Here is a 56,119-nt window from a genome sequence, read left to right as displayed (position 1 = left end):
TTCCAGCAAGTCACCTGAAGCAACCCCTGTTTCACCGCGCGGCTGGTAATGCCATACTCCGTGATGGCCGAGAACATCTCGGGGAACAACGTGATGACGTCTACGCGAAGGTTACCCATCGTCTAGAAGTCCGCGTCCCACTCAACCCGCATCACGCCTGCTTCCAGGTCGATTGCCAGCACGCATTGCCCGGTATAGGGCAACAGACGCTCGCGATCATCCAGGCTGCCTGCGCAGGGCTTGACCACCATTACATCGTTCGCGCCGGTCTCCAACAGGTGATCGATCTTGCCGAACAGTTGTTCGTCCTGATTGATGACCTTCAGGCCTACCAACTGGTACCAGTAGTACTCGTCGGCTGCCAGGTTGGGCAAAAGGCTCCGCGGGATGCAGATTTCGTAACCGCTCAGAAGACGGGCTTCATCACGATCATCGAGGCCTTTGAGTTTCACGACCAGGCCCTTTTGGGAGCCACGACCGCTGACCAGCTCGACCTGTTTTACCTTGCCTTCGTGCTTGAGCGTCCAGCGCGGATAATCCAACAGGTTTTCAATCGGATCGGTAAAGGAATACACCTTCACCTCGCCGCGAACGCCGTGAACCGAAAAAATCTTGCCAACGACGATGAGGTCGTCAGCCTTTTCTGGCGTCGCGTTCATACTGCTCAGGCTGCAGCCTTGGCAGCTTCCTTCAGCAGCTGAGCAACGCGCTCAGACGGCTGTGCGCCCTGGCTCAGCCAGTAGGTGACGCGCTCTTGGTTGACCGACAGCTTGACTTCGGCGCCCGATGCGATCGGGTTGAAGAAGCCAACGCGCTCAACGAAACGGCCGTCACGGGCGTTACGCGAGTTGGTCACGGTCAGGTGGTAGAATGGGCGCTTTTTCGAGCCGCCACGGGCCAGACGAATGGTTACCATGTGAACATCGTTCCTATAGTCGGTGCTGCAAAACTGAATGCCCAATGGGCACACGGGTGCCCAAAAGGCCGCATATTCTCGGGGAATACACGGACATTTGCAAATGCCTTTTTCGGCAAGGCCGGGGCCTGCCGCTCAGTCCTGCCGGTTTGGGCCACCTCGCGGCGGCCATGATCCCGCCGTAGCGGGGGTCTGGCGGGCTTCCTCATATAAGGAAGCCCACCGGATTCTTTTACAGTTTCGGCATGCCGCCACCCGGCAGCATCCCGCCAAGGCCACGCATCATCTTGGCCATGCCGCCCTTGGCGGAGAATTTCTTCATCATCTTCTGCATCTGCTTGTGCTGCTTGATCAAGCGGCCGATGTCCTGCACCTGGGTGCCGGAACCCAGGGCAATGCGGCGCTTGCGCGAACCGCTGATCAGGTCGGGGTCGCGACGCTCGGCCGGCGTCATGGAGTTGATGATCGCTTCCATCTGCTTGAACTGCTTCTCGGCCGCGCCCTGGGCATTGCCCATCTGCGACAGGTTCACGCCACCGATGCTCGGCAGCTTGTCCATCAGGCCGCCCAGGCCGCCCATGTTCTTCATCTGTTGCAGCTGGTCGCGGAAGTCCTCGAGGTCGAAGCCTTTGCCCTTCTTCAGCTTCTTGGCCAGCTTGTCGGCCTTGGCCTTGTCGATGTTCTGCTCGGCCTGCTCGATCAGGCTGAGCACGTCGCCCATGCCGAGAATGCGCGAGGCGATACGATCCGGGTGGAACGGCTCGAGGGCCTCGGTCTTCTCGCCCATGCCGATGAACTTGATCGGCTTGCCGGTGATGGCGCGCACCGACAGCGCGGCACCGCCACGGGCGTCGCCGTCGACCTTGGTCAGCACCACGCCGGTCAGCGGCAGGGCGTCGCCGAAGGCCTTGGCGGTGTTGGCCGCGTCCTGGCCGGTCATGGCGTCGACCACGAACAGGGTCTCGATCGGCTTGACCGCGGCATGCAGCGCCTTGATCTCGTCCATCATGTCGGCGTCGACATGCAGGCGGCCGGCAGTGTCGACGATCACCACGTCGATGAACTTGAGCTTGGCTTCGCGGATCGCCGCCTCGGCGATGGCCACCGGTTTCTGGCTGATATCCGACGGGAAGAAGGTCACGCCGATGTCGTTGGCGAGGGTTTCGAGCTGCTTGATCGCCGCCGGACGGTAGACGTCGGCCGACACCACCATCACGCTCTTCTTCTTGCGCTCTTTCAGGTGACGCGCCAGCTTGCCGGCGGTGGTGGTCTTACCGGCGCCTTGCAGACCGGCCATCAGCACCACGGCGGGTGGCGCGGCGTTGAGGGTCAGCTCTTCGTTGGCCGCGCCCATCAGGCTTTCCAGCTCGGCCTGGACGATCTTCACGAAGGCCTGGCCCGGGGTCAGGCTGCGCGACACTTCGGTGCCGACCGCGCGCTCCTTGACACTGTTGACGAAATCCTTGACCACCGGCAGGGCGACGTCGGCCTCGAGCAGGGCCATGCGCACTTCGCGCAGCGTGTCCTTGATGTTGTCTTCGGTCAGCTTGGCCTTGCCGGTGACATGGCGCAGCGTCTGTGACAGGCGGTCGGTCAGGTTTTCGAACATGGTGATCCTTTCAGGCCCAGTGGAGCCGAGGTTTTTCAGATGCCCAGGTGAACATGTACACGCGCCGGGCAGAGCAAGGCGGCGATTATAGCGGAGACTGCTTCCTACGCACACCTCGCTCGGGACCACCGGCTTGCCCCGCGATTGACACGCAGTCTTCCTTGCCCACCGCGATCTATGCCAAACTCCGTCCCTTTAGGGCTTGCCTGCCAGGACTTATGTTCTCTTCACCCAGCCTCATCCCCAATCTGCTCGCCGCCTTCCTTTATCTGGCCGCGACCGTCTACCAGGCCACCGGACTGGCCCGTGGCGCCCGCGCCGACAAACGGCTGCTGGGCCTGCTCGGCACCCTGGCGGTGGTCGCCCAGGGCGGCGCCCTGTTCTTCCAGCTGATCACGCCCCTGGGCCTGAGCCTGGACTTCTTCAGCGCCGCCAGCCTGATCGCCGTGGCGGTGATCGGCCTGACTTTGCTCGCCTGCCTGAGCATCCCGGTGGAGAACCTGCTGGTACTGCTGTTCCCGCTCGGCGCGGTGACCGCGCTGCTGGCCCAGTTCGCCCCGCCCGGCACGGTGCCGCTGATCAACGAAGAGCCCGGCATCCTCGCGCATATCCTGCTGTCGATCCTGGCCTACGGCCTGTTCACCATCGCCGTGTTCCAGGCCCTGCTGCTTTTGTTGCAGGACCACCAGCTCAAGCACAAGCATCCGTCCGGGCTGATCCGCAACTTCCCGCCGCTGCAGACCATGGAAAGCCTGCTGTTCGGCTTCCTCTGGGCCGGCTGGGTGCTGCTGTCGCTGTCGCTGATCTCCGGCTGGCTGTTCCTCGATAACCTGTTCGCCCAGCACCTGGTGCACAAGACCCTGCTGGCCTGCGTGGCCTGGGTCGTGTTCAGCGTGCTGCTGTGGGGCCGCACACGCCTTGGCTGGCGCGGCCACAAGGCGATCCGCTGGACCCTGGCCGGCTTCTGCCTGCTGATGCTGGCCTATTTCGGCAGCAAGCTGGTCCGCGAATTCATCCTGCATATCTGACGGCCGCCCATGGACACCTTGCCGTACGCCCCGCTGCTCGGCATCATCGCACTGGCGCTGCTGTGGTCGGCGCTGTTCACCGCGGTCGACAGCGCCCGCCAGCAAGCCGCTGGCCAGGGCGACTCCACCTTCCCCGCCCAGGGTCTGGTGCTCGGCGCCAGCCTCGGCAAGCTGCTGGTGCTGGGCCTGGCCTGCCTGATCGGCCAGCGCTACGACGGTGAGCACGGTTTCTGGCTGGCCGGCCTCGGGGCCACCTTCACCCTGCTGGTGCTCGCCGACTTCCTGCCGCGCCGCCTGGCCCGCCGCGACCCGCAAGCCTTCCTGAGCCTGGGCGGCAACCTGCTGAAGTGGCCACTGGCGCTGCTGCAGCCGCTGGGATGCCTGCTCGATGGCTGCGCCAGGCTGATCCTGCGCCCGTTCCGCGTGCAGCCCACCGCTGTGGCCCTGCACCCGCAGGCAGACGACGACTTCGACGAGGACGGCCCGGTCGACAACGCCCGCAACGGCCTGCTGGAAGGCCTGCAGGCGCTGGACAAGATCACCGTCAACGACATTCTGGTGCCACGCAACGAAGTCGACGGCATCAACCTCGACGATCCCATCGAGCGCATCATCGAGCAGTTGATTGTCAGCCGTCACACCCGCCTGCCGGTCTACCACAACGACATCAACCAGGTCGAAGCGGTACTCAACACCAAGCTGATCAGCCACCTGCTGCCACGGGCCGAACTGACCCCGGAGAAACTCCAGGCGGCCTGCTACGAACCCTACTTCGTCCCCGAAAGCACGCCGTTGCAGATGCAGTTGCTGAACTTCCACAAGCAGCAGCGGCGCATGGGCGTGGTGGTGGACGAATACGGGGAGGTGCTGGGCATCGTTACCCTGGAGGACATCCTCGAGGAGATCGTCGGCGAGTTCGAGGACGAGCAGAGCCTGGACAACCCCCACGTCCATCCCCAACCCGACGGCCGCTTCGTCATCGAAGGGACCGCCTCGCTGCGCGAGATCAACCGCACCCTTGGCTGGCACCTGCCCTGCGACGGCGGGCCGAAAACCCTCAACGGCCTGGTCACCGAGGCGCTGGAAAGTATCCCGGCAAGCGCGGTCTGCCTGAAAATTGGCAGATATCGGCTGGAAATCCTCGAAACCGAGGATAATTGCGCAAGCAAGGTACTGGTCTGGACACTGACTCGATAGCTATACTCGAAACACGCTTACCCAGCCCTGCCGTCCCGCCCGCTACCCGCACCAGGCGCCCGACGGCCAGTCCGCACCACTGACACGCCCCGCGGTCCTGCTTCAGCACCCCGAACAGCAACCGCTCACCGCCTATCCCCTGGGCTATCGTCAGTCGCGCGACCAACAACAATACGCTCCGGCTCCCGTGTGCCCGTCACATGGGCCGTGCCCCATGGAGCATGACTGTCAGGGACCTTCGCATGACTACCAGCAGCACCTACGCCGAACCTGCCTCGGCAACACCGGTCAATTCGCCGGCCCGGGTGGCCACCGCCAGCTTCATCGGCACCGCCATCGAGTTCTACGATTTCTACGTCTACGCCACCGCCGCCGCGCTGGTGATCGGGCCGGTGTTCTTCCCGTCCGGCTCCGGCACCGCGCAGATGCTCGCGGCCTTCCTCACCTTCGGTATCGCCTTCCTTGCCCGCCCGCTGGGCTCGGCGCTGTTCGGCCACTTCGGCGACCGCATCGGGCGCAAGTCGACGCTGGTCGCCTCGCTGCTGCTGATGGGCGTGTCCACCACGCTGATCGGTGTGCTGCCCGGCTATGACAGCATCGGTGTCTGGGCCCCGATCATTCTCTGCCTGCTGCGCTTCGGCCAGGGCCTGGGGCTGGGCGGCGAATGGGGCGGCGCGGCACTGCTGGCCACCGAGAACGCCCCCCAGGGCAAGCGCGCCTGGTTCGGCATGTTCCCGCAGTTGGGCCCGTCGATCGGCTTTCTCGCCGCCAACGGTTTGTTCCTCACCCTGGCCCTGCTGCTCAGCGACGAGCAGTTCCGCGAATGGGGCTGGCGCATTCCGTTCCTGCTCAGCGCGGCGCTGGTGCTGGTCGGCCTGTACGTGCGCCTGAAACTGGAAGAAAGCCCGGTGTTCGCCAAGGCGGTCGCCCGTCACGAGCGGGTGAAGATGCCGGTGGTCGACCTGTTCGCCCGCTACTGGCTGCCGACCCTGCTGGGCGCCGCGGCCATGGTGGTGTGCTACGCGCTGTTCTACATCTCCACGGTGTTCTCGCTCAGCTACGGCGTGACCACCCTCGGCTACAGCCGCGAGACCTTCCTCGGCCTGCTGTGCTTCGCCGTGATATTCATGGCCCTGGCCACGCCGCTGTCGGCCTGGCTCAGTGACCGTTACGGGCGCAAGCCGGTGCTGGTGGTCGGCGGCCTGCTGGCGATCGCCTCGGGCTTCACCATGGAACCGCTGCTGACCTCAGGTTCGACCACGGGCGTGGCGCTGTTCCTGGCCATCGAGCTGTTCCTGATGGGGGTGACCTTCGCACCGATGGGCGCGCTGCTGCCCGAGCTGTTCCCGACCCATGTGCGCTACACCGGCGCCTCGGCGGCCTACAACCTGGGCGGCATCGTCGGCGCCTCGGCGGCACCGTTCTTTGCCCAGAAGCTGGTGAGCATGGGGGGGTTGAGCTGGGTGGGGGGGTATGTGTCGGTCGCGGCGGTGATCAGTCTGATTGCTGTTTTGTGCCTCAAAGAAACCCGTGATACAGCACTTTGAACCCTTGGGGCTGCTTTGCAGCCCTTTCGCGGCACAAGGCCGCTCCTACAAGGATCGCGTAACCCCTGTAGGAGCGGCCTTGCCGAGGCGTCGGACCGGCCGGAAAGGGGCGCAAGGCGCCCCCAGCAATCTCAGATCAGAACTCGACCTTGACCGCCTGCGAAGCACGGGTCGCCTTGGCCCGGGCGGCCTCGACCGACTCGTCGCGGGCTAGGCACACGCCCATGCGGCGGGTGCCGTTGATCTCCGGCTTGCCGAACAGGCGAATGGCGGTATCCGGCTCGCTCAGGGCGGCGCCGAGGTTGGCGAAGCTGGTCTGCTGCGACTGGCCTTCCGGCAGGATCACCGCCGAAGCCGACGGGCCGAACTGACGCACCACCGGGATCGGCAGGCCGAGAATGGCCCGGGCATGCAGGGCGAACTGCGACAGGTCCTGGGAAATCAAGGTCACAAGACCGGTGTCGTGGGGACGCGGCGAGACCTCGCTGAACCACACCTGATCGCCCTTGACGAACAGCTCCACGCCGAACAGGCCACGCCCGCCCAGCGCATCGGTGACCGCCTGGGCCACTCGCTGCGACTCGGCCAGCGCCTTCGGGCTCATGGCCTGGGGCTGCCAGGATTCCTGGTAATCGCCCTTCTCCTGACGGTGGCCGACCGGCGCGAGGAAGGTGGTGCCACCCACATGGCGCACGGTCAGCAGGGTGATCTCGTACTCGAAGTCGATGAAGCCCTCGATGATCACCCGGCCCTTGCCAGCGCGGCCGCCTTCCTGGGCGTAGTCCCAGGCCTTGCGCAGGTCATCGTCGCCGCGCAGCAGGCTCTGGCCCTTGCCCGAGGAGCTCATCACCGGCTTGACCACGCACGGGTAGCCCAGGTCGGCCACGGCCTTGGCGTAGTCCTCGTAGGTGTCGGCGAAGTGATACGGCGAAGTCGGCAGGTCGAGCTCTTCGGCTGCCAGGCGGCGGATGCCTTCGCGGTTCATGGTCAGCTGGGTGGCGCGGGCAGTGGGCACCACGTTGAAGCCTTCGTTTTCCAACTCGACCAAGGTGGCGGTGGCGATGGCCTCGATCTCGGGCACGATGTAGTGCGGCTTCTCGGCCTCGATCACCGCGCGCAGGGCGACGCCGTCGAGCATGTTGATCACGTGGCTGCGGTGCGCGACCTGCATGGCCGGCGCGTTGGCGTAACGGTCCACGGCAATCACCTCGACACCCAGGCGCTGCAGCTCGATCACCACTTCCTTGCCCAGCTCGCCGCAGCCGCAAAGCAGTACACGGGTCGCGGTAGGCGACAATGGGGTTCCGATACGGGTCATTTCAGGTCCTCGAAGGCGTCCGGGGCCGCGCCACGCTGGCTGCCGCCCGCTGAAAAATGGACCGGTATTCTACAAGATTCCGTGGGAGCGGGCTTGCCCCGCGATAGCCGCGACGATGATCAGCCGGCCAGCGCCGCGCGCCGTGCCCGCCAGGCCATGATCAACCACACCGCCGTGACCCCGGCGAACTTCGAGGCCAACGCGGTGCCGATCACCGCCGGGGTCAGCGCGCCGATCATGCCGAAGAAGATGAAGGTGTCCACCGGAATGCTCAGCGCCGAACTCAGCCACAGGCGGTCGCGCAGGGGCCGACGGGTGACGCTGAACACCAGCCAGTCGATCAGCTCGGAGACGAAGAACGCGGTGGCGCTGGCCAGGGCGATGGCCGGCTCCGACGTCGCGTAGGACAGCACCAGCGCCACCAGCATGGCCAGCAGCGCGCCGTGGCCATAGCGGGTCTGCACCATGTCGCGCAGGATGAACACCAATCCGCCCCAGGCGGACCAGATCACGTCCAGGTGCGGCGCGCTGGAAAAGGCGTAGTTGATCAGCACCACGCTGCTGATGTAGGCGATGAGATAGAACATGATCTTTGCGTTCGGTGGGCCAGCCGCACAGATTAGCGCCGGCCCCATCGCGGGACAAGCCCGCTCCCACGCCACGGGCGTCAGTATTACAGGCCAGTCACCAGCCCCGCCGCCAGCGCCCGCTCATGGCACTTCTTCAGCACCTCCCGGCGCTGTTCGTTGTCCATCCGCCCCCAGCGGGTGATCTCGTCCACCGTGCGCTGGCACCCGGTGCAGATATCCTGCTCGTCCAGCGCGCAGATGCTGACGCAGGGCGAGGCCACGGGCCGTTCGTCAGTCTTCATCGATCACCAGCTCGCGCGCGTAGCGCTGGGCGTTGTGCACGTAGTGCGCGGCGCTGGCCTCAAGCATGCGCTTCTGCTGCTCGGTCAGCTCGCGCACCACCTTGCCCGGCGAGCCCATCACCAGCGAACCGTCGGGAATTTCCTTGCCTTCGGGGATCAGCGCGTTGGCGCCGATGATGCAATGCTTGCCGATCCGCGCCCCGTTGAGAATCACCGCGTTGATGCCGATCAGGCTGTAGTCGCCGACCGTGCAGCCATGCAGCATGGCGTTGTGGCCGATGGTCACGCCTCGCCCGATGTTAAGCGGCGAACCCATGTCAGTGTGCATCACCGTGCCGTCCTGGACGTTGCTGTCCTCGCCGATGTCGATCAGTTCGTTGTCGCCACGCAGCACCGCGCCGAACCAGACGCTGGCGCGAGCCTGCAGGCGCACCTTGCCGATCAGCGTGGCGTTGGGCGCGGTCCAACTCTCGGGATGGGTCTCGACCCGCAGGTCGCCCAGGCGGTATTTCATGTATCGCTCCTCACGGTTGAACGCCGGTGGCGGGGTGTGCCCCGCTCAGTTCTTGATGAAACGCTCGGGTGGCTGGTGCAGGCTGATGCCGGCATCGAACAACAGATTGACCAGTTCGACGATCATGATCGCCGACAACCCCCAGATCTTGTAGTCGCCGTAGCGGTAGCTGGGCACGTACCAACTGCGTCCCTGGTAGTCGATGCGATGGGTATGTTCACGAGGGTCCTGGCGGAAGAATTCCAACGGCACGGTGAACACCGCGGCAATTTCCGCGTCGTTGGCGCGGTACTCGACATAGTCGGGGATCAAACCGACGAACGGTGTCACCTTCAGGCCGTGCAGCGAGATCACCGGGCTGAGCGGCCCGATCACCTCGACCAGCCCGGGCGGCAGGCCGATTTCTTCCTCGGCCTCGCGCAGGGCGGTAAACACCAGGTCGGGGTCTTCCGGATCGCGTCGGCCACCGGGGAAGGCGACTTCGCCGCCGTGGGTCGACAGGCCCTTGGCGCGCAGGGTCAACACCAGCTCCGGCTCTTCGCTGCGGGTAATGGGCAGCAACACCGCCGCTTCGGGGAAACGGCGGTCCGTCTCCAGTGACGCGGGGGTATGGTTGCTCATTCGGCGAAGAAGCTCGTCCAGCATTACGCACTCTCGTGTCCAAGGCCTGCCGTGCATGATGCACCAAAGCCGCGAGGCACCCAAGCCCCGCCCGCAGGCCGCTTGCGGTGGGCGGGCCGGGCGCGCCAAGATAGTCCGACCCCATTGGAATGAATGTAAGCATGAAATTCTGCAGCGCGTGCGGCCAACCGGTCACCCAGCGGATCCCCGAAGGCGACAGCCGCCTGCGGTATGTCTGCGACCATTGTCAGACTATCCACTACCAGAACCCCAACATCGTCGCCGGGGTGCTACCCACCTGGGGCTCCCAGGTGCTGCTGTGCCGCCGCGCCATCGAGCCGCGCCGAGGCTTCTGGACCCTGCCCGCCGGGTTCATGGAGAACGGCGAGACCCTGGATGCCGCCGCCCGTCGCGAAACCGTCGAGGAAGCCTGCGCCCGGGTCGCCGAAATGAGCCTGTACCAGCTGTTCGACCTGCCGCACATCAACCAGGTGCACGTGTTCTTCCGCGCCGAACTGGCCGACCTGGACTTCGCCGTGGGGGTCGAGAGCCTGGAGGTGCGCCTGTTCGAGGAACACGAGATCCCCTGGGGCGAGCTGGCTTTCCGCACCGTCACACGCACACTAGAATGCTATTATCGCGACCGCATCAGGCAGCACTACCCGATAGGCCATGAATACCTGCCGCCGATGAACGTTTCGTCGTCCACCACCTAAGTCTTCAGGGATACGGTTTCATGCGCTGGCTGCTTGCCCTCTTCTGCCTCAGTGTCGCCTCGGTGTCGCAAGCCGCCTTCACCGAGACCATCATCCGCAAGACGCCGTCGGCCGTGCCGTCGCCGGTCCAGCCCGCCGCTGGCGGCGTCCAGCAGGAACGGCTGATCGACAAGGTGCTGGTGATCAAGTCCGAACGCCGCCTGCAGCTGATCAGCCGCGGCGAGCCGCTCAAGACCTACCGCATCTCCCTGGGCAAGCAGCCCAAGGGCGCCAAGCAGCGCGAGGGCGACAAGAAGACCCCCGAAGGCCTGTACTGGCTGGACTGGCGCAAGGTCAGCGACCGCTACAACCTGGCCATGCACATCTCCTACCCGAACATTACCGATGCCGCCAAGGCCCGCAGCGAAGGCGTGGCCGCCGGCAGCATGATCATGATCCACGGCACACCGATCAACGAGGAGTACCCCGAGTGGTATTTCCACACCCTCGACTGGACCGAGGGCTGCATCGCCATGCGCAATGACGACATGCGCGAGGTGTGGAGCATGGTCAAGGACGGCACGCTGATCGAAATCCGGCCCTGATCCTCTCGACACTATCGGATTACAACGAAGGCCTGTCCTGCTCACGCAGGGCGGGCCTTTCTCTTTCGCCTTCAAACTCCGTTTCTGCGCTTCGCCGCTCACTTTTCCTACACATCAGATGGAATCTCTTCCCACAAAATGATGGCTTTGAGCCACATAAATGCCATCACCAGCCTTCGTAAAATTCCCGCAAATGATTGCTCGATTTCGTACATCACTTGCGAGGTTCCCATGCAAATCCCTGCTCCCAAGACCAGACCCGACACTTTACGCTGGGCCGTCTTTCTTGCCCTGCTGGGCAGCACCCAGGTCGAAGCGCAAGGCGCCCTGACCCCGACGCCGGGCCCTGGCGGTACCCCGATCATCGACAACGGCCACGGCGTTCCGGTGATCGACATCGTCGCGCCCAATGCCAGCGGCCTGTCGCACAACCAGTTCCTCGACTACAACGTCGGCAAGCAAGGCCTGGTGCTAAACAACGCCCTGCAGGCTGGGCAATCGCAGCTGGCCGGCCAGCTGGGCGCCAACCCGCAGTTCCAGGGCCAGGCCGCCTCGACCATCCTCAATGAGGTGGTCAGCCAGAATGCCTCGCGGATCGAGGGTCCACAGGAGATCTTCGGCCAGAAGGCCGACTACCTGCTCGCCAACCCCAATGGCATCACGCTCAATGGTGGCAGCTTCATCAACACCACCCGCGCCGGGTTCCTGGTCGGCAACGTGGATATCCAGAACGGCCAACTCAAACACCTCGACAGCCGCAATGCCAGCGGCGACCTGCAGGTGCTGGGAGGCGGCCAGAGCAATGCCAGGGGCGCGCTTGACCTGATTGCCCCGCGCATCGACAGCAGAGGGCCTCTTCTGGCCCAGGGCCAGTTGAACCTGACCGTTGGTCGTAACCGGATCGATGCCGGCAACGGCGAGCTACTCGAACACCTGCCCGCCACCAGCACCTCCATCGATGCCAGGCTGCTCGGCGCCATGCAGGCCGGACGTATCCGCATCGTCAGCACCGCCGAAGGCGCCGGCGTGCAGGTCGGTGACACCAGCCTGCTCGCGGATCGGGACCTGATCATCCATTCCGCCGGTGACCTGCATGTGCAGGGCAGCGACAGGCGCCAGGCCAGCCTCACCAGCAGCACCGGCAAGCTCGACCTGAACGCCGCCGGCGACCTGCGACTCACCGCCACCCAGGGCAAGGCCCGGCAGATCGAGGTCAGTGCCGGCAAGAAACTGACCCTGGATACCGTCACCCGGGAAAAGGTGCAGGACGATCCCATCGACTGGGAAAGGAAGTGGATGTTCGTCACCGTCGAAAGCCGCGACGGCAACACCACGACAACCCGCCGTCAGCAACTGGGCAGTAAACTGCAGGCCGAGGATAGCCTCAGCCTGCAAGCCGGCAGCGACCTGCACCTGACCGCCGCGCATCTGGAGGCAGAGAACACCCTGCAGTTGCGCAGCGGCGGCAAGATGACGATCGATGCCGGTATGGACTCCGAGCACATCGATGAGCAGCTCAGTCACCGCCTCTACCTGGACCGCACGGACAGCGACAGCCAGTCCTACGCCGAAACGGTCAAACCCAGCGTACTCAAGGGCGGCAAACTGATCGCCAAGGCTGATGGCGACATGCGCATAACGGGCTCCAGGCTCGAAGCCGCGAAGCAGGTCGAACTCGATGCGGCAGGTCACCTGACCATCGAGAGCGCCGAGGAAAACGCCCATAGCCAGCGAACCACGGGAACCCGCGAGTTCGTCGCCAGCGCCGGCAGGAACGATCCGCAGTCGCGTCAGTACTCGGCCAGGGTCGGCTACGAGAACCTGCAAACCGACGAACAGACGGCCTCCACCCGCCAGGTGGCCAGCACGATAAGCGCAGGCAGCGTCACCCTGCGCAGTGACCAAAAGCTGACCGTCAGTGGCTCCGATGTTGAAGCGAAGGCCGGCAGCATTGGCATTTCCGCCAGCGAAGTCGAGCTTGCCGCCGTCCACGACAGTACCACCCGGCAGACCATCGACACCCGCACCGGCGCCGCGTTGACCGTAACCGGCGGCATGGAGCGCCTGGGCCTGGGCATCGATGCCTACCATGGCCCGGCCGGCCTGATCGAGCGTGAAAGCACCGTGCGTCGCAGTACCTTGCGGGCCAGCGACGACCTGCGACTCGACGCCCGGCAGCTGACCACCACCGCCGCGCAACTGCAAGCGGGGCGCACGTTGCAGGTGAACGCCGAGCGCATCGACAACCGAGCGGCTGCCAACACCAGGGAAACAGAAACCAGCCTGAACAAATGGGACGGTAGCCTCGGCGTCAGCACCGACTACCAACGTATCACCCGCCCAATCGAACGCCTGCTCAGCGGCAAGCAGAGCGAAGATGCCCGGCCCTCCTCGCTCATCGACAAGCTAGCGCTGCCGAACACAGGTGGCGGACTGTCCATCGAGCACCAGGCACGCCTGCAGAAAGACACCGACAGCACCGCGCAGGTCAGCACCTTCAGCGGTGCCGATGTCAGGGTCAAGGCCAGCAACATCAAGGACGAAGGCACCGACTACAACGCCAGGAACGGCAACCTGCGAATCGAGGCTGTGGAGCACCAGGCACTGGCCGCCAGCGACCGCAAGACCCGTGAGGTCCAACACATCACCGGGGGCGGTAGCCTGCGTGTAGACACCACCCTGGCAACGGACATCAACGCCAGGCTCGAAGGCAAAGGCTCCAACCTGACACAAAAAGAGGAAACATCGCTCGCCCGGGTCGGGAACCTGCACGGCAAGAACGGCGTGGAGATTCAGCTCGAACGCGCTGGCCACTACGAGGGCACCCGCATCGATGGCGGCGCCGGCGCGGTCAGCCTCAGCAGCAGTGGCGACCTGACCTTGGTTGCGGCCCACGATCGCACCACCCACAGCACCACCCAACTCAACGCCAGCCTGGCGGCCAAGGGCGGTAGCGGTCTGCTCGGTCCCAAGGGCGGACTGGACGGAGACATCATGCACAGCACGCTCGAGCAACAATCCAGCACGGCACAGGTGGCACGGATCGACGGCCAAGGCACGGTCGAGCTGTCCAGCGCGGGCGACATGCTGCTGGAAGGCACACGGATCGACAGCCGCGAGGGCGATATCAATCTGCACAGCGACGGCGTGCTGAGCGTGACGGCCGCCCACGACACCCGCAAGCGCGAAGGCAGGACGCTGGGTGGCGGGCTGGATATCACCGGTAGCGCCACTGGTGGCGCCTTGAGCGGCCACGGCACCTTTGGCTGGGTCAACGAACAGGCCAGCACGGCCGTTGGCGCGCAGTTCACCGGCAAGGGCGCGCTGCAGCTCACCAGCCTTGCCCGCGAAGACGTCGCCTTGCAGGTGCAGGGACTGCAGGCCAGTGCCGAGCGGATCGGCCTGGATGCCCGCCATGGTGGCCTGCTGATCGAGGCGGCGAAAAATACCGAGCAGCACGACAACCTCGATATCACCGCCGCTGGCGGCCTCAAGTTGGCGGCCACGGATCTCGGCGGTATCAACGCCCAGGTGAACCTGAAGCTGGACAAACGCAACAACACCACCTGGCTCGACAACAGTCTGCGCGCCGAGCAGGTGGACCTGCGCAGCCAGGGTGATACCCGCATCGAAGGCGCCCAGGTGCAGGCCAGCCGGATCGCAGGCAAGGTCGGCGGTGACCTGCTGGTCGCCAGCCGCCAGGATCAGGTCGATAGCCTGACCCTCCATGTCGACGCCAGCCTGACCCAAAAGGAAGCGACAGAAGTCCCAGGTGAATCGAGCAACCCACTGGAGACGCTCGCAGGCGGCAACATCGGGGAAGTCGCCGGTGCGCTCTGGAACAAGCTCACCGCGAAGTTCACGCCTTCGCTCAAGGCCGATTACTCCAAGCGCAAGAACGACACCGTCAACCAGCAGACCACGCTGTCCGCAACCCAGGGCATCGACCTTGCCGTCAGTGGGGATACCCGCCTGGTCGGCGCCACGCTAAGCGCCACTGAGGGCCGGGTAGAACTTGGCGAAGGGGGCATTGCACGCAAGACCCTGAACGGCCGTGATCATGAGCGGGAGGTAAAGGTCGATGTCTCGCTCTCGCCGGTCGATCTGGCAGGCAGCCTGTTCTCGTTCATCAAGAACAAGGTCACGGGTAATGACGGTGCCGACAACGGTGACCAGTCACTCGACCTTGGCCTGGTCCGCACCAGCGGGCACGACCGCAGTGTCGAGTACGTCTCGAAGATCGAGGAGGGCCGCAGGTACTGACAGGTTTGCAGGAGCGGGTTTGCCCGCTCCTGCAAGACCCCTCAGGACAGCACAGCTCAACCGGCTGTGCGGTTGCCCTCCGCTTCCGTTACCAGGCTAGATGCCAATGACAACACAACGATTCCATTCAGTAGCCAATACACGGCGCATCGTCCACCTCCTCCTCGCCGTCCTCGCAACGGCAATCCCTCTGGCCCAGGCCGATCCGGCCAGCCAGCAACTGCGCGACCAGCAGCAGACGCTACGACAGCTGGAGCAGCAACAGCGCCTTGAACGCTGGCAACGTCCCCAGCCCTCCACTGCCCTGGACGCCACCGACACAGCCCTCACCGCGCCCGACCAGCACTGCTGGGCGATCAGCGGCGTGCGCCTGGCCGGCAACCGCACACTCGATAGCCAACAGCTGGAACCGACCGTGCGCGCATGGTCTTCCTCGTGCATGGGCGTCACCGAGATCGACCACCTGCTCAGGCAACTGACCCGGCACTACGTCGAGGCCGGTTACCCCACCAGCCGCCCTTATGTGGCAAGCCCGCCCGAGCATGGCGCGCCACTGGACATCGTCATCGTCGAAGGCTTCATCGAGTCGATCGAGCTGGCCGGCGCCGACCTGCCACTGTCACTGCGCGGCGCATTTCCCGGCCAGCTGGGCCAGCCGCTGCACCTGCCGGACCTGGAACAGGGTCTGGACCAGCTCAACCGGCTGCGTGCCTATGACCTGGAGATGGCCCTGCTGCCGGGTGAGTTGCGCGGTGGCAGCCGTGTCGTGATCGAACCTCGACGGGTCACCTTGCCCGTGCACCTGGACGCCCACCTCGACAACCGCGGCGGTGAGCACACCGGCCGGCATCGCCTCAACCTCAGCCTTGGCCTGGACAGCCCGCTGGGGCTGAACGACGACCTGCGCCTGTCGCTGAACTCGGTGGTGTTCGGCGCGCCCGGGCAAAGCGAAGGGACCAGCCTGTACTACAGCCTTCCTCGTGGCCGCTGGACCTTCACCCTCAACGCCAGCCGCATGCGCTACCGTGCGCCGATCCCGAACACCCGCTATGCCAGCAGCGGCCGCAGCGAGTTCTTCGGCCTCGGCGCCGAGCGCGTGCTGTGGCGCAATCACCAGGGCATGCTCAGCGCCAGCGCCCGGCTGGACCGCAAGCAACTGGTCAACCGCTTCGGACCCGCCGTGCTGGCCCTGCAGAGCCCGACCCTGGCCACCGTCGAGGCCGGGCTCAACCTGCTGTGGCTCGAAGGCGGGCTGTGGAACGCCTACCTGGGGCTGAGCCAGGGCATGCACTGGCTCGGCGCCGACCGCCCGTTCGTCCACAAGCAGGCGCCACGACCGGATTTCACCAAGTACCGCGCCAACCTGCTGCACCTGCGCCAGGGCCCCGCCCAGTGGCCATGGCGATGGCAGAGCGAACTGGCCCTGCAATACAGCGCCCATGTGCTGCCCGCCGTCGAACAGATGTCACTCAGCGACCATTCGGCCGTGCGTGGTTTCCGCCAGCACAACGTCTCCGGCGCCAGTGCCGGCGCCTGGCGCAATACCCTCAGCCAGCCGCTGCCGCTGCCGCTGCCGGTACAGGTGCGCCCCACCCTAGGTCTGGACCTGGGCTGGGCCCGCTACGCACGCAGCAGCCCGTCGCAGCGCCTGCTCGGCGCCTCGGCAGGCGTCGAACTGAGCCTGCCGCGCAGCCAGCTGCGCCTGGACTACCAGCGCGGGCTGTATGCCAGCGATCGACCACGCAAGGCGCTGGAACAAGGCTTCTGGGTCGCGCAGTGGTCACTGAACATCTGAGCTACCAGCTCAGCCGGCGCTGCCCGACGCTGTCTTCCGGCCCCAGCCATTGCAGGCCACGCAGCACCGGAGTCAGGCCGGCATCGGCCGACATTGCGAAGTCGAGCTTCGCCCGTCGTGCCACCAGGTCGGCCTCCAGGCCAAGCTGGTGCTGCCCTTGGCGAACCAGTCCCGCGACCAGCCGCCAACCCTGATGGCAGTCCATTTCCAACGTCCCCTGCCCCAATCCCAGGGACCACGGTGCACTCAACGCCAGATCGGCCACCGTTATCCGCCCTTCAGCGGCCAGGCAACGCAGCCCCGAGCCTTGCAGGCTGATGCCCCCTTGCCACAGCCCGGTCAGGCGGTATCCCAGGGCCGCGCTGGGCTGCGCGCCCACTGCCTGCAGCCCGGCCTGCCAGCGCCACGGCCAACCGCTCAGGCGCCCTAGCCAGCCCTGGCCTTGAAAGCCCAAGCGCACCTGCAGGTCGCGCTGCCACGGTCGCCACGTCCACTGCACCGGTCCTGCCGCACCCAGCCGGACGGCCTGTCCTTGCCACAGGCTGCCGCTCACGCCCTCGGCCGGTAGCCCGAATCCCGCGACCAGCCAGCGCGCTGGCAGCTCGGCCAACAGCGTAAGACAGAACACCAGGGCCATCCACAGGCCAGCCCGCCGCTTCATGGCCGTAGCCGCACGGTAAAGCGCAGCTCCTCGCTGTCCCGCTCCAGCCCCCACTGCAACGGTTGCGCGTCATCATCGCGCAGGGCCTGCAACCAGCCTTGCAGCACCTGGGCATCGGCCACCTTGCCACGCGCCAGCCAACCTTCGTCCTCGGGCTGCACCTCGGCCAACTCGATGTGTCGCGCCTGGGCCGACTGGTGCAGCCCTTCCAGGGTCAAGGCGGGCTGCTGCACTTGCGCCGTCAGCGATTCGGCCAGCGCCCGCCACTGCGCCTGCTCACGCCAATAGGCGATACCCTCGCGCAGCGCCAGCAGCACAATCAACAGCGCGACGATGCCCCAGGCCAGCAATAGCCGACGCTGCTGCAACCATTCACGGTTCATGCTGCGCTCCCCAGGTCGAACACCACGCGGCGCGCCTCATCTTCTACCTGGACCTGCACGCCGACCGCCGTGGCCATGTCCTGCCAGGGCGCGACGTCGCCCTCGCCTTCCAGCTCCAGGTGCCAGCGCTGGCCGTCGTACCGCACCGCCCGCACCTGCCAGCCAGGGTGATCGCTCAACCAGGCATGGACCTGCGCCTGCAACGCGTCGAGCAGACGCAGGCGCACCTGGCTTTCACCGGCGTCGTCCCGCAGGCGCTTGAGCGCCAGCGCCGCCTGGCGCGGTGTCGCCTGGGGACCGGTCACCGCCAGCACCTGGGCGCGATAGACCTGAGCCTGTCGCCACTGTTGCGCGCACCACAGCACGCCCCACGCCAGGGCTAGCGCCAGGCAGGCGACGGCCAGGCGCGATTGCCCGCCCTGCCAGCACGGGCGTGAGCGGGCACGTCGCGCCTCGAACACCCCCGGCAGGCCATCGAGCGACGCCAGCACCTCTGGCCATGGACCCTCGATGCATTCGGCGTCATCGGCCAGCCAATCCAGCGTAGGCGGCAAGCCGAACGCCTGTGGCCAGGCCAACCAACGCGCCTGGGCCTTGTACAGGCTCATCGTCCCTCGTCGCCAATGCCAACCCGCCGCGCCCACGCTGTCGGGCAGCAGCTGGAACTCAGCCCAGCAACGCTCCACCGGCAGCGCCCAGGCGGCGCACTGCGCACGCCATTCATCCAGCCTCGCCCGCGCCACCACCAGCAATTGCATCTGCCCCGCGTGACGCCCGATACAGGCACACAGCACCTCATCGACGCCTTGCAGCAAGCGGTCCTCGACCAGCAACGGCCACTCTTCGCGCTTGAGCCCGGGCGGCGCGGCCAGTTGGAAGTGGCTGCAGTGCTCACCGGGGACGATCAGGGCGACGCGCGCCTCGAGCCCTGGCGGTGGCTCCCCCAGTCCCTCGCGCACCGGACGGCCCTGGATCACCAGCAGCCACTCCCAGACCTCGCCGGGGCGCAGCAGCAGCCAGGGTTGGGTCGGCGCCCGGCGTCGCCATTCAAGCTTCATGAGCGCCCCCAGGGCAGAACGAAGGTGCAGGTAAACGATGCTCCATCACGCACTAGCTCCACGCGCACACCCCGCCCGGGGTGCGTCGGTTGTTCGGAAGGCCAGGCCAGCCAGCGGCCGGACTGGTGGTAGAGGATGTTCATCGCGCTGACCCGCTCCAGCCGTTCGCGCATCACCCATTGCGGGGCTGCGGCGGCGTAGAGGTCGGCCGAGGTTTCCAGCAGCAGGCGTTGTTCGCGGGGCTCGAAACGCAGACGCTGGCGTTGCAGGCGCGAGCCGCCCTCGGCCTGGGGCCAGGCAGCAGCGGCCACCCACAGCAGTTGCTGGCGGTCGGGTTGCCAGTCGAGCCAGCGCGGCGCCAGCGGCAGGCGCTGTTCATACAGGCGGCGCAGCACCGGGCTGTCGAAACGCCGCTCCAGCGCCAGGCAGAAATCCAGCACGCCAGTTTCGCGTACCTGCTCGTCAAGCCGCTCGCGCACCTTCAGCCAACCGTTGACCAGCGCCGACAACAACACCCCGAGCAAGGCAGTGAGGGCCAAGGCCACCAGCAGTTCGATCAGGGTCATGCCCGCCTGGCGCCGCGTCATGGCCGCTCCAGGAACACGGTGTACTGCCCCAGCGGCAGGCGCTGGTCGCGGTCGGCATGCAGCAGCAGTTCGCCGCGACGCAGGTCACGCACGCCGGTACGGCGCAACTGCAGCTGCCAATGGCAGGCCTGCCCGCCCTCGACCAGCACGCCGCTGTCCTGGTTGGCCGCCGGCCAGTACTGCTCGACCGCGAAACGCGCCTGCAGCTCGCGGGCGCACAGCAGGCCCAGGCGATGCTGCTGCACCGTGTCCTGCACGGCCAGGCGCTGGCGCAGGACCTGGCTGGTGATCACCGCCAGGACCGCGGCGATGCCCAGGGCCACGCTCACTTCGAGCAAGGTGAAGCCCCGTTGCCCGCGTTTCATGGCATCACGCTCACCCGCAACTGGCCGTTGCGGTCCCAGTCCCAGCGCCGGCCGCCCTCGGCCCAGCGCCAGCGCACAGTGCCTGGGCGGGCCCAGCCATCGGGGGTGAACAGCAGCGCAGGTGTCTGGCTAGCTGGCCAGTCCGGGCGCAGGCCCTTGGGCCAATCGCCCAAGGCCACGGTTTCCACCTGCCATTGATCCCCTTGACGGCGCACGAACTCAGGCCTCTGACCGTTCCAACGTATTCCCCGCAGTTGCCCGGCATGGCGCGCCAGGTCAGCCTGGGCCACCGTGGCGGCAGCCAGGCGGTCGAGGGTCTGGTCGACGCTGCTCCTGCCGCTGTCGAGCCAGGCCACGGCCAGGCTGGTCATCAGCGCGGCGATGGCAAGCACCACCAGCAGTTCAAGCAGGCTGAAGCCGCGTTGATGGCACAGGAAAGCCGGGGCTGCTTTGCAGCCCTTTCGCGACACAAGGCCGCTCCCACAAGGAAATGCGGTCGCCTGTAGGAACGGCCTTGTGTCGCGAAAGGGGCGCGAAGCGGCCCCGACAATGCCAAGCCGGACACCCATTCCAGTCACCTCAAAGCGCCCAGTTGCCCAGGTCGGCATCGAGCCCTTCGCCGCCCGGCACGCCATCGGCGCCCAGCGAATAGACATCGACCCGGCCATGTTCGCCGGGCATGCGGTACTGATACGGCGTGCCCCACGGATCTTCCGGCAGACGACGGATATACCCATCGCTGCGCCAGCTGCGCGGCAGCGGTTCCTGGGTCGGTTTCTTCGCCAGCGCCGCCAGACCCTGCTCGTTGCTGGGAAAGCGCAGGTTGTCCAGGCGGTACATGTCCAGCGCCTGCTCCAGGGTCGCAAGGTCGGCCATGACCTTCTGCTTCATGGCCTTGTCCTGATTGCCCAGCACGCTGGGCGCGACCACGGCGATCAGCAGGCCGATGATGAAGATCACCACCATGATTTCCATCAGCGTGAAGCCACGTTGGCGGTTGCGTCGTTGTTGCATGAGAAGTCTCCTTGTCACAGTTGCAATCCCTGGTTGAGCTGCATGATCGGCAGCAGCACCGCCAGCACTATGAACAGCACCACCGCGCCCATCACCAGAATCATCAGCGGTTCGAACAGCGCCATGGCGGTGTCTACCTGGCGGGCGAAACCACGCTCCTGGTCATCGGCCACGCGCTCGAGCATGTCGGCCAGGGTGCCGCTGGCCTCGCCGCTGCCGACCATGTTCACCAACAGCGGCGGAAACTGGCCGGCGCCATCCAGCGCCCGGTGCAGGCTGGTGCCGCCCTGCACCTGCTGGCGTACCTGCGCCATGGCGGCGCGGATACGCAGGTTGCCGACCGTCTCGGTGGCCACCTGCAGGGCTTCGAGCAGGGCCACGCCACTGCCGCAGAGAATCGCCAGGCTGCGCGCCAGGCGCGCGCTCTCCAGCACCTGCAGCAGCGCGCCGACACGCGGCAGGCGCAGCAGCAGGTCGTCGCGGCGCAGACACCAGTGCGGCTTGCGCAGCAGCCAGCCGCCAGCAACGGCCAGCCCGATCGCCAGCACCAGCAGGTACGGCCCGGCATGCACCAACCCCTGGCTGATGCCGATCAGCAGCGAGGTAATGAACGGCAGGCTCTGCCCGGAATGGGCGAACTGCTCGGTGAGCTTGGGCACCACGAAGGTCATCAGGCCGACCACCACCGCCAGCGACACGCCCATCAGCACCGCCGGGTAGATCAGCGCTGTGCGTGCCTTGTGGCGCTGACGCTGGACCTGCTCCAGGTGATCGGCCAGGCGCGCCAGCACCTGGCCCAGGCGCCCGGAGCGCTCGCCGGCCTCGACCAGCGCGCAGTACAGCCCGGTGAACGGCGCACCTTGGCGGGCCAGGCTACGGGCCAGCCCCAGGCCTTCAGCGAGTGAACCACGCAGGGTCACCAGCACCGCATGCAGGGCTGGTTGGCGCAATTGCCGCTCCAGCGTCGCGAGGGCATCGACCAGTGGGATGCCGGCACCGATCAGGGTCGCCAGCTGGCGGGTCAGCTCGCACAGCTGGGCACGGGTCAGGCGCTGGCGACGGGGCTGCGCGCTGTCGTGGCGCTGCAACTGCCGGGCGAACAAGCCCTGCTCGCGCAGCAACTGGCGCGCATGCCGCTCGCTGTCGGCCTGCACGCTGGCCTTGTGCGCCTTGCCGTTCATGTCCACGGCCTGATAGCGATAGGTCGGCATGCTCAGCCCTGCACCACGCGCAGCACTTCGGCCAGGCTGGTCTCGCCACGGGCCAGACAATCGCGGGCCTCAGCCACCAGGCTCTGCCGACGGCCATCCAGGTAGGCCTGCATGGCCAGCTCGCTCTCGCCGTCGTAGAGCAAGGCGACCAGCCCGGCATCCAGCTCGATGAATTCGTACAGCCCCAGCCGGCCGACATAGCCACTGCCCTGGCAATGCTCGCAGCCGACCGGGTGAAAGCTTTCGCGCAGGCTGCCCAACTCCGGCCATAGCTCACGCTCGGCGCTTTGCAGTGGCAGGGCCACCGCGCAGTTGCACAGCCGCCGCACCAGGCGCTGGGCCAGCACGCCGCGCAGGCACGAGGCGATCAGAAAAGGCTCTATGCCCATGTCGCGCAGGCGGGTCACCGCGCCGACGGCGCTGTTGGTGTGCAGGGTCGACAACACCAGGTGCCCGGTGAGGCTGGCCTGCACGGCGATCTGCGCGGTTTCCTGGTCGCGGATCTCGCCGAGCATGATCACGTCCGGGTCCTGGCGCAGGATTGCGCGCAGGCCACTGGCAAAGGTCAGCCCGGCGCGGGGGTTGATGGCGGTCTGGCCGATGCCGGCGATGGCGTACTCGACCGGATCCTCGACGGTGAGAATGTTGCGGCTGCCGTCGTTCAAACTGTTGAGGCTGGCGTACAGCGTGGTGGTCTTGCCCGAACCGGTGGGGCCGGTGGACAGCACGATGCCGTTGGGCCGCGCCAGGCAGCCGCGCAGTCCGCGCAATACGGCGGCGGGCATGCCCAGGTTGTCCAGCGCCAGCAGGCTGGCCTGCTTGTCGAGCACGCGCATCACCACCCGCTCGCCATGGATGCCGGGCAGGGTCGAGACCCGCACATCCACCTCGCGCCCGGCGGCGCGCAGGGTGATGCGGCCGTCCTGGGGCTGGCGCTTCTCGGCGATGTCCAGGCGGGCCATGACCTTGATCCGCGACACCAGCATCGCCGACAGCGCCCGCGGCGGGCGCAGCACCTCGCGCAGGTGGCCATCGACGCGCAGGCGCACCACCAGGCTCTGCTCGAAGGTCTCGATATGGATATCCGAAGCACGCAGGCGCAAAGCCTGGCCGAACAGGCCATTGATCAGGCGGATCACCGGGGCTTCGTCGTCGCTTTCCAGCAGGTCCTCGATGCGCGGCATCTCGCTCATCAGGCTGTCCAGATCGACCTGCTCGCCGATGCCTTCGATCAGCGCCTCGGTCGCCGCCTCGCCGGCCTGGTAGAGCTGGCCGAGGCGCTCGTCGAACTGCGCGCCGTCGAGACGTTCCAGGCTGGCCGGCAAGCCATGCACGCGCAACAGCTCCTGCAACTGGTCGCTGTCGGCGTCGCCGCGCAGCCACAGCTGCCAGCCACCCTCGATCGGCGCCATGGCCACGCCGCTCTGGCGCGCCAGGCGATAGGGCAGCATCACCAGTCACCGCCTTCGAGGCGAGCCCGGCTGGAGGGGAACACCTGCAGCAACGGCAGGCCCTCGGCCAGGGACGGCAGCTTGAGTGGCGTGTTCTGTTGCAGGCTCTGGTACTTCTGCTGGCTCAGGCCGGCCAGGCTCTCGCCGTCACGCAGGATGCGCGGGCGGATGAACACCATCAGGTTCTGCTTGGTGTTCTTGCTGGCGTCGGAGCGGAACAGCCGGCCCAGGTAGGGAATGTCGCCGAGCAGCGGCACGCGCTGGTTGCTGGTGGAGAGTTCGTCGCTGATCAGCCCGCCGAGGATCACCAGGCCGTTGTCCTCGACCATCACCTTGGTCTTGATCTCGCGCTTGTTGGTGATCACGTCGCTGGCGGCGCTGGAATCGGCGATCGACGACACCTCCTGGACGATGTCCAGGCGCACGCTGTTGTCGACGTTGACCTGCGGCTTGATGCGCAGCTTCACCCCCACCTCTTTGCGCTCGATGGTCTGGTAGGGGTTGGCGTTGTTCTGGGTGACGGAGCCGGTGACGAACGGCACCTCCTGGCCGACCAGGATCGACGCTTCGGCGTTGTCCAGGGTCAGCAGGGTCGGCGTGGACAGCAGGTTGAAGCCGCTCTTGCCCTTGAGCGCGTTGACCAGCATGGCGAAGTTGAAACCGCCGCCGATATGGCCGATGCCGGCGGTGGCGCCGGTGGTGGCCGACAGCAGCTTGCCGAGTTTTTCGTTGTCGCCGCTGCTGGCGGCCCCGGCGATGCTGGCGATGTTCACCCCGTTGCCGCCGAAGTTGACGATGCCAGCACCGAACTTCTCGTCGGCGAACAGCCACTGCACGCCCAGCTCCTGGGCGCTGCTGTCGGACACCTCGGCGATGATCGCCTCGACCACCACTTGCGCCCGGCGGATGTCCAGCTGCTCGACAATGCTGCGGAAGGCAGCCAGCTCGCTGTCCGGGCCGACCATCACCACGGCGTTGGTGCCCTCCTCGTACTCCAGGCGGATCCCCGAATCGCTGGCCGCCGGCACCGGCGGCACGTCCTTGCCCTCGCCTTCGGCGGCCGGCACCGCGCCTGTCTGGCTCAGGCCACGCAACACCTTGACCACCTCGGCGGCGTTGGCGTGACGCAGGTACATGACCTGGGTATTGCTGCTGCGCAGGTTGTCGGCGGGCCGGTCGAGTTGGGCCAGCAAGACCCGCACCCGCTCGCGGCTGTCGGCGCTGCCGCGCACCAGCAAGGCGTTGCTGCGCGGGTCGGCGACCACCTGGGCCGCATCGCTGCCCTGCTCGCGGGCCAGCAGGCGGGTCACCAGGCCCGCGGTGTCGGCGGCGCTGGCGTGCTTGAGCGGGATGACCTGCAACGGCTCGTCGCTGACCTGGTCGAGCTGACGCAGCAGGCTGTCGATACGCTCCAGGTTGCTGCGCCAGTCAGTGACCACCAGCAGGTTGGCGGCCGGGTACGGGGTGATCACGCCGACCCGCGGGTCGATCAGTGGCTTGAGGATGCCAAGCATCTGTTCGCTGGCGGCGTTGCGTACGTTGAACACGCGAGTGGCCACGCCATCGCTGCCCTCGGACTTCTTGCCGGCGCTTTCCACCGGCACCGGCTCCAGGCGCGCGGCCTGGTCGGGGACGATCTTCACGCTGCCGTTGGGCAGGTCCACAGCGGCGAAGCCCTGGGCCCGCAGCTGGGCCAGGAAGATATCGTAGATGGCGTCGGCGTCATGCCGATCGACCGTGCGCACGGTGACCTTGCCCTGCACCCGCGGGTCGACGATGAAGGTGGTGCCGGTAATGCGCGACACGCTGTCGATGAACTCACCCAGCTCGGTGTCGACGAAATTGACCTCGTACAGCGGCGTGCCATCGTCGGCGAACACTTCCGGATCTTCGGCCCGAGCCAGGGACATGCCGAGCACCAGCAGCCCGGCCAGACAGTACCTTGCGATCATCATTTATCCTTGGCGCTTGAAGCCGGTCACGGCGGGGCGTGGTGGCCAGGGCAGGCGCTCGCGCCGGCCGTTGTTGTCGAAGATCAGGCCATCGGCGTCGATGTCCTGCAGCACGATGCCTGGCGCCAGGCGCTGGCCGCGACCGAGGGTGCGTACCTGCTGGCCGTGGCGCAGCACCACCACGCTGGCCGACAGCGGCTGGGCCTTGAGCCCGCCCAGGTAGGCCAGGGGCAGACGGGTGATGGGGATGCTTCCGTCATCGACGGGAGCCTGCCAGTGCTCCACCAGCAGCCCCGGCAGCGCGACGTCCGTCTGAACGGGCGCAGTGGCCGGCAGCGGCTGGCGGCTGAGCAGCAGCACGCATTGCGCCGCCAGCCAGCCGGCCAGGGTCAGCAAGGCGAAGGTGACCAGGCGCGAAATCACGCCGCCACCTGATGCGGGTGCCAGCCCGGGTGGCCCTGGACGTAGCGCACCGCCGGCAATTGCAGGGTTGCCAACGCCCAGCCCGGCGTCTGCCGGGTCAGCCAGGCCTCCAGGGTCTGCCACAGCGGTACACCGGCCTGGGCATCGAAGTGCAGGCCGAAGGTGCGGCACAGGCCCTCCACCGGCTGCAGGCCGATGATGCGCTTGCCGTTGGGGCTGTAGCTCACCTGCCAGTCCTGGCTTTGCCAGCGCGGCAGGTCCTGGCTGTTGTCCAGCAGCAGCGGGTCGCCGAACAGTTGCTCGGCGGCGTTCTCCAGCACCTGTTCGACCTGGCGCGCCGGGGCTTCGACCACTGGCGCGGGGTAGCCACCGGTAAGGCTGATCAGGTGTTCACGGGTGATCGGCTCACCCGCCCGCAGCGGGAAGTCGTAACGCAGACCGGGCAGCAGCACCGGCATGCTCGAAGCATCGGCCAGGGCCTGGTGCAGCAGGCGGTCCCAACTGCCGCCACGGGTATCGCGGCGCCACAGCGCCTCGGGGGCGCGGGCCAGGGGCTGGTCGAGCCAGGCGGCGTGGCCGCTGCGCTGGCGTTGCAGCTCGCCGCGCAACTGCCTGACGCGGGCCTGGGCTGGCGCGCCGAGGCTGTGCTCGAAGGCCGGAAAAAAACGCGCCTCGAACTGCCACTGGCCACCGGCCTGGCGGCAACGCAGGCGAAACGCGCCACTGGCCCGGCAGCCGGCGAACAGCACCGGCACCCGCCGGCCACTGGCCTGGCTCGCCAGTACCGGCGCGGGCCACAGGTCCTGACCACGGGCGCACAGCAGCACATCCACTTCCGGCACCCGCTCGGCCAGCCACAGACCGGGGCCGGTACCGACATCCGCCAGCGCCACCACCAGATCGGCCTCGCGCCGGGCCTGCTGGAAGCTCGGTTGAAGGGACTGGTACCACTGTTTCAGGGAGGCTTTCTGGTCCTGGGCGTAAGGGTCGGTGACCCCCACCACCGCAATGCGCACGCCTGCGCGCTGGAACACCTTGACGCCTTCAACGCCCAGCGCCTTGGCCTGGGTGTTGGCAAGGCCGGCGCCGAGGGTAATAGAAGAAGACTGGCGATAGAGCCCGGCGCTGCGCTGCGGCCACAACACCCGCTCGTCGCTGCTGACCCGCGCCTCGCTGCCCAGTAGCTGGCTGCCCTGCACGCCGCTTTCGCCCTGGGTGAGGTAGGCCAGGCCACTGCCATTCCAGCACTGGCCGTTCTCCAGGGTCAGGCACTGCTCACTACCGGCTTCGGCGCGCAATTGTTCGAGCAGTGCCGCGAGCACCGCGTAACCGCCGGTACGGGCCTGGCCGGCCAAGCCCGCGTCGAGCAACGGCGCCAGCTCCGGCTGTCCGGCACTGGCGTTGGGCCCGCTCATCCACGGCGCGCGGCCCAGATGGCTGACCGGCCCCAGGCGCGTGGCCGGTACCACGGCCTGGCCCGGCTGACGGGCATCGAGGGTGTCGGCCACATACAGCAGATCCAGCGCCCGGTCGCTGCCGCCACGCGGCCCCGGCAGCGCGGAACAGGCGCCGAGCAGCGGCGCCAGCGCACCGACGCCCATCCACCCGATCACCTCGCGCCTGCCCACACTGCTTGCCATCGACTCCGCCATCCCTGTTCACGTTGGGACCCGGATATTGCGGCGTTGGCGTGACAGTTTGATGGCAGAAATCCGCTGCTAATTCCAAAACAGCCTTGATTAGGCCTTTAGTAATAGCAGCGCGTTTTAAACGCCCTTTAACATTTCTGCCAATCAATCGACATACTTGCCGTCTACAGTCGCGGTTTCCTTCAACTCAGCCAAAAAAAGGACACCCTGATGAGTCGAGATACCGGCGATAACCTGGACCGGAACCTGAGCGGCAACCTGCCGATGGCCAGTGTCATGGACACCTACCTGAGCCGCCGCGCCGTGGTGCGCGGCAGCCTCGGCGCCGCCATCGCCATGATCGCCGGCACCGGCCTGACCGGTTGCTTCGACGGCGGCGGCGGCTCCGACAACGACGATCCGGCGCCCCAGCCAGAGAAACCGAAACTCAAGCTGGGCTTCAATTCCATCCCAGGCTCGCGCACCGATGCCTGCGTGGTCGCCGCCGGCTACAGCGCCTATGTGCTGGCGCCCTGGGGCACACCGCTGAACGCCACCGCCAATCCCTGGAAGGCCGACGGCAGCAACACTTCCATCGACCAGGCCAACGCCATGGGCATGCACCACGACGGCATGCACTTCTTCCCCATCAACGGCAGCTCCAGCGATGGCCTGCTGGCGATCAACTTCGAGTACATCGACACCGCCGCCCTGCACCCGGCCGGCCCCACCACCGTCGCCGGCAAGCGCCCGGTCGAGGAGGTGCGCAAGGAGATCAACGCCCATGGCGCGGGCGTGGTGCGCATCAGCAAGGTCGCCGGGCGCTGGCAGGTGGTCAACAACGACCCGCTGAACCGCCGCTTCACCACCGTCTCGCTGATGGACATTGCCGGCCCGATGCGCGGCACCGACCACGTCAAGACCAAGTTCTCGCCCACCGGCACCCAGTGCCGCGGCACCAACAACAACTGCGGCAACGGCTACACCCCGTGGGGCACCTACCTGACCTGCGAGGAGAACTGGCCCGGCATCTTCGTCAACAAGGGCACCCGCCCGGCCAACCAGGTGCGCATTGGCGTCTCGAGCAGCAGCGGCCAGTACAAGTGGGAAACCGCGGCCGGTGACGCCAGCGAAGTGGCCGGCGAGTTCGCCCGCTTCGACATCACCCCCACCGGCGCCAGCGCCACCGACGACTTCCGTAACGAAGCCAGCACCTACGGCTACATCGTCGAGATCGACCCGTACACCAGCAACACCCTGGCAGTGAAGCGCACCGCCCTGGGCCGCTTCCGCCACGAAGGCTGCTGCCCGGGCCTGCCGGTGGCCGGCAAGCCGCTGGTCTGGTACACCGGCGACGACTCCAACAACGAGTACCTGTACAAGTTCGTCTCCGACGCGCCGTGGGATCCGGCCGACGCCAACCCGGCCGACCGCCTGGCCACCGGCGCCAAGTACCTGGACAAGGGCAAGCTCTACGTGGCCCGCTTCGACGCCAACGGCACCGGCGCCTGGCTGCTGCTCGACGTCGCCACCCCGACCACCGGCGGCAGCACCCTCGGCGCACTGTTCGGCGACCTGCCTGGCATCATCCTCAACACCCGTGGCGCTGCCGACGCCGTGGGCGCCACGCCCATGGACCGCCCGGAGTGGACCGCCGTCAACCCGCTCAACGGCGACGTCTACCTGACCCTGACCAACAACAGCGCGCGCACCGCCGCCAAGGTCGACGCGGCCAACCCGCGTGGCCCGAACCGCCACGGCCACATCATTCGCTGGCACGACAGCGCCGACCACAAGACCTTCACCTGGGACATCTTCGTGTTCGGCGCCAACGCCGCCGGCGCCCCGGACATCAACCGCTCGGGCCTGACCGAACTGAACCAGTTCGCCAGCCCCGACGGCATGAGCTTCGATAGCCGCGGCGTGCTGTGGTTCGAGACCGACAACGGCGAGGCCACCCTGACCAGCTACACCAACGACCAAGTGCTGGCGGTGATCCCCACCGACCTGGTGGACGCCAACGGCAAGCAGATTCCGGTCAACGCCACCAACCAGGCAGCCCTGCGCCGCTTCTTCGTCGGACCGAACGGTTGCGAGGTGACGGGCATCACCTTCACCCCGGACAACAAGACGATGTTCGTCAACATCCAGCACCCGGACAACTGGCCGACCACCGACAAGGCCACCGATGTCACACCAACCGGCACATCGGTGCGGCCACGGGCTTCGACGGTGGTGATCCAGCGTAACGATGGCGGGGAGATCGGCACTGCCTGATCGAGTCGACCGGCGCTCCCACGCTGACAAACGAAAAAGCCGCCCATGGGCGGCTTCTTTCGATTCGGCTGAGACTCAGTAGACCTCGAGGCTCCAGCCCACCGGTTCGACAGGCTCACCTTTGAGGATCTTCTCTGCCCGCTCGGCCATTGCCTTGGACAACTCCTCACCTGTCATCTCACGCTTCTTCGCAGTGTTGGCGGGGGTCGGTTTGCGAACCAGTGGTGTACGCAGTTCAATTCTCATATTCATGCTCCTTGTCACAGGGCACGCCTTGCGCGCCAGCGTGGCCTGCCTCAGGCGAGGCTAGCATCTTGCCCAAATGGTAGCAGACAGGGTTCATCAACTGCACGAACAGGTCTGCACGGTCCGCATTCATCAGCATGTTCTCGACATTCTTGCTGACGTTCAAGACGCCCATCAATACGCCCTGATGATAGAGGGGCAGGCTGATCAGCGATTTTGCATGATCAAGCTTGCGGTAGTAATCCTTTACCTGTTGCTCGTATCTGGGATTGATTTCGCTGTTGGTGATTTTCTGATTGGCGAACCACAGTGCCATGGTTTCATTGATGTTCGGGACATAGCCAGGTTGACCAGTCGCCGCCGCTCGCGCCGGCCCCGGTAGGTTTGGATGATGGAACGACGGGTCATAGCACGCCGTGCGAGTGAACGGCAGACAGATCTGCTCGGCGGCCGCATCGGGACGCCCAGGGCATGATGAGTTGACGGATAGTCCGGTATCCTGGATGAACAGGATGCCCGAGCAGCGCTCGATCACCACGTCACAGGATTGGTTGTGCAGAAAAAACTCGTATTGCAGCAACCAGTCCTGCAATGCGTATGAGTCCTGGCTGCCGCAGGCTGTCGCGCCATCACCCAGGGCCAGCTCGCGTACCGGTGTCAGGGCGATCTCATCCTGGTACAGGACCCGCATGATGTTCGCATGGTAGGTAACAAAGCGGTTGGATGCCGAGACGCCATCCCACAGCCTGGTGAGGCTCAGGATGATCGACATGATGATCCGAATGCGCTGTACGATCGTTTCCGGGCTGAGCGTGCGAGCCTCTTGCTTGGTCAACTGGCGCAACTCACCGATCGTCCTCAGGGCATCCACGTAGTCATTGATGAACTGCCGGGGAGGCAGATTGGTCAGGCGCCCTTCCATCTCACGGCGTTGGCGCTCCAGGTCGGCCTCCTTGCGACGTGCGATATCCGTCAAGCCCAGTTCGCGCAGCCACACCAGCACAAGCGCAACCACCGTCAGGCAAAGCGCGATGATGGAGTGCGCGTAAGTTTCCGGCACGGGGAGTGATGTGTCATCGATCAGGTACTTGCACTGTTCGAGAATCGGTGTGCTGCAGATCGATACGAATCCCGCACTGCCGACAGAAAACACTGCCAGCAGGATCGACCCGGCGGCAGACGCAAAGCACTTCGAGAGCCCTGTCCGGAAACGCCCGTCAATGGCCACGCCGTCACTCAGGGCCTGGAAGGTTTTCTCGCCCCAACTGGGGCGGGTGGTGTTCAGCATGAGAGGTGAATACCCAGTAGAACATGTGGTCGGCGGATAGCTTAGCCGCCCGCGTCACCGGCCATGCTGAACGGATCGACTCATCCGACATTTCCTACGACACATAGCGAATTTCCAACCAGCAGTAACCAAACCTTACCAGGCTACGGGCTCCCGTCCCCTAACCCGCACCTGCTGCGCCGGCACCCGCGCATGCCATTGCACCACGCCCAGCGCCTCGATCTGGAATTGGCTGCGCAGTGTGCGTCCCTCTTCCTCGAACGACAGCTGCAGCACGAAATGACCGCTGTTGAGCAACAACCCTTCGCTTAGCCGGGCGAAGGTCTCGTCATCCACCGCGCCCAGCGCCTGACGCAATGCCGCAGCATCTACATAGCCCGCCGCCGGCCGGCCGCTGATGATGCGGCTGAGCATAGAACGGGAAAACTGCCCCTCATACAGGGCCTCCAGCAACGGCAGGTGTTCCAGCCCCAGGGCGTTGGCATTGAGTCGCCAGCCGCCGGTCGAGGGCAGTGCGCAGAGCATTCGGTAGCGGCTTTGTCGGCCACTGTCCGGCTCCAATAGCAGGTTGAGTTCACTGGTGTCGAGCATTGGCTGGTTGGCCGCCAACCGGGGTGGCTGCTGGCGCAGGTACTGGGCACTCTCGGCCCCTTGCAAGCGGGCATCGCTGTCGGCATCCAGCCAGTCGGCCAGGGCATCGACCAGCCGCTCGGCGGCCATGTCGTCGCCGAGCAGGTGGCGCAGTTGGCGTTCGGCCCGTGGAGCGTCCTCGCCCAGCAAGGCATTGACGTTGAAGCAACCGTGCTGGTCGATCACTCGCAGTTGCGCCTTGCCGGCACCAAAGTCATAAGCCAGCGGCTGCCCGCGCAGGGCCTGCCAGAACAGCGGGCTGGCCCGCCAGGCCGGATCGCGCAGGGCCTGGGAGGCATAGGCAAGCCCCGCCTGCTCCATGGCCCGCACCTGTACCCGCTGGTGCAACAGGCGCACCTCGTCCACCTGGCGCCGGCCATCTTCCACCAGCCAGGCCAGCCCTGCCGCGAGCATCGCCAACACCACCAGCACCATCAGCAGTGCCGCGCCCTGTTGTCGCCTGCGCCCCATCCCTGTCTTCCCATGGCCACTGAAAAGCGCCAGTCAACACGCCCGTTGTTTCAACCAGATGGCAGTCATGTGCCCGTCATCTGCGCAGGGCAGGATTGGCCTTCCTTTTTCTTTGGCCTGACAGGAGTGGTCTTACATGGGTGGCATCGGAATCTGGCAATTGGTGATCGTGCTGTTGATCGTCTTCCTGCTGTTCGGCACCAAGCGTCTCAAGGGGCTGGGCAGTGATGTCGGTGAAGCGATCCAGGGCTTTCGCAAATCCATGGGCGGTACTGCCGACAATGGCGTCGAGCAGCAACCCCAGGTGCTGAACAATCAGCCGGTACAGCAGACGCAGACGGATCGTCAGGCCTGATGTTCGAGATCGGCTTCACCGAACTGCTGCTGGTCGGTATCGTCGCCCTGCTGGTGCTCGGCCCCGAGCGCCTGCCGGTGGCGGCGCGTACCCTCGGCCGTGGGCTGGGCCAGGCACGCCGGGCGCTGAATGCACTGAAGGCGCAGGTGGAGCGGGAGATCGACATGCCCGCCCTGGATGCCGCGCCGCTGCAGTGCCTGGAGCAGGAGATCCGCCAGGGTATCCAACTCGACGCGACGCCGGCCAACGATCCGACCCCGGTCGCCCATACCAAGGAAAGCGCCTGATGACCCTCGCCCTCGACCAGGCGGCGCGCATGCCGCTGACCGACCACCTGCGCGACCTGCGCAAGCGCCTGGTGCGCTGCCTGCTGGTGGTCGCGCTGGTGTTCTGCGGGTTGTTCCCCTTCGCCCAGACGCTGTACACGCAGATCTCCGAACCGCTGCGCCGCTACCTGCCCGAAGGCGCCAGCATGATCGCCACCAGCGTCACCTCGCCGTTCCTCACGCCGTTCAAGCTGACGGCGATGTGCGCGCTGTTCGTCGCCATGCCGCTGCTGCTGCACCAGGCCTGGGGCTTCATCGCCCCGGGGCTGTACCGCCGCGAACGGCGCATTGCCCTGCCGCTGCTGGTGTCGAGCATCCTGCTGTTCTACGGCGGCATGGCCTTCGCGTTCTTCCTGGTGTTCCCGATGATGTTCGGCTTCTTCGCCAGCGTGACCCCGGACGGGGTGGCGATGATGACCGACATCGGCTTGTACCTGGACTTCATCATGGCGCTGTTCCTGGCGTTCGGCCTGGCCTTCGAGATCCCGGTGGCGACCTTCATCGTGGTTTGGGTGGGACTGACCGACGTGGCCACGCTGCGGCGCAGCCGGCCCTATGTGATCGTCGGGTGTTTCGTGGTGGGGATGATCCTGACGCCGCCGGATGTGTTTTCCCAGACCCTGCTGGCGGTGCCGATGTGGGTGCTGTTCGAGGTGGGGTTGCTGGCGTGTGGGTTGGTGCGCCGGGCGGGGTAGACCGATGGATTGCCGGGGCTGCTGCGCAGCCCTTTCGCGACACAAGGCCGCTCCTACAGGAGTACGCGAATCCCTGTAGGAGCGGCCTTGTGTCGCGAAAGGGCCGCAAAGCGGCCCCCGGGCGTCATGAGGTCTTCCTGTTCAACCCCACCTCCATATCATCGATCAACGCCTTGGCCATGGCGCTGAGGATCCGCGCCGAGCTGCCGGCCAGCAGGTCACCTTCCATTTCCGCCTCGCAGGTCAGGTGGCGGATGCAGCCAAGCAGCACCGACAACTCGCTGAAGGCATCCTCGAAGGAAACGCCGGGCTCGACCTTGAACAGGTCCAGGCAGACCGTGCGGCCTGCGGTGTGGCCGCGAGTCATGGCCGGACCTGCGGCTTGTGTTCGAGCAGGGCGCAGGCCAGTTGGCCGAGGTAGTCGCTGGTGGTGAACAGGCGGTCCTGGGCTTCTCCGGGTTCGGTCTTGAAGTAGATATCGAGGACATCGGAAATGGCGGTGGCTACCTCGACAGCAGCGGCCATCGCCTCCTCGCGGGTGAGCGTGGAACGGATACTGATGAAGGGTGCGAGACGGGGTGGGTCAGGTACGCGTTTTTTCATTGGGAAGTTCCTTCGTGATTAACAGGAACCGCCACTTGATCGTTCTCACATGATTGGGTGGCAGCCGTACACGGAGTGAGAACCCGGTCACGAAGAAAACCGGTCAGGCAGAACCTGCCCGCGCACGGCTGCCATAGCAGAGCGGCGTTCTTCGTGATGCGGGTTCTCACACCCGGTCACCAAATCTGGCGACCCGATGAAGTTATCCCTGGGGTATTTCCCCGACAACGCGGCGGCTTCCGGCAAGCGCGTAGGATAGTTCCCAAGCTTTGCTGGCTGAAGCATTTGGTTTCAGGTTCGGAAATATCTGACAGCCTTCAAGATCGCCGGGGGCTGCTGCGCAGCCCTTTCGCGACACAAGGCCGCTCCTACAAGGATGCGCGTACTCCTGTAGGAGCGGCCTTGTGTCGCGAAAGGGGCGCAAAGCGCCCCCAGAATCAAAAACGAGGTTCCTGATCAGACCAGTGGTATTGACCTGGTATTAAGGTGGTATTAATTTTCCACCCAACAACAATACCGGACACCGCCCATGCGTCCTCTATCGGCCCTGCGCCCCGACGACACCAGCGCCACCCCGCTCTACCTGCAGCTGGCGCGCAACCTTGAGCAGGCCATCCATGCCGGCCAATGGACCGCCGACCAGGCCCTGCCCTCGGAGCGCACCCTCAGCGAAACCCTGGACATCTCCCGGGTCACCGCGCGCAAGGCCCTCGAGGTCCTGCTCGAACAAGGCCTGATCCATCGCATCCAGGGCTCCGGCACCTTCATCACCCCGCGCCTGGAACAACCCCTGTCACGCCTGTCGAGCTTCAGCGAAATGCTGCGCATGAAAGGCTTCGTGCCCAGCTCCCAGTGGCTCGAGCGCAGCATCGGCACCCCGAGCAACGACGAACTGATCCGCCTCGGTCTATCGCCCACCGACCAGGTGGTCCACCTCAAGCGCCTGCGCAAGGCCGACGACATCGTCATGGCGGTGGAGGTCAGCACCCTGCCCGCCCGCCTGCTCGGCGACCCGCAGGCCATCGGCGATTCGCTCTACCAGCACCTCGACCGGCTCGGCCGCCCGGTGGTCCGCGCCCTGCAACACATCCGCGCGATCAACGCCGGCGACGAGCTGGCCGCCCAGGTGGGCATCGCCCCCGGCACCGCCATGCTGCTGATGACCCGGATCGGCTACCTCGACGACAACACCGCCATCGAGCTGACCGACACCTACTGCCGCAACGACTACTACGACTTCGTCGCCGAACTGCGACGCTGACCGGAGCCCCCATGGACATCGCCAACATCCTCACCCCCGACGGCTGGGTGCGCGGACAACTGCACCTCGAAAACGGCCGCATCCGGGCCATCGACGGTACGTCGTGCGACCCGCAGGCCAACGACCTGCCGTACCTGCTGCCCGGTTTCATCGACCTGCACGTGCACGGCGGTGGGGGCAGCGACATCATGCAGGGCGGCGACGCCTTCGCCACCATCGCCCGCACCCACCGGCGTTTCGGCACAACCTCGCTGCTGGCCACCACCATGACCGCGCCCCGCGAGGAACTGACCCGCGTGCTCGCCGAACTGGGCGAGCACCTCAAGCACCCGCGCCAGGGCGCACGCATCCTCGGCGTGCACCTGGAAGGCCCGTACATCAACCCCGGCAAGCTCGGCGCGCAACCGAACTTCGCCCACCAGGCACTGCTCGACGAGGTGGAGGAATACCTGGCCCTGGCGCCGATCAAGGTCATCACCATCGCCCCGGAAATCGCCGGCCACCTGCCGCTGATCCAGGCCCTGAGCCAGCGCGGCATCCGCCTGCAGCTCGGCCACACCCTGGGCAGCTACGAAGAAGGCGTGGCGGCCCTGGAGGCCGGCGCCACCAGCTTCACCCACCTGTACAACGCCATGAGCCCGCTGCACCACCGCGAGCCGGGCATCGTCGGCGCGGCCCTGGCCCATGCCCGCTACGCCGAGCTGATTCCCGACCTGCTGCACGTGCACCCCGGCGCCATGCGCGTGGCCCTGCGCTCGATCCCATGCCTGTACTGCGTGACCGACTCCACCGCCGCCGCTGGCATGCCCGACGGCGAATACCGCCTGGGCAGCCACACCGTGACCAAGTGCCTGGGCGGCGTGCGCCTGCCCGACGGCACCCTGGCCGGCAGCACCCTGACCATGGACCAGGCCCTGCGCAACCTGGTGAAGATCGGCCTGCCGCTGGCCGAAGCCTCCGAACGCCTGTCCCGCCATCCCGCCGATTATCTCGGCATCGCCGACCGTGGCCGCCTGCAACCGGGCGCCTGGGCCGACGCGGTGCTGCTGGACCGCCAACTGAACCTGACCGCCGTGATGATCGAAGGAGAAACCGCATGAGTTCAAGGATGCTCGAAGAAGCCCGCGCTTGCGCCGAGGTCGTCGAACGTCAGACGCAGACGCTGGACCCTCGCCTGGAAACCCTGGCCGAACAGCTGCGCCGGCTCGATCCGCAAGTGGCGCTGACCGTGGCCCGAGGCAGCTCGGACCACGCCGCCAGCTACTTCGCCTACATCGCCATGCAGCAACTGGGGCTGCCGGTGGCTTCCCTGCCGATGTCGGTGGTGACCCTGCAGCAGGCACCGCTGCGGGTGCGTGGCCAGGTGGCGCTGGGCTTCTCGCAGTCGGGCCAGAGCCCGGACCTGGTCGACAGCCTGCGCCGCCTGGGCCAGTGCGGGGCGACCACGGTCTCGCTGGTCAACGCCGAAGGCTCGCCCCTGGAGCAGGCCTGCCAGCACCACTTGCCGCTGTGCGCAGGCCCTGAGCTGTCGGTGGCGGCGACCAAGAGCTTCGTCGCCACCCTGGCTGCCGGCGCCCGCCTGGTCGCCCACTGGGGCCAGGACCGCGCCCTGCTGGAAGCCGGCCTTGCCCTGCCCGCGCAGCTGCGCGAGGCCGCCGCGCAGGACTGGACCCCGGCCATCGACACCCTGCGCGACAGCGAGCGCCTGATGGTGATCGGCCGTGGCGCGGGCTTCGCCATCGCCCAGGAGGCCGCGCTCAAACTCAAGGAAACCTCGGTGATCCAGGCCGAGGCCTTCAGCAGCGCCGAAGTGCGCCATGGCCCGATGGCCCTGATCGATGCCCAGTACCCGTTGCTGGTGTTCGCCCCCCGTGGCGTCGAGCAGGCCGGGTTGCTGCAGCTGGCCGCCGACATGCGTCAGCGCGGCGCCCGCGTGCTGCTGGCGGCGCCGGCCGATATCGCCGGGCGCGACCTCACCCTGAGCTGCGCCGAACACCCGGCCCTGGACCCGCTGCTGGCGATCCAGAGCTTCTACATCATGGCCGCGGCCCTGGCCGAGGCCCGCGGCCTCGACCCCGACCAGCCGCGCCACCTGAGCAAAGTGACCTGCACGCAGTGAAGCCGCGAGGAACAGCGCATGCCCGACAATAACAAGATCATCCTCCATGCCCCGCTCGCCGGACCGCAGGTACCGCTGGACCAGGTACCGGACCCGGTGTTCAGCAGCGGTACCCTGGGCGACGGCGTCGCCATCGACCCGTTGAACGACGTGCTGCACGCGCCCTGCGCGGGCGAAGTGGTGCAACTGGCTCGCACCGGCCATGCGCTGACCCTGCGCGCGGCCAACGGCGCGGAAGTCCTCTTGCATATCGGTGTCGACACCGTGCAGTTGCAGGGGCGCGGTTTCTCGCCGCTGGTGGCGCTGGGCGACCAGGTGACCCTGGGTCAACCGCTGGTGCGCTTCGACATGGACCTGGTGGCGCAGCACTGCGTCAGCCTGGTCACCGTGATGCTGGTCAGCAATGGCCCGGGCTTTGGCCTGACGCGACTGGACACAGGCGCTTCGCGCCTGGGCGCGGCGTTGCTGGAGGTCGAGGCCACAGGCAGCGAAGCGCAGGCACGCCCGGTCAGCCATGAGTGCGCACGCGGTCATGCCCGGGTCGCTCATCACGGCGGTCTGCACGCCCGCCCTGCCGCCCTGCTGCGCCAGACCGCGCAAAGCTTCCAGAGCCATGCCGTGCTGCGTTTCGCCGAGCGCGAGGCCGACCTCACCAGCCTGGTGGCGGTCATGGGCCTGGGCGTTGGTGAAGGCGCCGAAGTCGAACTGATTTGCACCGGGCCGGACAGCCAGGCTGCGCTGCAGGCGTTGATCGCCGCCGTGCAGACCGCCTCGGTCGGTGAGCGCCATGCCGCGCATGCCCCCACAAGCATCGCCACGCCCAAACCCAATGCCGAGCCCGGCGTGCTCAACGGGGTTTGCGCCGCCCCCGGCCTCGCCCTCGGGCCACTGGCGCGCCTGGACGGCATCAGCCTGCCGGCGGACAGCGGCGACAACGACCCCGCCGAGCAGCACCAGGCGCTGAACACTGCCCTGGCCGAGGTCCGCCATGCCATCGACCGCGACTGGCGGCACCTGCCTCGCGGCCAGGAGGACGCGGCGGCGATCCTCGAGGCCCACCTGGCCCTGCTCGACGACCCGGCCCTGCTCGGCGACGCCCGCCAGCATATCGCCGGCGGCGTCGCCGCCAGCCATGCCTGGAGCCGCGCCATCGAGACCCAGTGCCAGGTCCTGCGCAGCCTGGGCAATCCGTTGCTGGCCGAGCGCGCCAACGACCTCTATGACCTGCAGCAGCGAGTGCTGCGCGCCCTGCTCGGCGAAACCCGGCAACTGCGCCTGCCGCCGGCGGCCATCGTCGTCGCCCACGAACTGACGCCCTCCGACCTGCTGCTGCTCGCCCGTCACGATGTCGCCGGGCTGTGCATGGCCGCCGGTGGCGCCACCTCGCACGTCGCCATCCTCGCCCGTGCCCGCGGCCTGCCATGCCTGGTGGCCGTGGGCGAAGCGCTGCTCGACCTGCCCGCCGGCACGCCCCTGGTGCTGGACGCCGACCAGGGCCGCCTGGAAACCCAGGCCGCCCCGCAACGCCTGGCCGAGGTCCACTGCCACCTGCAGCAGCGCCGCGAAATCCGCCAGCGCCAGCAGGCCGCCGCGCAGCAAGGCGCGCGTACCCGCGATGGCCAGTTGATCGAGGTCGCGGCCAACGTGGCCAGTGCCGAAGAGGCCGCCCAGGCCCTGGCTCTGGGCGCCGACGGCATCGGCCTGCTGCGCAGCGAGTTCCTGTTCATCGACCGCCCCACCGCACCGGACGAGGCCGAGCAGCGCAACGCCTACCAGGCGGTGCTCGACGCCATGGCCGAGCGCCCGGTGATCATCCGCACCATCGACGTCGGCGGCGACAAGCAGCTCGACTACCTGCCCCTGCCGGCCGAGGCCAACCCGGTGCTGGGCCTGCGCGGCATCCGCCTGGGCCAGGTCCGTCCGGAGCTGCTCGACCAGCAACTGCGCGCCCTGCTCCAGGTCAGCCCGCAGCGGCGCTGCCGGATCATGCTGCCGATGGTCACCGAGGTCGACGAGCTGATCGCCATCCGCCAGCGCCTCGACCGGCTGGCCGCCGAGCTGGGCGTGACGGCGCGCGCCGAACTGGGGGTGATGATCGAAGTGCCGGCCGCGGCGCTGCTCGCCGAGCGCCTGGCCGAGCATGCGGACTTCTTCTCCATCGGCACCAACGACCTGTCCCAGTACACCCTGGCCATGGACCGTGACCATGCTGGGCTTGCGGCGCGGGTCGATGCCCTGCACCCGGCGCTGCTGCGCCTGATCGAGCTGACCTGCCAAGGCGCGGCGAAGCACGGCCGCTGGGTCGGCGTGTGCGGCGCGCTGGCCTCCGACCCGCTGGCCACGCCGGTACTGGTTGGCCTCGGCGTGGCCGAGCTGTCGGTCAGCGCGCCGCAGATCGGCGAGATCAAAGCCCTGGTCCGCCAGCTCGACGCCAGCGCCTGCCGCCGCTTCAGCCAGGGCCTGCTGGGCCTGGCCAGCGCCGGGGCCGTACGCCAGGCCTGCCGCGACTTCGCCGCGCAATCCCACGCCCAACCCGCGGCCCCCATGGCCCTACAACAATAATCGGAGCGCACCATGTACCAGCACTTCATCCAGGGCCTGCAGCGGCTCGGCCGCGCCTTGATGCTGCCCATCGCCATCCTGCCCATCGCCGGCCTGTTGCTGCGCCTGGGCGACACCGACCTGCTCGACATCGCCCTGGTGCATGACGCCGGGCAAGCGATCTTCGCCAACCTGGCGCTGATCTTCGCCATCGGCATCGCCGTGGGCTTCGCCCGCGACAACAACGGCACCGCGGGCCTGGCCGGCGCCATCGGCTACCTGGTGCTGGTGGCGACGCTGAAGGTGATCGATCCGAAGATCGACATGGGCATGCTCGCCGGCATCATCTGCGGCCTGCTCGGCGGCGGCCTGTACAACCGCTTCAAGGACATTCAGCTGCCGGACTACCTGGCGTTCTTCGGTGGCCGGCGCTTCGTGCCGATCGCCACCGGGGTGTCGGCGGTGTTTCTCGGGCTGCTGTTCGGCCTGATCTGGCCACCGATCCAGCACGGCATCAACACACTCGGCCAGCTGATGCTGGAGAGCGGCAGCATCGGCGCGTTCTTCTTCGGCGTGCTCAACCGGCTGCTGATCATCACTGGCCTGCACCATATCCTCAACAACCTGGTGTGGTTCGTCTTCGGCAGCTTCCAGGCGGCCAGCGGCCAGGTGGTCACGGGCGACCTGGCGCGCTTCTTTGCTGGCGACCCGAACGCTGGGCAGTTCATGACTGGCATGTTCCCGGTGATGATCTTCGGCCTGCCCGCCGCCTGTCTGGCCATGTACCGCCACGCCCTGCCACAGCGGCGCAAGCTGATCGGCGGGGTGCTGCTGTCGATGGCGCTGACCTCGGCACTGACCGGGGTCACCGAGCCGATCGAATTCGCCTTCATGTTCCTGGCGCCGCTGCTGTACCTGATCCATGCGCTGCTGACCGGGCTGTCCATGGCCATCTGTGACCTTTTGGGGATCCGCCTGGGCTTCACCTTCTCCGGCGGCGGCATCGACATGGCCCTAGGCTGGGGACGTTCGAGCAACGGCTGGCTGGTGTTCCCCGTGGGCGTGCTCTACGGGTTGGTCTACTACTTCGTGTTCGACTACTGCATCCGCCGTTTCGACCTGAAGACACCCGGTCGCGAGGAACAGGCGGCCAGCCAGGCCGAGGGCAGCGATGCGCCACGGGCCCGGCGCTATATCGACGCCCTCGGCGGCGCGGCCAACCTGCAGGGCGTGGATGCCTGCACCACGCGCCTGCGCCTGGTACTGGTCGACCGCAACCTGGCCCGCGACCAGGACCTGAAAGCCCTCGGTGCCCTCGCCGTGGTACGCCCCGGTACCGGTGGCAGCCTGCAGGTGGTGGTGGGGCCGATGGCCGATGCGCTGGCCGACGAGATTCGCGGGGAGCTGCCCCATGCGCGGGTGGCGGCACCGGTTGTCGAGAAGGCCGCAGTGGTCACCGAGACGGTCGTTGCGGATGAATGGCTGCAGGCCTTGGGCGGGCGCGAGAATGTGCTGGAGGCGCAGTGCGTGGCCTCGAGCCGAGTGCGAGTGCGAGTCAGGGATGAGGCCAAGGTAGAGCAGGAACGCCTGGCCGCCTTGGGCTGCCAGGGAGTGAGTCCGCAGGCGGGTGGGGTGTGGCATCTGTTGGTGGGAGCGCGAGCGCCTGGACTGAGCCAGGCGCTGCAAGACATGTAGGAGCGGCCTTGTGTCGCGAAAGGACTGCGCAGCAGCCCCGGCAATCTTGACGAAAACGCTGGAATTCCGGGGCCGCTTTGCGGCCCTTTCGCGGCACAAGGCCGCTCCTACAGCGATGGCACTAGCCTTAGAAATCGGCCAGCGGCCAAACCTCATAAGCCGGCGTTTCATACGGGTGGCTCTGCTTGAGCGCGGCGACCACCTGGGCGATCAGCGCATCAGCCACCACCAGCTCCACCTTCCACTCCTCGACCACCTCGACCTGGCCGGTCTGCCCGAGGTACGGCTGGCTGCCGTCCAACGGGCGGAACTGGCCCTGGCCCAGGGTCTGCCAGGCGCAGTGGTCGTAGTCACCGATGCGTCCGCCACCGGCGGCGAACACGGCGGCCTTGACCACCTCGACATGGCTGTCGGGGACGAAGAAGGCGAGCTTGTACACCCTTAGTTCACCCACACCCGCGCATTGCGGAACATGCGCATCAGAGCCGCGTCTTCCTGCCACTCATCTGGGCGCCAGGAGTTCTGCACGGCGCGGAACATCCGCTCCGGGTGCGGCATCATGATGGTCACGCGGCCGTCGCGGCTGGTCAGGCCGGTGATCCCACGCGGCGAGCCGTTCGGGTTGGCCGGGTAGGCTTCGGTGACCTTGCCGTGGTTGTCGACGTAGCGCAGGGCCACGCAACCGGACAGATCGGCTTCCAGCAGTGCCTCTTCGCTTGCGAACTCGGCATGGCCTTCACCGTGGGCGATGGCGATCGGCATGCGCGAACCGGCCATGCCCTGCAGGAAGATCGAGTTGGACTTCTGCACCTCGACCATGGCCACGCGGGCCTCGAACTGCTCCGAGCGGTTGCGCACGAAGTGCGGCCAGTACTCGGTGCCCGGGATCAGCTCGTGCAGGTTGGACATCATCTGGCAACCGTTGCACACGCCCAGGGCGAAGCTGTCGGTACGCTCGAAGAAGGCCTGGAAGGCATCGCGGGCACGGGCGTTGAACAGCGCCGACTTGGCCCAGCCTTCACCGGCACCCAGCACGTCGCCGTAAGAGAAGCCGCCGCAGGCCACCAGACCTTTGAAGGCTTCGAAGTCGACACGGCCAGACAGGATGTCGCTCATGTGCACGTCGACCGCAGCGAAGCCCGCGCGGTCGAAGGCGGCAGCCATCTCGACCTGGCCGTTGACACCCTGCTCGCGCAGGATCGCCACTTGCGGACGCACGCCTTTCTTGATGTACGGCGCGGCGATGTCGTCGTTGACGTCGTAGCCCAGCTTGACCGACAGGCCCGGGTTGTCTTCTTCGAGCAGGGCGTCGAATTCCTGGTCGGCGCAGTCGGCGTTGTCGCGCAGGCGCTGGACCTGATAGCTGGTTTCGGCCCACTGGCGCTGCAGCAGGCGGCGATCGCCGTTGAACAGCTCTTCGCCTTCGAAGTTGATCAGCACTTCACCGTTGTTGATCGGCTGGCCGATCACGGCGACGCAATCCTCACCCAGGCCTGCGGCGCTGAACTGCGCCAGCACATCCGGCGTGGCGTCCTGACGGACCTGGATCACCGCGCCCAGCTCTTCGTTGAAGAGGATGGCCGCGACTTTCTCGCGCTTGCTGGTCAGGTTGCCCAGTTCCAGCTCCAGGCCACAGTGGCCGGCGAAGGCCATTTCCAGCACGGTGGTCATCAGGCCGCCGTCGGAACGGTCGTGATAGGCCAGCAGGTGGCCGTCTTCGTTCAGGCCCTGAATCACGGCGAAGAACGCCTTGAGGTCCTCGGCGTCATCGACGTCCGGCGCCTGGGCGGCCAGCTTGCCATGGGTCTGCGCCAGGATCGAGGCACCCATGCGGTTCTGGCCACGGCCCAGGTCGATCAGGATCAGGTCGGTTTCGCCCTTGTCCATGCGCAGTTGCGGGGTCAGGGTCTTGCGGATGTCGGTGACCGGGGCGAAGCCGGTGATGATCAGCGACATCGGCGAGGTGACGCTCTTCTGCTCGCCCGCTTCGCTCCACTGGGTCTTCATCGACATCGAGTCTTTGCCGACCGGGATGGTGATGCCCAGCTCCGGGCACAGCTCCATGCCGACGGCCTTGACGGTGTCGTACAGGCGGGCGTCTTCACCCGGGTGGCCGGCGGCGGACATCCAGTTGGCCGACAGTTTGATGTCGGACAGCTTCTCGATGCGCGAGGCCGCCAGGTTGGTCAGGGTCTCGCCGATCGCCATGCGGCCGGACGCCGGGGCGTCGAGCAGGGCCAGCGGGGTGCGCTCGCCCATGGCCATGGCTTCACCGGTGTAGACGTCGAAGCTGGTGGCGGTGACGGCACAGTCGGCCACCGGCACCTGCCACGGGCCGACCATCTGGTCACGGGCCACGAGGCCGGTGATGGTACGGTCGCCGATGGTGATCAGGAAGCTCTTGCTGGCCACGGCCGGGTGACGCAGGACGCGCTCGACCGAGTCCTTGAGTTCCAGGGTGCTCGGGTCGAACTCATCGCCCAGCTCCGCTTCGCGGGTGACCGAACGGTGCATGCGCGGCGGCTTGCCCAGCAGCACGTCCAGCGGCATGTCCACCGGGGTGTTGTCGAAGTGGCTGTCGGTGACGGTGAGGTGCTTCTCTTCGGTGGCCTCGCCCACGACCGCGAACGGGCAGCGCTCACGCTCGCAGATGGCCTGGAAGCGCTCGAAGTCCTCGGCGCTGACCGCCAGCACGTAGCGCTCCTGCGATTCGTTGGACCAGATCTCGTGCGGGGCCATGCCCGGCTCGTCGTTGGGCACGTTGCGCAGTTCGAAGCGGCCACCACGGCCACCGTCGTTGACCAGCTCCGGGAAGGCGTTGGAGATGCCGCCAGCGCCGACGTCGTGGATGAAGGCGATCGGGTTCTTGTCACCCAGCTGCCAGCAGCGGTCGATGACCTCCTGGCAACGGCGTTCCATTTCCGGGTTTTCGCGCTGTACCGAGGCGAAGTCCAGGTCAGCCGAGCTGGCGCCGGTGGCGACCGACGAGGCGGCGCCGCCGCCCAGGCCGATCAGCATGGCCGGGCCGCCGAGCACGATCAGCTTGGCGCCGACGGTGATCTCGCCCTTCTGCACGTGGTCTTCACGGATGTTGCCCATGCCGCCGGCGAGCATGATCGGCTTGTGGTAGCCACGGACTTCTTCACCGTGCGGGGTGTTGATGCCCTGCTCGAAGGTGCGGAAGTAGCCGGTCAGCGCCGGGCGACCGAATTCGTTGTTGAACGCGGCGCCGCCCAGTGGGCCTTCGATCATGATGTCGAGGGCGTCGACGATGCGCTCAGGCTTGCCGTACGGCTTCTCCCATGGCTGCTCGAAGCCCGGGATACGCAGGTTGGATACGGTGAAGCCGGTCAGGCCAGCCTTGGGCTTGGCGCCACGGCCGGTGGCGCCTTCGTCGCGGATCTCGCCGCCGGAGCCAGTGGAGGCGCCGGAGAACGGGGCGATGGCGGTCGGGTGGTTGTGCGTCTCGACCTTCATCAGAATGTGCACCGGCTCCTGCACCGCGCCGTACTGGCGGGTCTCAGGGTTCGGGAAGAAGCGGCCGGCGACGCTACCGACGATCACCGAAGCGTTGTCCTTGTAAGCGGACAGCACGCCTTCGCTGTGCATCTGGTAGGTGTTCTTGATCATGCCGAACAGGCTCTTCTCCTGCGCCTGGCCGTCGATGTCCCAGCTGGCGTTGAAGATCTTGTGGCGGCAGTGCTCGGAGTTGGCCTGGGCGAACATCATCAGTTCGATGTCGTTCGGGTTGCGCTTGAGGCCCTGGAAGGCGTTGACCAGGTAGTCGATCTCGTCCTCGGCCAGGGCCAGGCCCAGGTCGATGTTGGCTTGTGCCAAGGCGGCGCGGCCACCGACGAGGATGTCCACCGAGGTCATCGGCTTGGGCTGGGCGTGGCTGAACAGGTCGGCGGCATCTTCCAGCTTGGCCAGCACGCGCTGGGTCATGCGGTCGTGAAGCTCGGCGGCGAGCACCTGGGCGTCGGCGTCGGAAATGTTACCGGCGACGTAGTAGGCGATGCCGCGCTCCAGGCGCTGGATCGACTGCAGGCCGCAGTTGTGGGCGATGTCGCTGGCCTTGGATGCCCAGGGCGAGATGGTGCCCAGGCGCGGCACGACCAGGAACAGGCGGCCGGCTGGCTCCTGCACCGGCACGCTCGGGCCGTACTTGAGCAGACGGCCCAGCACCTGCTGCTGGTCGGCGATCAGCTCGCCGTCGACGTCGGCGAAGTGGGCGAATTCGGCATACAAACCAGTAACAGCGGGGACTTTCTGGCTCAGTTGCTCGAGTAATTTACCGTGGCGAAAGGCAGAAAGGGCAGGAGCGCCGCGCAGGATCAACATCGTCGGGACAGCCTCAGGAAGGGGTGTGCTTAGAGGCCGTGCATTCTAGCCTAATTCGCAGGCTTTCGGCACCCGCTCAAAGCCAATGCTGCCGGGCGGTGGAACCGGACCCAGGGGTCAAAAAATACACCAACTTCGCGCGGTCCCTGTAGGAGCGGCCTTGTGTCGCGATGGGCTGCGCAGCAGCCCTAAATTCACTGCTGTGCTGGGAAAACCCTCGGGGGCCGCTGTGGCGCAGCCCATCGTGACACAAGGCCGCTCCTACAAAGGAATCGAGCCGCTGCTGCACAGAACCTGCTAGCAGACCTGCCAACCATTGTCGAGATATGGCGCCGCCGGTCCTTTGCGTATACTGCACCCTATGTTCGCCCACACTGCTTTGCGCCAGCGATGCGCCAGATGGCTCCTCGCAACCGGACTCTTCCTGATGCTCGGTGCCTGCGTTGAAAAACCCAGCACCCTCGAACGCGTCAAGGAGGATGGCGTATTGCGCGTGATTACCCGCAACAGCCCGGCCACCTACTTCCAGGACCGCAACGGCGAAACCGGTTTCGAATACGAACTGGTCAAGCGCTTCGCCGACGACCTGGGCGTGAAGCTGGAGATCGAGACCGCCGACAACCTCGACGAACTGTTCGACCAGCTGGGCAAGCCGTCCGGCCCGGTGCTGGCCGCCGCCGGCCTGGTCAGCAGCGAGCGCCGCGCCGCCCAGGCGAAGTTCTCCCACCCCTACCTCGAGGTGACCCCGCAGGTCATCTACCGCAATGGCCGCTCGCGGCCGACCAGCGCCAAGGGCCTGGTCGGCAAGAAGATCATGGTGCTCAAGGGCAGCAGCCACGCCGACCAGCTCGCCGAGCTGAAAAAGCAGAACCCGGGGCTGGAGTACGAGGAGTCCGACGCCGTCGAGGTGGTCGACCTGCTGCGCATGGTCGATGAGGGCCAGATCGACCTGACCCTGGTCGACTCCAACGAGCTGGCCATGAACCAGGTGTACTTCCCCAACGTGCGCGTGGCCTTCGACCTGGGCGACACCCGCGACCAGCGCTGGGCGGTGGCCGCTGGCGAAGACAACAGCCTGCTCAACGAGATCAACGAGTTTCTCGACAAGTCGCAGAAGAACGGCACCCTGCAGCGTCTGAAGGACCGTTACTACGGCCACGTCGATGTCCTCGGCTATGTTGGCGCCTACACCTTCGCCCAGCACCTGCAGCAGCGCCTGCCCAAGTACGAAAAGCACTTCAAGACCAGCTCCAAGGTCGAGCAGGTCGACTGGCGCCTGCTCGCCGCGATCGGTTACCAGGAATCGATGTGGCAGCCGGAAGTCACCTCCAAGACCGGCGTGCGCGGCCTGATGATGCTGACCCAGCGCACCGCCCAGGCCATGGGCGTGTCCAACCGCCTGGACCCCAAGCAGAGCATCCAGGGTGGCGCCAAGTACTTCATGCTGGTCAAGGACCAGCTCGACGACAGCATCAAGGAGCCGGACCGCACCTGGTTCGCCCTGGCCGCCTACAACGTCGGCAGCGGCCACCTGGAAGACGCCCGCACCCTGGCCAGGCGCGAAGGCCTGAACCCGAACAAGTGGCTGGATGTGAAGAAGATGCTGCCGCGCCTGTCGCAGAAGCAGTGGTACAGCAAGACCAAGTACGGCTATGCCCGCGGCGGCGAGCCGGTACATTTCGTGGCCAACATCCGTCGCTACTACGACATTCTCACCTGGGTCACGCAGCCACAGCTCGAAGGCCAGGTGGCCGAGGGCAACCTGCATGTGCCGGCGGTGAACAAGGACAAGCCGGCGGAACAGTCACCGCCGATGTGACACGCCACCGCCCTTTGTAGGAGCGGCCTTGTGCCGCGAAAGGGCTGCGCAGCGGCCCCAGGATTTCAGAGTTGAGCAAAGATCGCTGGGGCCGCTTTGCGGCCCTTTCGCGGCACGAGGCCGCTCCTACAGGGATCGTGTCAGCTAGGCTTTCGCCCGCCGCGCCTTGAAGAACTCACTCAAGATCGTTCCGCACTCCTCTGCCAGCACCCCACCCTCAAACATCACCCGATGGTTGAGGAACCCCTGGCTGAAGAACTGCCCCTGGCTCTGCACGATCCCCGCCTTGGGCTCCAGTGCCCCATAGACCACCCGCGCCACCCGCGAATGGACGATCAGCCCCGCGCACATGCTGCATGGCTCCAGGGTCACGTACAGGGTACTGCCCGGCAACCGGTAGTTGCTGGCGGACTTGGCCGCAGCGCGGATCGCCACCATTTCGGCGTGGGCGCTGGGGTCGCTGTCGATGATCGGCCGGTTGAAGCCCTGGCCGATCACCTGGCCATGCTGCACCAGTACCGCGCCCACCGGCACCTCGCCCATGGCGGCACCCTGGGCCGCCAGTTCCAGGGCCAGGCGCATGAATTCCTGATCGCGGCTGCGATCGATGATCTGCGGTCGCATCAGACCACCGCGATCGCGGCCATCAGGCCGGTTTCCATGTGGTCGATGACGTGGCAGTGGAACATCCAGGTACCCGGGTTGTCCGCTACCAGCGCCACCTGCGCCCGTTCGTTCTTGCCCAGCAGGTAGGTGTCGGTGAACCACGGCTCGACGATCTTGCGGCGATTGGAGGCGATCACCTTGAAACTCATGCCATGCAGGTGGATCGGGTGCTGGTACTGGGTCATGTTCTTCAGTTCGAAGATGTAGCTCTTGCCCTTCTGCAGGGTGGCGATCGGCCGGTCGGCGCAGGTCTTGTCGGTGATGTCCCAGGCCTGGCCGTTGATCTGCCACAGGCTCGGCGGCTTGCCGTTCTCGGTATTGACCGAGACCTTGCCGACCCATTCAAAATTGAAGTTGAGCTTCTCGGCGTTCTCAAGGTCCGGCTCGGCCACCGGGTTGGCCGGCAAGGCCTTCGGCCAGTCGCTCGGTGCCTCGCTGCTGGCCACCGAGCGCAGGGTGCCCAGGCGTACGAAACCGTCACGCAGGGAGATTTCTTCGCCCGCCTGGGGGATACGAATCGCCAGGCAAATACGCATGCCCGGGCCAAGCCAGTACTCGTCGTCCAGCGGGCGCGGTGTGACCGGGTTGCCGTCGAGGGCGTAGATCATCGCCTCGCAGTTGCCCTTTAGATTGAGCCGATAGGTCCAGGTGTTGTCCAGGTTCAGCAAGCGCACCCGCACCACCTGCCCGGCCGGCAGTTCGGTCACCGAGTCGGCCTGGCCATTGATGGTGATCAGCCGCCCAGCCGTGCCATTGCGCGCCGCCTCGCGGGGTACGCTGAAGGGCATCCAGGCGCCCTGCTCGTCCACATGCCAATTCTTCAGGCTCAGGGTGCGTTCGTGCTTGAAGCCGGTCGGCTCGCGCTCCTCGACGATCAACGGCCCGACCAGGCCGCGACCCAGCTCTTCGGAGCTGCTGACATGCGGGTGATACCAGTAGCTGCCGGCGTCCGGCACCTTGAACTTGTAGTCGAAGTATTCGCCCGGCTTGACTGGCAACTGCGAAACATACGGCACACCGTCCATTTCCAGCGGCAGGCGGATACCATGCCAGTGGATGGTGGTTTCCACCGGCAGGTGGTTGATAAAGCGCACCCGCAGCCAGGTGCCCTGGCGCACGCGCAATTCGGTACCCGGCGCCGACGGGCCGAAGGCCCAGGCCTCGGTCTTGAAGCCTGGCACCAGCTCGACGTCCAGGGGCGCTGCGATCAGCTCGTAGTCGTGCCCGGCGTTGTCGTCCTCGACCTTGCCCAACCAGTAGCGTGCCGCGCCTCCGGCGCCCAGGCCTACCACCACGAGGCCGGTCAGGCCCTTGAGCATTTGTCGACGGGTAAAGGACATTGGTGCGGGTACCTCGTGTTTTGCGCAATCAGTCTGCCAGCAGCGGCTGGCGATGAAGGGCGAATACGATACACCTGCAAGTGAGAAAGATTAAGTGAAGTGTTGTCCCACCCCGTGAAGAGGCCGGCACAGGAAACAGAAACAACAAGGGCGCCTTGCGGCGCCCTTGTGGCTCAACTCATTCCCACTCGATGGTGGCCGGCGGCTTGCTCGACACGTCGTAGGTGACGCGGGAGATACCGTCGATTTCGTTGATGATACGGCCGCTGACGGTTTCCAGCAGCTCGTACGGCAGGTGCGCCCAGCGCGCGGTCATGAAGTCCACGGTCTCGACGGCACGCAGGGCCACGACCCAGGCGTAGCGACGGCCGTCGCCGACGACGCCGACCGACTTGACCGGTTGGAACACCACGAACGCCTGGCTGGTCTTGTGGTACCAGTCGGCCTTGCGCAGTTCTTCGATGAAGATGTGGTCGGCGCGACGCAGGATGTCGGCGTATTCCTTCTTCACTTCACCAAGGATGCGCACGCCCAGGCCCGGGCCTGGGAACGGGTGGCGGTAGACCATGTCGTAAGGCAGGCCCAGCTCCAGGCCGATCTTGCGCACTTCGTCCTTGAACAGCTCGCGCAGCGGCTCGACCAGCTTGAGGTTCATCTCCTCCGGCAGGCCACCGACGTTGTGGTGCGACTTGATCACGTGGGCCTTGCCGCTCTTGGCGCCGGCCGACTCGATCACGTCGGGGTAGATGGTGCCCTGGGCGAGGAACTGGATGTTTTCCAGCTTGCTGGCCTCGGCATCGAACACGTCGATGAAGGTGCGACCGATGATCTTGCGCTTCTTCTCAGGGTCGGCTTCGCCGGCCAGGTTGTCGAGGAACTGCTTCTCGGCATCGGCGCGGATGACCTTGACGCCCATGTTCTCCTTGAACATGGCCATCACCTGGTCGCCTTCGTGCAGGCGCAGCAGGCCGTTGTCGACGAACACGCAGGTCAGCTGGTCGCCGATGGCGCGGTGCAGCAGCGCGGCAACCACGGAGGAATCAACGCCGCCGGACAGGCCGAGCAGGACGTTGGCCGAACCCACCTGTGCACGCACCTGGGCGATGGCGTCTTCGACGATGTTCGAGGCGGTCCACAGGGCTTCGCAGCCGCAGATGTCCTGGACAAAGCGCGACAGGATGCGACCGCCTTGCTTGGTGTGGGTCACTTCCGGGTGGAACTGCACGCCGTAGTAGCCCAGGGCGTCGTCGTACATGCCGGCGATCGGGCAGCTCGGGGTGCTGGCCAGTACGCTGAAGTTGCCCGGCATCTGGGTGACCTTGTCGCCGTGGCTCATCCACACGTCCAGGCCCAGCACGCCGTCGTCATCGACATGGTCTTCGATGCCGTCGAGCAGGCGACTCTTGCCGACCACGTCGACGCGGGCGTAGCCGAACTCGCGCAGGTCGGAACCTTCGACCTTGCCGCCCATCTGCTCGGCCATGGTCTGCATGCCATAGCAGATGCCCAGCACCGGGACCTTCAGGTCGAACACGGCCTGCGGGGCACGCGGGCTGTTGGCTTCGTGGACCGACTCGGGGCCACCGGCCAGGATGATGCCGCGCGGGTTGAATTCGCGGATCGCTTCATCGTCCATGTCGAACGGGTGCAGTTCGCAGTACACGCCGATCTCGCGCACGCGGCGGGCGATCAGCTGGGTGTACTGGGAACCGAAATCGAGGATCAGGATGCGGTGAGCGTGAATGTCGAGGGCCATGACTCAATCTCGTCAGTGGAAATCGGAAACGACGCGGGGCTGTGTATGACAGCCCCGTTCGGTAATTGCTGGAAGCCTCAGCCTACGCGGTAGTTAGGGGCTTCTTTGGTGATCTGCACGTCATGCACGTGGGACTCGGCCATGCCGGCACCGGTGATGCGCACGAACTCCGGCTTGGTACGCATCTCTTCGATGGTCGCGCTGCCGGTATAGCCCATGGACGAACGCAGGCCGCCCATCAGCTGGTGGATGATCGCGGCCAGGGCGCCCTTGTACGGCACACGGCCTTCGATGCCTTCCGGTACCAGCTTCTCGGCGCCGGCCGAGGAGTCCTGGAAGTAACGGTCGGAGGAGCCTTGCGCCTGTGCCATGGCACCCAGCGAGCCCATGCCGCGGTAAGCCTTGTAGGAACGGCCCTGGAACAGTTCGACTTCACCCGGGGCTTCTTCGGTACCGGCAAACATCGAGCCCATCATCACGCAGGAAGCGCCGGCTACGATGGCCTTGGACAGGTCACCCGAGAAACGGATGCCGCCGTCGGCGATCAGCGGCACGCCAGTGCCTTCCAGTGCGGCGGCGACGTTGGCGATGGCGCTGATCTGCGGCACGCCGACACCGGCGACGATACGGGTGGTGCAGATCGAGCCCGGGCCGATACCGACCTTGACCGCGTCGGCGCCGGCTTCAGCCAGGGCCTTGGCGGCGGCGCCGGTGGCGATGTTGCCGCCGATCACCTGCACTTGCGGGTAGTTCTCTTTGACCCAGCGAACGCGGTCGATCACGCCCTTGGAGTGACCGTGGGCGGTGTCCACCACCACCACGTCAACGCCGGCGGCCACCAGGGCGGCTACGCGCTCGCCGGTGTCCTTGCCGGTGCCGACCGCGGCGCCGACGCGCAGGCGACCCTGGTCGTCCTTGCTGGCCAGCGGGTAGGCCTTGGCTTTTTCGATGTCCTTGACGGTCATCATGCCCTTGAGGGCGAACTTGTCGTCGACGATCAGGACTTTTTCCAGGCGGTGCTTGTGCAGCAGCTCACGGACTTCGTTCTTGTCGGCGCCTTCGCGGACGGTGACCAGACGCTCTTTGGGGGTCATCACGTCGCGGACCTTGGCGTCCAGGCGGGTTTCGAAACGCACGTCACGGGAGGTGACGATGCCGACCAGGTCACCGTTCGCCAGCACCGGAACACCGGAGATGTTGTTCAGGCGGGTCAGGTCGAACAGGTCGCGCACGGTGGCGTCGGCGTCGATGGTGATCGGGTCCTTGACCACGCCAGCCTCGAACTTCTTGACCTTGCGTACTTCGCCGGCCTGCTGCTCGATGGTCATGTTCTTGTGGATGATGCCGATGCCGCCTTCCTGGGCCATGGCGATGGCCAGGCGCGCTTCGGTCACGGTATCCATGGCGGCGGAGACCAGGGGAATGTTCAGCTCGATGCCACGAGTCAAACGGGTCTTGAGACTGACTTCATTGGGCAGTACCTCGGAGTAGCCAGGTACAAGGAGGATATCGTCGAAGGTCAGGGCTTCTTGGCTGATACGCAGCATCGCGGGGGCTCCCGGGAGGGAAAAATGGAAGCGCGCCATTATACCCATCCATGGCGCGCCGCTCAATGCAAAATAAGGGCCTTCGGTCAGCCGTGCGGCAGTTTTACCTGCACCACCGCCACCGGCTGGTCCAGCCAGTCGGCGAAGCTGTCGAGGAAGGCCTGGGTGAACCCGGCCTCGCCCCAGTTATTGAAGATGAACCCCAGGTTGGAAAAGGCACACGGCTGCAGGTAGAGGAAGCCATTGATGTCATCCTCGAAGCCGCACAGCGGGCAGGTGAAGTTGTCGCTCACCCCCGGCATCCACTCCTCCAGGCTCTCGAACAGCGGCTCGCCTACCTCGCGCCGGCATTCCGGGCAGCCGGCCTCCTCGAGAAAACCGTCGGTGGGGGTGTAGATGCAGCGCTTGAGCATCACCTCCAGGCCATTGACCTGTTCGCCTAGTGGCAGCTTCTCGGGGTGCAGGGCCACCTTGCGCGCCCCTTCGGCCAGGGCATGGCCCATGCGGTTGCCGGTGCGACCGCAGGTGCTCAATTGCTCCTCGACGATCTTTTCGCGCACCAGCCAGCGCAGGATGGCGCGGGCACGGGCTTCGTGAACCGGCACGGTGGACAGCTTGGGGACGATGATGCTCTGGGTGTTCATGCTTGAGGCGGGCCTGCGAACTGCGGTAATGGCGCAATTCTACCGCCTGCTCAGGCGCTCAGGTAGCGACCGATCAACGCCAGGCCGCTGGCCAGCACCAGCCAGGTGATCAATCGCACGAAAGCCTCGCGGGACAGCTTCAGGGTCAGCCGTCGGCCCAGCCAGGTACCGACGAACATCACCGGCAGCAGGCAGGCGGCCAGCAGCAACAGGTCGGCGTCGGCATACACCCCGGCGATCAGGAACAGCGACAGGCGCACCACCGTGCTGCAACTGATCAGCGCAACCTGGGTCGCCCGCACCTGCTCCTTGGCCTCCAGCCGTGCACTGAGGTAGATCGCGTACAAAAAACCACCACTGCCGAACAGGGCACCGAACAACCCGCCCACCGTGCCCATAGGCACCGCCCAGGCACCCGACAGGCTCGCCGGCCGCACCTTCACCGCCAGGCCGTAGACCGCGTAGGCGGTGACGAACAGCCCCATCAGCAACAGCAGCACATCCGACTTCAGGCGCAGCAGGAACACCACGCCCAGCGTGCAGCCCACGGCCATGAACGGCAGCAGCCTGAGCAGTTCGCCGCGCACCACGTCGCGCCGCGACGGCAGCAGGTTGCCGAAGGCGGCGACGAAGTCCAGCAACACCAGCAATGGAATGATCCGCGACAACGGCATGAAGTGGATCAGCACGGGGCCGGCGACCAGCGCGGTGCCGAAGCCGGCGATGCCGAAGACGATATAGGCCACCCCTACTCCCAGCAGGATGGGTAGCCAGTCGAGCGTGGAAAACGACAATTGAGCGAGCATCGCGACAGTTCCTCGGGAGACCACTGAAGGTTAGCCAGCGACAAGCCATGCCGACTAATATACCTTTACGCCATGAGTTATCTTGAAAAGGCATGACATGACTTCGATCCGCCAACTGCGCTATTTCGTCGAAATCGCCGAGGCTGGCAGCTTCAGTGCCGCCGCCGAGCGGCTGTACATCGCCCAGTCGGCCCTCAGCCGGCAGATCAAGGAGCTGGAGCTGCACCTGGGGGCCGCACTGTTCGAACGCACCGCCCGCCAGCCACGGCTGACCGCCGCCGGCCAGGCCTTCCTCGATCGCGCCCGGCGCCTGCTGGCCGACCTGGACAAGGCCGAACGCCTGGCCCGTGAAGTGGGCCAGGGCCTGCGCGGCAGCCTGCGGCTGAACCACTCCAGTACCGTGCCGTTGACTGGGCAACTGCTGCAGCGCCTCGGCACCTACCTCGAGGACAACCCCGGCGTCTCCCTGGAGATCGCCCAGCAATCCTCGGAGGCGCAACTGGAGGACATCGCCGAGGGCCGCCTGGAAATCGGCCTGCTGCGCCTGCCGGTGCTGCGCCAGCATGAGGGCGTTGAGCTGCATGCGTTGTTCGACGAGCCCCTGCTGCTGGCGGTGGCGGCAAGCCACCCACTGGCCACGGCGGGCAGTGTCCGGCTGGGGCAACTGCGCGAGGAACGCTTCATTTCCATACCCCATCGTCAGCGCGGCGGGTTGAGCTACCTGTCGGCGTCGTTGTGCATGAACGAGGGATTCTTTCCCCAGGCGGCGCAGGTGGTATCGCGCAAGACCACCCAACTGCAGCTGATCCAGGCCGGGTTCGGGGTGGCATTGCTGCCGGCGAGCATGCGCGAGATCGCCCCGCCATTGGTGCGTTTCGTGCCGTTGGTCGAGGCGTGCCAAAGTACCGTGGCGCTGGCTTGCCGGCGGGATGCCGGGGAGTTGGTGCGTCAGTTCGTGGCGATCATGCAAGGCTGAAGGCC

52 protein-coding genes (1 of these 52 cut by a window edge) are annotated in these 56,119 nt (G+C 66.3%); 18 read left to right on the top strand and 34 right to left on the bottom strand.

The features are described from left to right. The 4 genes from trmD to ffh form a co-directional block, all read right to left on the bottom strand. On the bottom strand, positions 1 to 119 hold the beginning of the coding sequence (gene trmD / locus V0R62_RS18290; RefSeq protein WP_028691588.1) for a tRNA (guanosine(37)-N1)-methyltransferase TrmD. It extends 634 nt beyond the left edge of the window; the window shows 119 of its 753 coding nt (coding positions 1-119); it begins with the start codon at positions 117 to 119; its stop codon lies off the left edge, out of view. Positions 120 to 122: 3 nt separating this feature from the next. Then, a complete protein-coding gene (gene rimM, locus V0R62_RS18285) occupies positions 123 to 659 on the bottom strand; it encodes a ribosome maturation factor RimM (protein ID WP_028691589.1) in 537 nt (178 codons plus the stop codon). Between the two features lie 5 nt (positions 660 to 664). After that, entirely contained in the window at positions 665 to 916 is a 252-nt protein-coding gene (gene rpsP, locus V0R62_RS18280) for a 30S ribosomal protein S16 (protein ID WP_011535318.1), read from the bottom strand. Positions 917 to 1,148: 232 nt separating this feature from the next. After that, entirely contained in the window at positions 1,149 to 2,525 is a 1,377-nt protein-coding gene (gene ffh / locus V0R62_RS18275; RefSeq protein ID WP_028691590.1) for a signal recognition particle protein, read from the bottom strand. A gap of 218 nt (positions 2,526 to 2,743) precedes the next feature. Here ffh and V0R62_RS18270 point away from each other — a divergent pair, with 218 nt between their 5' ends. The 3 genes from V0R62_RS18270 (at position 2,744) to V0R62_RS18260 (ending at position 6,297) form a co-directional block, all read left to right on the top strand. Further along, positions 2,744 to 3,553: a cytochrome C assembly family protein gene (locus V0R62_RS18270; protein WP_050704198.1), complete on the top strand. Its 810-nt coding sequence runs from the start codon at positions 2,744 to 2,746 to the stop codon at positions 3,551 to 3,553. 9 nt (positions 3,554 to 3,562) lie between these two features. Next, positions 3,563 to 4,750, top strand: coding sequence for a transporter associated domain-containing protein (locus tag V0R62_RS18265; protein ID WP_330104741.1), 1,188 nt, complete (start codon positions 3,563 to 3,565; stop codon positions 4,748 to 4,750). A gap of 242 nt (positions 4,751 to 4,992) precedes the next feature. Then, entirely contained in the window at positions 4,993 to 6,297 is a 1,305-nt protein-coding gene (locus V0R62_RS18260) for an MFS transporter (RefSeq protein WP_330104740.1), read from the top strand. A gap of 136 nt (positions 6,298 to 6,433) precedes the next feature. Here the strand turns inward: V0R62_RS18260 and purT are convergent, their stop codons facing one another. From purT to V0R62_RS18235, 5 genes are all read right to left on the bottom strand, one after another. Then, positions 6,434 to 7,615 carry a formate-dependent phosphoribosylglycinamide formyltransferase gene (gene purT, locus V0R62_RS18255; RefSeq protein ID WP_050704195.1) on the bottom strand — a complete coding sequence of 394 codons (1,182 nt, stop codon included), beginning with the start codon at positions 7,613 to 7,615 and terminating at the stop codon, positions 6,434 to 6,436. 119 nt (positions 7,616 to 7,734) lie between these two features. Next, positions 7,735 to 8,202, bottom strand: coding sequence for a VUT family protein (locus tag V0R62_RS18250; RefSeq protein WP_050704194.1), 468 nt, complete (start codon positions 8,200 to 8,202; stop codon positions 7,735 to 7,737). Between the two features lie 86 nt (positions 8,203 to 8,288). Beyond that, positions 8,289 to 8,486, bottom strand: a complete 198-nt coding sequence (locus V0R62_RS18245) for a DUF1289 domain-containing protein (protein WP_330104739.1) — start codon at positions 8,484 to 8,486, stop codon at positions 8,289 to 8,291. Next, complete coding sequence (locus tag V0R62_RS18240; RefSeq protein ID WP_050704193.1) at positions 8,476 to 9,000, bottom strand: gamma carbonic anhydrase family protein; 525 nt, start codon at positions 8,998 to 9,000, stop codon at positions 8,476 to 8,478. The genes V0R62_RS18245 and V0R62_RS18240 overlap by 11 nt, the downstream gene beginning before the upstream one ends. A 45-nt stretch (positions 9,001 to 9,045) precedes the next feature. Then, on the bottom strand, positions 9,046 to 9,645 hold the full coding sequence (locus tag V0R62_RS18235; RefSeq protein WP_330104738.1) for a CoA pyrophosphatase: 600 nt from the start codon (positions 9,643 to 9,645) through the stop codon (positions 9,046 to 9,048). 137 nt (positions 9,646 to 9,782) lie between these two features. On the opposite strand from V0R62_RS18235, the gene V0R62_RS18230 reads away from it, so the two are divergent. The 4 genes from V0R62_RS18230 (at position 9,783) to V0R62_RS18215 (ending at position 16,979) form a co-directional block, all read left to right on the top strand. Beyond that, complete coding sequence (locus tag V0R62_RS18230) at positions 9,783 to 10,337, top strand: NUDIX hydrolase (protein WP_203651016.1); 555 nt, start codon at positions 9,783 to 9,785, stop codon at positions 10,335 to 10,337. A 20-nt stretch (positions 10,338 to 10,357) separates the two neighbouring features. Beyond that, positions 10,358 to 10,921: a L,D-transpeptidase family protein gene (locus V0R62_RS18225; RefSeq protein ID WP_186734862.1), complete on the top strand. Its 564-nt coding sequence runs from the start codon at positions 10,358 to 10,360 to the stop codon at positions 10,919 to 10,921. A gap of 231 nt (positions 10,922 to 11,152) precedes the next feature. Then, a complete protein-coding gene (locus tag V0R62_RS18220) occupies positions 11,153 to 15,184 on the top strand; it encodes a hemagglutinin repeat-containing protein (protein WP_330104737.1) in 4,032 nt (1,343 codons plus the stop codon). Between the two features lie 106 nt (positions 15,185 to 15,290). Beyond that, positions 15,291 to 16,979: a ShlB/FhaC/HecB family hemolysin secretion/activation protein gene (locus tag V0R62_RS18215; protein WP_330104736.1), complete on the top strand. Its 1,689-nt coding sequence runs from the start codon at positions 15,291 to 15,293 to the stop codon at positions 16,977 to 16,979. Position 16,980: 1 nt separating this feature from the next. Here the strand turns inward: V0R62_RS18215 and V0R62_RS18210 are convergent, their stop codons facing one another. From V0R62_RS18210 to V0R62_RS18155, 12 genes are all read right to left on the bottom strand, one after another. Further along, on the bottom strand, positions 16,981 to 17,640 hold the full coding sequence (locus tag V0R62_RS18210; RefSeq protein WP_330104735.1) for a hypothetical protein: 660 nt from the start codon (positions 17,638 to 17,640) through the stop codon (positions 16,981 to 16,983). After that, positions 17,637 to 18,023, bottom strand: a complete 387-nt coding sequence (gene gspM / locus V0R62_RS18205; protein WP_330104734.1) for a type II secretion system protein GspM — start codon at positions 18,021 to 18,023, stop codon at positions 17,637 to 17,639. Before gspM ends, V0R62_RS18210 begins: the two co-directional genes overlap by 4 nt. Next, the gene (locus tag V0R62_RS18200; RefSeq protein WP_330104733.1) at positions 18,020 to 19,081 is read right to left on the bottom strand and encodes a GspL/Epsl periplasmic domain-containing protein; all 1,062 of its coding nucleotides are present in this window, start codon (positions 19,079 to 19,081) and stop codon (positions 18,020 to 18,022) included. Before V0R62_RS18200 ends, gspM begins: the two co-directional genes overlap by 4 nt. Further along, on the bottom strand, positions 19,078 to 19,668 hold the full coding sequence (locus V0R62_RS18195) for a prepilin-type N-terminal cleavage/methylation domain-containing protein (RefSeq protein WP_330104732.1): 591 nt from the start codon (positions 19,666 to 19,668) through the stop codon (positions 19,078 to 19,080). The genes V0R62_RS18200 and V0R62_RS18195 overlap by 4 nt, the downstream gene beginning before the upstream one ends. Then, positions 19,665 to 20,033, bottom strand: a complete 369-nt coding sequence (locus V0R62_RS18190) for a type II secretion system protein (protein ID WP_028691606.1) — start codon at positions 20,031 to 20,033, stop codon at positions 19,665 to 19,667. Before V0R62_RS18190 ends, V0R62_RS18195 begins: the two co-directional genes overlap by 4 nt. Then, positions 20,030 to 20,467, bottom strand: coding sequence for a type II secretion system minor pseudopilin GspH (gene gspH / locus V0R62_RS18185; protein WP_330104760.1), 438 nt, complete (start codon positions 20,465 to 20,467; stop codon positions 20,030 to 20,032). Before gspH ends, V0R62_RS18190 begins: the two co-directional genes overlap by 4 nt. 145 nt (positions 20,468 to 20,612) lie before the next feature. Further along, positions 20,613 to 21,047, bottom strand: coding sequence for a type II secretion system major pseudopilin GspG (gene gspG / locus V0R62_RS18180; protein ID WP_330104731.1), 435 nt, complete (start codon positions 21,045 to 21,047; stop codon positions 20,613 to 20,615). A gap of 14 nt (positions 21,048 to 21,061) precedes the next feature. Further along, the gene (gspF, locus tag V0R62_RS18175) at positions 21,062 to 22,258 is read right to left on the bottom strand and encodes a type II secretion system inner membrane protein GspF (RefSeq protein ID WP_330104730.1); all 1,197 of its coding nucleotides are present in this window, start codon (positions 22,256 to 22,258) and stop codon (positions 21,062 to 21,064) included. 2 nt (positions 22,259 to 22,260) lie between these two features. Beyond that, positions 22,261 to 23,709, bottom strand: a complete 1,449-nt coding sequence (locus V0R62_RS18170) for a GspE/PulE family protein (protein ID WP_330104759.1) — start codon at positions 23,707 to 23,709, stop codon at positions 22,261 to 22,263. Beyond that, entirely contained in the window at positions 23,709 to 25,661 is a 1,953-nt protein-coding gene (gspD, locus tag V0R62_RS18165) for a type II secretion system secretin GspD (protein WP_330104729.1), read from the bottom strand. Before gspD ends, V0R62_RS18170 begins: the two co-directional genes overlap by 1 nt. Positions 25,662 to 25,664: 3 nt before the next feature. Then, the gene (locus V0R62_RS18160; RefSeq protein WP_408005697.1) at positions 25,665 to 26,081 is read right to left on the bottom strand and encodes a pilus assembly protein PilZ; all 417 of its coding nucleotides are present in this window, start codon (positions 26,079 to 26,081) and stop codon (positions 25,665 to 25,667) included. After that, complete coding sequence (locus tag V0R62_RS18155; RefSeq protein ID WP_330104727.1) at positions 26,081 to 27,724, bottom strand: bifunctional UDP-sugar hydrolase/5'-nucleotidase; 1,644 nt, start codon at positions 27,722 to 27,724, stop codon at positions 26,081 to 26,083. The genes V0R62_RS18160 and V0R62_RS18155 overlap by 1 nt, the downstream gene beginning before the upstream one ends. Before the next feature lie 219 nt (positions 27,725 to 27,943). Here V0R62_RS18155 and V0R62_RS18150 point away from each other — a divergent pair, with 219 nt between their 5' ends. Continuing rightward, the gene (locus V0R62_RS18150; protein ID WP_330104726.1) at positions 27,944 to 29,989 is read left to right on the top strand and encodes a PhoX family protein; all 2,046 of its coding nucleotides are present in this window, start codon (positions 27,944 to 27,946) and stop codon (positions 29,987 to 29,989) included. Between the two features lie 75 nt (positions 29,990 to 30,064). On the opposite strand, the gene V0R62_RS18145 is transcribed toward V0R62_RS18150, so the two are convergent. The 3 genes from V0R62_RS18145 to gspK form a co-directional block, all read right to left on the bottom strand. Then, on the bottom strand, positions 30,065 to 30,235 hold the full coding sequence (locus tag V0R62_RS18145) for a hypothetical protein (RefSeq protein WP_181427840.1): 171 nt from the start codon (positions 30,233 to 30,235) through the stop codon (positions 30,065 to 30,067). Continuing rightward, positions 30,225 to 31,523, bottom strand: a complete 1,299-nt coding sequence (locus tag V0R62_RS18140) for a hypothetical protein (RefSeq protein WP_330104725.1) — start codon at positions 31,521 to 31,523, stop codon at positions 30,225 to 30,227. Before V0R62_RS18140 ends, V0R62_RS18145 begins: the two co-directional genes overlap by 11 nt. Positions 31,524 to 31,658: 135 nt before the next feature. After that, on the bottom strand, positions 31,659 to 32,624 hold the full coding sequence (gspK, locus tag V0R62_RS18135) for a type II secretion system minor pseudopilin GspK (protein ID WP_330104724.1): 966 nt from the start codon (positions 32,622 to 32,624) through the stop codon (positions 31,659 to 31,661). A gap of 136 nt (positions 32,625 to 32,760) precedes the next feature. Here gspK and tatA point away from each other — a divergent pair, with 136 nt between their 5' ends. From tatA to tatC, 3 genes are read left to right on the top strand one after another with little or no spacing between them, the layout of a single operon-like run. Next, positions 32,761 to 32,979 carry a twin-arginine translocase TatA/TatE family subunit gene (gene tatA / locus V0R62_RS18130; protein ID WP_260271044.1) on the top strand — a complete coding sequence of 73 codons (219 nt, stop codon included), beginning with the start codon at positions 32,761 to 32,763 and terminating at the stop codon, positions 32,977 to 32,979. After that, a complete protein-coding gene (gene tatB, locus V0R62_RS18125) occupies positions 32,979 to 33,266 on the top strand; it encodes a Sec-independent protein translocase protein TatB (RefSeq protein WP_330104723.1) in 288 nt (95 codons plus the stop codon). The genes tatA and tatB overlap by 1 nt, the downstream gene beginning before the upstream one ends. Continuing rightward, on the top strand, positions 33,266 to 34,000 hold the full coding sequence (gene tatC, locus V0R62_RS18120; RefSeq protein ID WP_186734898.1) for a twin-arginine translocase subunit TatC: 735 nt from the start codon (positions 33,266 to 33,268) through the stop codon (positions 33,998 to 34,000). The genes tatB and tatC overlap by 1 nt, the downstream gene beginning before the upstream one ends. A 124-nt stretch (positions 34,001 to 34,124) precedes the next feature. Here the strand turns inward: tatC and V0R62_RS18115 are convergent, their stop codons facing one another. Both V0R62_RS18115 and V0R62_RS18110 read right to left on the bottom strand, forming a co-directional pair. Next, positions 34,125 to 34,367 carry a DUF3077 domain-containing protein gene (locus V0R62_RS18115; protein WP_028691619.1) on the bottom strand — a complete coding sequence of 81 codons (243 nt, stop codon included), beginning with the start codon at positions 34,365 to 34,367 and terminating at the stop codon, positions 34,125 to 34,127. Then, positions 34,364 to 34,603 (bottom strand): hypothetical protein, encoded by a 240-nt coding sequence (locus V0R62_RS18110; RefSeq protein ID WP_330104722.1) that lies wholly within the window; start codon positions 34,601 to 34,603, stop codon positions 34,364 to 34,366. Before V0R62_RS18110 ends, V0R62_RS18115 begins: the two co-directional genes overlap by 4 nt. Before the next feature lie 529 nt (positions 34,604 to 35,132). On the opposite strand from V0R62_RS18110, the gene V0R62_RS18105 reads away from it, so the two are divergent. Genes V0R62_RS18105 through nagE form a run of 5 tightly spaced genes read left to right on the top strand, consistent with a single transcriptional unit; the run spans position 35,133 to position 42,219 of the window. Beyond that, the gene (locus V0R62_RS18105) at positions 35,133 to 35,864 is read left to right on the top strand and encodes a GntR family transcriptional regulator (protein ID WP_110738341.1); all 732 of its coding nucleotides are present in this window, start codon (positions 35,133 to 35,135) and stop codon (positions 35,862 to 35,864) included. Positions 35,865 to 35,875: 11 nt separating this feature from the next. Then, entirely contained in the window at positions 35,876 to 36,964 is a 1,089-nt protein-coding gene (gene nagA / locus V0R62_RS18100) for an N-acetylglucosamine-6-phosphate deacetylase (protein WP_330104721.1), read from the top strand. Next, positions 36,961 to 37,983, top strand: coding sequence for an SIS domain-containing protein (locus tag V0R62_RS18095; RefSeq protein ID WP_186734075.1), 1,023 nt, complete (start codon positions 36,961 to 36,963; stop codon positions 37,981 to 37,983). Before nagA ends, V0R62_RS18095 begins: the two co-directional genes overlap by 4 nt. 18 nt (positions 37,984 to 38,001) lie before the next feature. Next, positions 38,002 to 40,545, top strand: a complete 2,544-nt coding sequence (gene ptsP / locus V0R62_RS18090) for a phosphoenolpyruvate--protein phosphotransferase (protein ID WP_330104720.1) — start codon at positions 38,002 to 38,004, stop codon at positions 40,543 to 40,545. Between the two features lie 12 nt (positions 40,546 to 40,557). Then, entirely contained in the window at positions 40,558 to 42,219 is a 1,662-nt protein-coding gene (gene nagE, locus V0R62_RS18085; protein WP_330104719.1) for an N-acetylglucosamine-specific PTS transporter subunit IIBC, read from the top strand. Between the two features lie 127 nt (positions 42,220 to 42,346). On the opposite strand, the gene V0R62_RS18080 is transcribed toward nagE, so the two are convergent. Beyond that, positions 42,347 to 42,658: an NGG1p interacting factor NIF3 gene (locus tag V0R62_RS18080; protein ID WP_050704166.1), complete on the bottom strand. Its 312-nt coding sequence runs from the start codon at positions 42,656 to 42,658 to the stop codon at positions 42,347 to 42,349. 2 nt (positions 42,659 to 42,660) lie between these two features. Next, complete coding sequence (gene purL, locus V0R62_RS18075; RefSeq protein ID WP_330104718.1) at positions 42,661 to 46,560, bottom strand: phosphoribosylformylglycinamidine synthase; 3,900 nt, start codon at positions 46,558 to 46,560, stop codon at positions 42,661 to 42,663. 361 nt (positions 46,561 to 46,921) lie between these two features. Here purL and mltF point away from each other — a divergent pair, with 361 nt between their 5' ends. Beyond that, positions 46,922 to 48,379: a membrane-bound lytic murein transglycosylase MltF gene (gene mltF, locus V0R62_RS18070; RefSeq protein ID WP_186713899.1), complete on the top strand. Its 1,458-nt coding sequence runs from the start codon at positions 46,922 to 46,924 to the stop codon at positions 48,377 to 48,379. 144 nt (positions 48,380 to 48,523) lie between these two features. Here mltF and tadA read toward each other — a convergent pair whose 3' ends face one another. The 6 genes from tadA to V0R62_RS18040 all read right to left on the bottom strand — a co-directional run bounded on the left by tadA (position 48,524) and on the right by V0R62_RS18040 (position 55,138). Continuing rightward, positions 48,524 to 49,003 (bottom strand): tRNA adenosine(34) deaminase TadA, encoded by a 480-nt coding sequence (gene tadA / locus V0R62_RS18065; RefSeq protein WP_330104717.1) that lies wholly within the window; start codon positions 49,001 to 49,003, stop codon positions 48,524 to 48,526. Beyond that, complete coding sequence (locus V0R62_RS18060) at positions 49,003 to 50,385, bottom strand: multicopper oxidase family protein (RefSeq protein WP_330104716.1); 1,383 nt, start codon at positions 50,383 to 50,385, stop codon at positions 49,003 to 49,005. The genes tadA and V0R62_RS18060 overlap by 1 nt, the downstream gene beginning before the upstream one ends. A 178-nt stretch (positions 50,386 to 50,563) precedes the next feature. Beyond that, positions 50,564 to 52,141 carry a glutamine-hydrolyzing GMP synthase gene (gene guaA / locus V0R62_RS18055; RefSeq protein WP_186658345.1) on the bottom strand — a complete coding sequence of 526 codons (1,578 nt, stop codon included), beginning with the start codon at positions 52,139 to 52,141 and terminating at the stop codon, positions 50,564 to 50,566. Between the two features lie 77 nt (positions 52,142 to 52,218). Next, positions 52,219 to 53,688 carry an IMP dehydrogenase gene (gene guaB / locus V0R62_RS18050; protein ID WP_186713895.1) on the bottom strand — a complete coding sequence of 490 codons (1,470 nt, stop codon included), beginning with the start codon at positions 53,686 to 53,688 and terminating at the stop codon, positions 52,219 to 52,221. Positions 53,689 to 53,774: 86 nt separating this feature from the next. Next, entirely contained in the window at positions 53,775 to 54,332 is a 558-nt protein-coding gene (locus tag V0R62_RS18045; RefSeq protein ID WP_330104715.1) for a sugar ABC transporter ATPase, read from the bottom strand. Between the two features lie 50 nt (positions 54,333 to 54,382). Further along, a complete protein-coding gene (locus V0R62_RS18040) occupies positions 54,383 to 55,138 on the bottom strand; it encodes a sulfite exporter TauE/SafE family protein (protein WP_330104714.1) in 756 nt (251 codons plus the stop codon). Between the two features lie 97 nt (positions 55,139 to 55,235). On the opposite strand from V0R62_RS18040, the gene V0R62_RS18035 reads away from it, so the two are divergent. Then, positions 55,236 to 56,114, top strand: coding sequence for a LysR family transcriptional regulator (locus V0R62_RS18035; RefSeq protein WP_330104713.1), 879 nt, complete (start codon positions 55,236 to 55,238; stop codon positions 56,112 to 56,114). The last annotated feature ends 5 nt before the right edge of the window (positions 56,115 to 56,119 follow it).

The sequence above is a fragment of the Pseudomonas carassii genome (assembly GCF_036324045.1).
GTDB lineage: Bacteria > Pseudomonadota > Gammaproteobacteria > Pseudomonadales > Pseudomonadaceae > Aquipseudomonas > Aquipseudomonas peradeniyensis.
The sequence above is the reverse complement of the archived record's forward strand: the minus strand, read 5'-3'. Positions and strand labels throughout refer to the sequence as shown.

Excerpts from the sequence above, each read along its gene's own strand:
- gspD (WP_330104729.1), bottom strand. The coding sequence starts at position 25,661 with ATGATCGCAAGGTACTGTCTGGCCGGGCTGCTGGTGCTCGGCATGTCC.
- V0R62_RS18200 (WP_330104733.1), bottom strand. The coding sequence starts at position 19,081 with ATGAAGCTTGAATGGCGACGCCGGGCGCCGACCCAACCCTGGCTGCTG.
- V0R62_RS18035 (WP_330104713.1), top strand. The coding sequence starts at position 55,236 with ATGACTTCGATCCGCCAACTGCGCTATTTCGTCGAAATCGCCGAGGCT.
- V0R62_RS18170 (WP_330104759.1), bottom strand. The coding sequence starts at position 23,709 with ATGCTGCCCTATCGCCTGGCGCGCCAGAGCGGCGTGGCCATGGCGCCG.
- V0R62_RS18155 (WP_330104727.1), bottom strand. The coding sequence starts at position 27,724 with ATGGCAAGCAGTGTGGGCAGGCGCGAGGTGATCGGGTGGATGGGCGTC.
- nagE (WP_330104719.1), top strand. The coding sequence starts at position 40,558 with ATGTACCAGCACTTCATCCAGGGCCTGCAGCGGCTCGGCCGCGCCTTG.
- ffh (WP_028691590.1), bottom strand. The coding sequence starts at position 2,525 with ATGTTCGAAAACCTGACCGACCGCCTGTCACAGACGCTGCGCCATGTC.
- purT (WP_050704195.1), bottom strand. The coding sequence starts at position 7,615 with ATGACCCGTATCGGAACCCCATTGTCGCCTACCGCGACCCGTGTACTG.
- V0R62_RS18060 (WP_330104716.1), bottom strand. The coding sequence starts at position 50,385 with ATGTCCTTTACCCGTCGACAAATGCTCAAGGGCCTGACCGGCCTCGTG.
- ptsP (WP_330104720.1), top strand. The coding sequence starts at position 38,002 with ATGCCCGACAATAACAAGATCATCCTCCATGCCCCGCTCGCCGGACCG.
- V0R62_RS18140 (WP_330104725.1), bottom strand. The coding sequence starts at position 31,523 with ATGCTGAACACCACCCGCCCCAGTTGGGGCGAGAAAACCTTCCAGGCC.
- V0R62_RS18230 (WP_203651016.1), top strand. The coding sequence starts at position 9,783 with ATGAAATTCTGCAGCGCGTGCGGCCAACCGGTCACCCAGCGGATCCCC.
- gspK (WP_330104724.1), bottom strand. The coding sequence starts at position 32,624 with ATGGGGCGCAGGCGACAACAGGGCGCGGCACTGCTGATGGTGCTGGTG.
- gspG (WP_330104731.1), bottom strand. The coding sequence starts at position 21,047 with ATGCAACAACGACGCAACCGCCAACGTGGCTTCACGCTGATGGAAATC.
- tatC (WP_186734898.1), top strand. The coding sequence starts at position 33,266 with ATGACCCTCGCCCTCGACCAGGCGGCGCGCATGCCGCTGACCGACCAC.
- V0R62_RS18145 (WP_181427840.1), bottom strand. The coding sequence starts at position 30,235 with ATGAGAATTGAACTGCGTACACCACTGGTTCGCAAACCGACCCCCGCC.
- V0R62_RS18250 (WP_050704194.1), bottom strand. The coding sequence starts at position 8,202 with ATGTTCTATCTCATCGCCTACATCAGCAGCGTGGTGCTGATCAACTAC.
- V0R62_RS18235 (WP_330104738.1), bottom strand. The coding sequence starts at position 9,645 with ATGCTGGACGAGCTTCTTCGCCGAATGAGCAACCATACCCCCGCGTCA.
- V0R62_RS18265 (WP_330104741.1), top strand. The coding sequence starts at position 3,563 with ATGGACACCTTGCCGTACGCCCCGCTGCTCGGCATCATCGCACTGGCG.
- rpsP (WP_011535318.1), bottom strand. The coding sequence starts at position 916 with ATGGTAACCATTCGTCTGGCCCGTGGCGGCTCGAAAAAGCGCCCATTC.
- guaA (WP_186658345.1), bottom strand. The coding sequence starts at position 52,141 with ATGGCCCTCGACATTCACGCTCACCGCATCCTGATCCTCGATTTCGGT.
- V0R62_RS18045 (WP_330104715.1), bottom strand. The coding sequence starts at position 54,332 with ATGAACACCCAGAGCATCATCGTCCCCAAGCTGTCCACCGTGCCGGTT.
- V0R62_RS18220 (WP_330104737.1), top strand. The coding sequence starts at position 11,153 with ATGCAAATCCCTGCTCCCAAGACCAGACCCGACACTTTACGCTGGGCC.
- V0R62_RS18240 (WP_050704193.1), bottom strand. The coding sequence starts at position 9,000 with ATGAAATACCGCCTGGGCGACCTGCGGGTCGAGACCCATCCCGAGAGT.
- V0R62_RS18095 (WP_186734075.1), top strand. The coding sequence starts at position 36,961 with ATGAGTTCAAGGATGCTCGAAGAAGCCCGCGCTTGCGCCGAGGTCGTC.
- V0R62_RS18110 (WP_330104722.1), bottom strand. The coding sequence starts at position 34,603 with ATGAAAAAACGCGTACCTGACCCACCCCGTCTCGCACCCTTCATCAGT.
- V0R62_RS18260 (WP_330104740.1), top strand. The coding sequence starts at position 4,993 with ATGACTACCAGCAGCACCTACGCCGAACCTGCCTCGGCAACACCGGTC.
- mltF (WP_186713899.1), top strand. The coding sequence starts at position 46,922 with ATGTTCGCCCACACTGCTTTGCGCCAGCGATGCGCCAGATGGCTCCTC.
- V0R62_RS18245 (WP_330104739.1), bottom strand. The coding sequence starts at position 8,486 with ATGAAGACTGACGAACGGCCCGTGGCCTCGCCCTGCGTCAGCATCTGC.
- V0R62_RS18040 (WP_330104714.1), bottom strand. The coding sequence starts at position 55,138 with ATGCTCGCTCAATTGTCGTTTTCCACGCTCGACTGGCTACCCATCCTG.
- gspM (WP_330104734.1), bottom strand. The coding sequence starts at position 18,023 with ATGAACCGTGAATGGTTGCAGCAGCGTCGGCTATTGCTGGCCTGGGGC.
- tatB (WP_330104723.1), top strand. The coding sequence starts at position 32,979 with ATGTTCGAGATCGGCTTCACCGAACTGCTGCTGGTCGGTATCGTCGCC.
- V0R62_RS18190 (WP_028691606.1), bottom strand. The coding sequence starts at position 20,033 with ATGAAACGCGGGCAACGGGGCTTCACCTTGCTCGAAGTGAGCGTGGCC.
- V0R62_RS18215 (WP_330104736.1), top strand. The coding sequence starts at position 15,291 with ATGACAACACAACGATTCCATTCAGTAGCCAATACACGGCGCATCGTC.
- rimM (WP_028691589.1), bottom strand. The coding sequence starts at position 659 with ATGAACGCGACGCCAGAAAAGGCTGACGACCTCATCGTCGTTGGCAAG.
- V0R62_RS18105 (WP_110738341.1), top strand. The coding sequence starts at position 35,133 with ATGCGTCCTCTATCGGCCCTGCGCCCCGACGACACCAGCGCCACCCCG.
- purL (WP_330104718.1), bottom strand. The coding sequence starts at position 46,560 with ATGTTGATCCTGCGCGGCGCTCCTGCCCTTTCTGCCTTTCGCCACGGT.
- V0R62_RS18210 (WP_330104735.1), bottom strand. The coding sequence starts at position 17,640 with ATGAAGCGGCGGGCTGGCCTGTGGATGGCCCTGGTGTTCTGTCTTACG.
- V0R62_RS18195 (WP_330104732.1), bottom strand. The coding sequence starts at position 19,668 with ATGACGCGGCGCCAGGCGGGCATGACCCTGATCGAACTGCTGGTGGCC.
- tatA (WP_260271044.1), top strand. The coding sequence starts at position 32,761 with ATGGGTGGCATCGGAATCTGGCAATTGGTGATCGTGCTGTTGATCGTC.
- V0R62_RS18115 (WP_028691619.1), bottom strand. The coding sequence starts at position 34,367 with ATGACTCGCGGCCACACCGCAGGCCGCACGGTCTGCCTGGACCTGTTC.
- V0R62_RS18225 (WP_186734862.1), top strand. The coding sequence starts at position 10,358 with ATGCGCTGGCTGCTTGCCCTCTTCTGCCTCAGTGTCGCCTCGGTGTCG.
- gspF (WP_330104730.1), bottom strand. The coding sequence starts at position 22,258 with ATGCCGACCTATCGCTATCAGGCCGTGGACATGAACGGCAAGGCGCAC.
- V0R62_RS18270 (WP_050704198.1), top strand. The coding sequence starts at position 2,744 with ATGTTCTCTTCACCCAGCCTCATCCCCAATCTGCTCGCCGCCTTCCTT.
- nagA (WP_330104721.1), top strand. The coding sequence starts at position 35,876 with ATGGACATCGCCAACATCCTCACCCCCGACGGCTGGGTGCGCGGACAA.
- tadA (WP_330104717.1), bottom strand. The coding sequence starts at position 49,003 with ATGCGACCGCAGATCATCGATCGCAGCCGCGATCAGGAATTCATGCGC.
- guaB (WP_186713895.1), bottom strand. The coding sequence starts at position 53,688 with ATGCTGCGTATCAGCCAAGAAGCCCTGACCTTCGACGATATCCTCCTT.
- V0R62_RS18150 (WP_330104726.1), top strand. The coding sequence starts at position 27,944 with ATGAGTCGAGATACCGGCGATAACCTGGACCGGAACCTGAGCGGCAAC.